Below are 57,064 nucleotides of genomic sequence, written 5' to 3' on the forward strand. Positions count from 1 at the left end.
CAGGGTGTTCATCATCGAATCCGACGGGATGGAGAACGCCTGCACCAGGAAGGTCTTGATCAGCAGCGCGAGCACCAGCGCGATACCGATCAGCAGCGGAAGTTCCTTCCAGAACGACCGCTGTTTCTTGGCTCCGCGCCGCTCACCGTCCTCCGGCCCGTCCGTGGCCTCGGCGCCCTCGGCACCCTCTGCGCCCCCGGAGCCGTGGCCGCCACCCCGGTGGCCGCCGTCGCCGTGGCCGCCTGCGCCATGGGGGCCGTCCCCGGGGCCGCCGAAGCCCCCACCGCCATGGCCGCCGCCATGGCCGCCGGCTCCGGATCCACCGGGTCCGCCCGCGCCACCGGCGCCGTCCCCGGAGCCGTACGCGCCGGGGCCGTACGTACCGGCGTCGTACGCGCCGGCGTCGTAACCGGTGGTGTGTCCGCCCGCGCCGCCGGATGCGCGGCCGCCGTCAGCGGGGCCGGTCACGTCCACGAGGGGCTCGGGTGACGCGCCGGCGGAACCGGGAGACCGCCCGGCGAACCGCCCCGGCCTCTTCTCGGGCTCGTCTCGTCCGGATCGAGCGCCGACCGCCAAATCCCCCACATCCACTCCTCAGTCCGTACAACCGCCCGCCCCACATCAGGGGAAGGCCCACCACTCCCATAACGAGCGGGAGTTCCGCAGGGGTCGGGAGCCGGATCAATCCATTGGGATTCCGGGGGACCACACTATGCGACGCACCGCCCGCCACCGCCGCGCCGCCCGGTGGGTCCGGAGCCGGAGTTCCGGAGGTCCCGGCCGCTCCGGCGGGCGGGTCCGGCACCGAGCCGAAGGTGTCCCGCGCCTCCAGACCGCGCCAGTGGGCGAAGGGCCAGGCGATCACCACGGCCCGGCCCACCACCTGGTCCTCGGAGACCGTGCCCTGGTACTCCTCGTCCAGGTGGAAGCGCGAGTCGGCGGATCTCTCCCGGTGGTCGCCCATGACGAAGATCCGCCCGGGTGCCACCTTCACCTCGAAGGGAATGGTGGAGGGGACGTTGCCGGGGTGCAGATAGGGCTCGTCGAGGGGCGCGCCGTTGACGGTGACCCGGCCCGCCTTGTCGCAGCAGGCGACGGTGTCCCCGCCGACCGCGACCACCCGCTTGATCAGGTCCTGCTCGTCGTCGGAGGGGAGCAGGCCGATGGCGGCCAGTCCCTCCTTGATCTGCTTGACGCCGACCGGATCGTCCTTCTTCCGGGCGTTCTCCTGCTGGAGCCAGCCGCCGGGGTCCTGGAAGACGACGACGTCCCCGCGCTCCGGCTCGCCGCCGAACCACGGGGTCAGTTTGTCGACCAGCACCCGGTCGTCGACCCGGATGGTCTGCTCCATGGAGCCCGAGGGGATGACGAACGCCTGCACCAGAAAGGTCTTCAGGACCAGCGCGATCAGCAGGGCGACCGAGACCAGCAGCGGGATCTCCTTGATCGCCGAGCGCTGCCGGCGCCGCTTCACCTTGCGCGCCAGCCGCCGCCGTTCGGCACGTCCGGGCAGTGGCCGCCCGCCGTCGGTGGGCCGGGAGCCGGTGGGCAGCCGGGTGTCGGCCCGGTGACTGCCCTGTTTGCCGCGCCTACCCATGGGCGCCCCCGCCCCGCCCGGCCGCGCCGTGGCCCGGCCCGGTCCCGGGCTCCGGTACGCGGTCGAAGGCGGCGGTCGGTTCCGGCGCGGACCAGTGGCCGACCGGCCAGCCGATCCAGTCGACGCGGCCGATCACCCGCTCCACCGGGACCATGCCGCCGCCCGGGGAGCCCAGCAGGTCGCGGGAGTCGTGGGAGCGGTCGCGGTGGTCGCCCATCATCCAGAGGGTGCCGTCGGGTACGACGATGTCGAAGGCCACCCGGGAGGGGGCGTCCCCGGGGTGGACGTACGGCTCGGTCACCGGGGTGCCGTTCACCTCGATCCGGCCCGTCCGGTCGCAGCACGTGACCCGGTCGCCCCCCACTCCGACGACCCGTTTCACGAAGTGGGTCACGGGCGGCTCGGCGAGGCCGACGGCCGCGGCGGCGTCCCGGAGCAGTCCGGTGACCGGATTCCGCTCGGGCGGCTGCTGGATGAAGGAGTCTGTGCCGTCGAAGACCACCACGTCTCCTCGTGCGGGCCGGGAACCGGAACGGTATGCCACCTTGTTGACGAGAACCCGGTCCCCCACGTTCAGTGCCGGCTCCATGGAGCCGCTCGGGATCTGGAACGGCTGCACCAGGAAATGGCTGACGAGCAGCAGGGACACGGCACAGACGGCGCCGATGAGCCCGGCCCCGCGCCAGGAGCGCAGCGGCGGGAGGAAGCCGCCGGCCGCCCGGCGGCGGCCCTTCCGGCCCCCACGCTCACCGGTCGTACGGCTCATGGGCTCGCCCGGCTCCCGCCCCGCATGCTCACCCGCCGTACGGCTCACGGGCTCGTCCGGCGACCGGTCGCGGCCCCCGGCACCGTCCGGCTCCCGGCCCTCCGGGGAGCCACCCGCCGTACGGCTCGCGGGCCCGCCCGGCGACCGTTCCGGGGCTCCGGCACCGGAACGCACGGAGCGCGGCCGCTCCTCCGGTTCGGAGGGGCGGCCGCGCTCGGTGTGCTGTGCTTCGGTGTCCATCGGGGGAAGAGCCTATCCGGCCACCCGGTGAACCCGGTCGCGTGTGTGAGCCGGAGCTCAGTTGTCGCGCTTCTCCTTGACCTTGGCGGCCTTGCCGCGCAGCTCGCGGAGGTAGTACAGCTTGGCGCGACGGACGTCACCGCGGGTGATCAGCTCGATCTTCTCGAAGATCGGGCTGTGCACCGGGAAGGTGCGCTCGACGCCGACGGAGGCGGAGACCTTGCGGACCGTGAAGGTCTCGCGGACGCCCGCGCCCTGGCGGCGGATGACGACGCCCTTGAACTGCTGGATACGGGAGCGGTTGCCCTCGATCACGCGGACGTGGACGTTCACGGTGTCGCCGGGGCGGAACGCCGGGACGTCGGAGCGCAGCGAAGCGGCGTCGACGGAGTCGAGCAGGTGAGACATGATGTTCTGCTTCCTCGCCGATGCCACAGGTCATCGGCGGAATGTCGTGAGACGTAGGAGTGCCGTTCGCGTCGGACGGGCGTCGTGTCCCCCTGTGGCAGGGGCGCACGCCGGACGCACAGCAGCGGCCTATTCTTCCACGGCCCCCGGCCTGCGCCAAAATCGGCCGCCGGGCTCCGGGGCCCAGCCGAGCAGGGAGAGGATCTCCCGGTCCTTCTTGTCGAACGCCGCCGGCTCGCAGCGTTCGAGCAGATCGGGCCGGTTGCGGGCGGTGCGGCGCAGGGCCTCGTCCTTCCGCCAGCGGGCGATCTTCCCGTGGTGTCCGCTGAGCAGCACCTCCGGGATGTCCCGGCCGCGCCACTCGGGCGGCTTGGTGTAGACGGGGCCCTCCAGCAGATTGGCCATGGCGCCGGGGGCGAAGGAGTCGTCCCGGTGCGACTCGGCGTTGCCGAGGACACCGGGCAGCAGCCGCGCCACGGCCTCGGTGACGACCAGGACGGCCGCCTCGCCGCCGGCCAGGACGTAGTCGCCGATGGAGACCTCGTACACGGGCATCCGGGTGGCGTACTCGTCGATCACCCGGCGGTCGATGCCCTCGTAGCGGGCGGGGGTGAAGATCAGCCAGGGCCGCTCGGAGAGTTCGACGGCGAGTTCCTGGGTGAAGGGCCGCCCGCTGGGGGTGGGGACGACGAGTACGGGGTCGTGGGCGCCCGTCTCGTAACCGTCGGCGAGCAGGTCGTCGAGCGCCTCGCCCCAGGGGCCGGTCTTCATGACCATGCCCGGGCCGCCGCCGTACGGGGTGTCGTCCACGGTGTTGTGCCGGTCGTGGGTCCAGTCCCGCAGGTCGTGGACGTGCACGCCCAGCTGTCCACGGGCCCGGGCCTTGCCGACCAGCGAGACGTTCAGCGGTTCCAGGTACTCGGGGAAGATCGTGACGACGTCGAGGCGCATCAGCGAGCGCCCCCGCCGGTCCCGGGCTCCGTCCCCCGGTCCGTACCCGGGTCCGTCATCCGGCCCGTCCCTCGGTCCGTCTCCCGGTCTCCCGGGTCCGCGGCCGTGCTCCCGGTCCCGGCCGCACCCCCGGCCGCGTCCGTGCCGTCGCCCGCACCCGGGCGCTCGTCCGCGCCCCGGCCCTTGCCGGCGCCCTGGTCCTCGCCCGCGCCCCGGTCCTCGCCGGCGTCACCGTGCGGCTCCGTGTCCCGCGCGGAGGCGATCTCGGCGCGGTCGTCGATGAGACCGGGGGGCGGAGCGATCACCGCCTGCTGTGCGGACAGGTCGATGTCGGTGACGATCTCCTCGACGAACGGGATCAGCACCTCGCTCCCGTCCGGGCGCTCCACCACGAACAGGTCCTGGTAGGGCAGATGACTGATCTCGGTGATCCGTCCGACGACGGTGCCGTCGGCGAGCAGCACATCGAGGTCGACGAGCTGGTGGTCGTAGTACTCGTCGGGTTCCTCGGGCCGTTCCTCGGGGTCGACGTCCGCGATCAGCAGGGTGTTGCGCAGCGCCTCGGCGGCGTTGCGGTCGCGGACGCCCGCGAAGCGCAGCAGCAGCCGTCCGCTGTGCACCCGCCCGGTCTCGATGGTGAGCGGCCCCGCGGCGGCCGGATCCGTGGTGAGTACGGCGCCGGGGGCGAGCCGCAGCTCGGGCTCGTCCGTCCGGACCTCGACGGTGACTTCACCCTTGATGCCGTGGGCCCGGCCGACCCGGGCGACTACCAGCTGCACTGCTCTACCGCTCTCCTTCTCCGGAAACTGCCGGAACCAGCGAAACTTCCCACGGAACACCGGGACCGACGGGACCCGGGCCCGGATACGCCACGGGCCGGGGCGGGCCGCAGCCCTCCCCGGCCCGTGCCGGTGTTCAACGTGCTCAGCGGACGTGGTCCACGTCGACCAGGTCGACGCGGATTCCCCGACCGCCGAGGGCACCCACGACCGTGCGCAGGGCGCGTGCGGTGCGGCCGTTGCGGCCGATCACCTTGCCGAGGTCGTCGGGGTGCACCCGGACCTCCAGCACCCGCCCGCGGCGCAGGTCGCGCGAGGCGACCTGCACATCGTCGGGGTTGTCGACGATGCCCTTCACAAGGTGTTCGAGAGCCTCGTCGAGCATGCTCAGCCCTCGGTCGACTCGGTGGACGCGCCCTCGGCCTCGTCCGCCTTCTTGTCGGCCTTCTTGGCCTTCGGGGTGATGGCCTCACCCTTGCTGTCGTCACCCTCGAGCGCCTTGGCGAAGGCGTCGAAGGAGGCACGCTTGTCCTCCTTGGTCGCCGGGGCCAGCAGCGGCTTCTCCGGGGCGGGCAGGCCCTTGGCCTTCTGCCAGTCGCCGGTGAGCTTCAGGATGGCGAGAACCGGCTCGGTCGGCTGGGCGCCGACGGACAGCCAGTACTGCGCGCGCTCCGAGTCGACCTCGATGCGCGAGGGGTTCTGCACCGGGTGGTACAGACCGATCTCCTCGATGGCCCGGCCGTCACGGCGGGTACGGGAGTCGGCGACGACGATGCGGTAGTGAGGCGAACGGATCTTGCCCAGACGCTTCAGCTTGATCTTGACTGCCACGGGTGTGGTGTCTCCTGGTCTTGACGTGGGTGGGCACAACGACATGCCACGTGGGGTTGTGGTACTCGCGTGCCCGATGGACGCGTCAGCCGGAGGAGAGAGGGGTCCTGTGCGACTGTCGAGTACAGCAGGCCATTGTGCCACACCGCGCGAGGTCACCCCGCCGCGCCCACCTTTTCCGGGATCCGGAACGGCTTGCCGCAGCCGCCGCACATGATGGGCGCCTGGGCGAGCACCGACGGGACGACCCGTACGTTGCGCCCGCAGTCGCAGACGGCCTTGACGCGCACACCGCCGCCGGACGAGCCGTGCCGGGCGGCCGGCCCCCGGAAGGAGCGCTTGGTGTCGGCGGCCGTCGCCACCGTGTGGGCCCGGAGGGCGCGGTGCAGCCGCTCCATCGTGGGGCGGTAGCGGCGCTTGGCCTCGGGGTTGAGTGTGACCAGGGAGAAGCCGCTGCTCGGGTGCGGCTCCTCGGAGTGGTCCAGGCCCATCTCCTCGGCGATCGCCAGAAATCTGCGGTTGTGGTAGCGGCCGGCGCGGGAGGTGTCGCGGACACCCCGGGCGGCGGCGATGCCGTGGACTGCCTCGTGGAGGAGTCGTTCGAAGGAGAGCTCGGCGCCACAGGCGGACGAGGACTCTCCGATCAGGGCTTCGGGCGCGGCGAGATCCGGCAGCTCGGGGTGGTGCCGCTGAATGTCGGCCCACGCCTGTGCCAGCTCTGCGGCGAGAACAGGTGGTGTCGTGCTCACGTCGTGACAACGAGCCGGGGCGGTATCGGGTTCCATTCCGGGGCATCCCAAATAATTTGCACGTACCAGTCAGTCGGTACAGTCGGCATGGTTCCGGGTCCGCGGCCGGTCCTTCGCGCCGCGTGCGGGATGTCCGCACGGCCCGCACCTGGGTGGTGCGTTCGGCGCGCGCGCCGAGCGCCCGCGAACCCTCACGTACGCCGGGAGGCGACGGGTTCCGGGCAGGGGAAAGCCCCGGCTGCGAGCCGCCGTCGGCGCACGGGGCGACAGTACCGCCGGGCGGCTCCGGCGCGCTGCCCGGACCGGCTGCCATGGCGGGATTCGCTCCGCGCCTCCACTATGGGAGATGTTCGCGCCGGGCCCACGGGAGACGCTGGTACGCGCCCGGGGGCGCACGACCGGGGCACGCAAGCATTCACTTCCCACCCCTGGACTTGGGGACGGATGCGGAGTTCCCTGGCTTACGGGGAGTGCGCGCGCGAACACGGGGGCTGTCCATCAGGGCTACAGACGCACAGGAGCAATTCTCGGCGGATTGGGGCGCTTTCGATGACACCTATGCTCGTCCGGCACCACCCCCTCCCTGGCTCGGTCCCTCCGGCGGACGGGCCCGGCCGCGCCCGCGACTGGGCGGAGATCCAGGAACGCATGCTGGTACCGCTCTACGAGGCGGTCTACCAGCATCTGGACGTCGGCACCGGTACGCGGCTCCTGGGCGTCGAATGCGGTTCGGGACTCGCCCTCCTGATGGCGGCGGCGCGCGGCGCGCAGGTCACCGGCGTGGACACCGACCACGCGCGGGTGGACCTGGCGCGCGAGCGGCTGCTCCCCGACTCCGGTGGCGCCGGGCGGCGCCGGGGCGGTACGCGGCTGCTGTACGGCGCCCCGGCCGACCTGGCGGAGGCCACCGACCCGGCCCGCCCGTACAACCTGGTCACCGCCTTCCAGCCGATCGGCTGCACACCCGGTGACTCCGAGGGGCTGGTCCCCGCCCTGGGGGCGGCCGTGCGCCAGGCCGAGCGGGGCAGCGCGGTGGTGCTGGCCGGCTGGGGGCCGCCGGAGCGATGCGCCACCTCGGCGGTGCTGCGGGTGGCGGGCCGGCTGACCGAGCGGCTGCGCACCGGGACGACCTGGCGGCCGGCGCTCCGGGACGACCTGGAGGAGGTGGCCGCCAGGGCGGGGCTGAAACCCGACGGTTCCGGGCGGGTGGCCTGCCCCTTCGGCTACGCGGACCTGGCCAGCGCGGTACGCGGGCTCTTCTCGACCGGGCTCTACGACGCGGCGATACGGGCGTCGGACCAGGCCACCGTGGAGAAGGAGGTCGTGGAGGCGCTGCATCCGCACATCCGGCCGGACGGCACGGTCTGGATGCCGAACGTCTTCCGCTATCTGGTCGCCCGCATCCCCTGACCCGGTCCGCCCCGCCCCGGTCCGGCCCCGGTCCGGTCCGGCATGACCGCCGGCCCGGCATGATCACCGGGCAAGGGGATGCCGACCCGGGGCGCACGGCCGGGGGCGCCCGTCCGGGTACGCGTCCCGGTGGCCCCCGCCCCGGCGCAGGCGTACGGCCCCGCACGCGGAACGGAGCCGTGCGGGCCGTACGGGCGATACCGCGACGCGCGAGGTATCGGCCCACCGACGGGTCGGCACATACGGCGATCGGCACATACGGCGGTCGGCACACGCGGCAGTCGGTACACACGGCGGCCGGCGCACCCCACAGTTCGGTGCATACGCCGCGAGGGGCGCCCATCCACCCGGACGGACACCCCTCGCCGTGCTCGCCGGGACGGGCCCGGCAGGGCCTCAGCCCATGAACTTCTTGAACTCCTCGGGCAGTTCGAAGTCCTGCCCCGGCTGACCCTCCGGCAGGCCGAAGGCGCCGCCCTGCTGGGCCTGCTCGCGGCGGGCGGCGGCCGCCTGCTCCTCGGCCTTCCGCTTCATCGGGTTGCCGCTCTTGCGCTTGCCCTTGGCCTGCTTCTGCTGCTTCTTCTGCCGGCCGGCGCCACCGCCCATGCCCGGCAGGCCGGGCATCCCGGGCATGCCGCCGCCCTGGGCCATCCGGGACATCATCTTGCGGGCGTCGAAGAACCGCTCGACCAGGTTCTTGACCGCGCTGACGTCCACCCCGGAGCCCCGGGCGATCCGGGCCCGGCGGGAGCCGTTGATGATCGTCGGGTCCTGGCGCTCGGCCGGCGTCATCGACTTGATGATGGCGGCCGTGCGGTCCACGTCCCGCTCGTCGATGCTGTTGATCTGCTCCTTCATCTGTGCCATGCCGGGCAGCATGCCGAGCAGCTTGGAGATGGAGCCCATCTTGCGGACCTGCTCCATCTGGGCGAGGAAGTCGTCCAGCGTGAAGTCCTTGCCCTTGCTGCTCGCCAGCTTGGAGGCCATCTTGGCGGCCTCTTCCTGGCTGAAGGTCTGCTCGGCCTTCTCGATGAGCGAGAGCACGTCGCCCATGCCGAGGATGCGGGACGCCATGCGGTCCGGGTGGAACGCGTCGAAGTCGTCCAGCTTCTCGCCGTTGGAGGCGAACATGATCTGGCGGCCGGTGACATGCGCGATGGAGAGCGCGGCACCGCCCCGGGCGTCGCCGTCGAGCTTGGAGAGGACCACGCCGTCGAAGCCGACGCCGTCGCGGAACGCCTCGGCGGTGTTGACGGCGTCCTGGCCGATCATGGCGTCCACGACGAAGAGGACCTCGTCGGGGCTGACCGCGTCCCGGATGTCGGCCGCCTGCCGCATCAGCTCCTGGTCGATGCCGAGCCGGCCGGCGGTGTCGACGATGACCACGTCGAACTGCTTGGTCCTGGCGTACTCGATGGAGTCCTTGGCGACCTGCACCGGGTCACCGACGCCGTTGCCGGGCTGCGGCGCGTAGACGCCGACGCCGGCCCGCTCGGCCACCACCGAGAGCTGGTTGACCGCGTTGGGGCGCTGGAGGTCACAGGCGACCAGGAGCGGCGCGTGGCCCTGGCCCTTGAGCCAGTGGCCGAGCTTTCCGGCGAGGGTGGTCTTACCGGCGCCCTGGAGGCCGGCGAGCATGATCACGGTCGGCGGGTTCTTGGCGAACCGGAGGCGGCGGGTCTCGCCGCCGAGGATGCCGACGAGCTCCTCGTCGACGATCTTGACGACCTGCTGGGCGGGGTTGAGGGCCTTCGAGACCTCGGCGCCGAGCGCCCGCTCCTTGATCTGCTTGATGAAGGCGCGGACGACGGGCAGCGCGACGTCGGCTTCCAGCAGCGCGATACGGATCTCGCGGGCGGTGGCGTCGATGTCCGCCTCGGACAGACGGCCCTTGCCCCGGAGGTTCTTGAATGTCGCTGCGAGGCGGTCGGAGAGGGTGTCGAACACGGCGGTCGCGGATCCTCGGGTGTAGGTGGCGGGCGGACAGTCGCCCACCAGGGTATCCGGACGGCCGGGATACGGATCCTCGCCCGTCCGAATCGGTTACGGACCCGGCCCCGGCCGGGCCGTGCGCGGGGCCGCGGGGACCCGGTCGAGTACCCCGGCGCACGGCGGCGCGCGGCGGGAGCGGAGGCGGGCGCACGGTGGCGCGCGCCCGTCCGGGCCGGCGCTCCGGGGCGGCGCTCCGGGGCGTGCCGGCCGGCGCTCCGGGGCGTGCCGGGTCGCCGTCACGGCCGGCCGGGTCACCCCTCCGTGAGCGCCCGCTCCAGGTCGCGGGCGACGGCGGCGGCCCGGTCGTCGTCCAGAGGGGCGCCGTCGGGCCGGGTGACGTACACGGTGTCCACCGCGTTGGCGCCCAGCGTGGAGACATGGGCGCTGCGCACCCGCACCCCGGCCGTCTCCAGGGCGCGGCCGACGCGGTGCAGCAGCCCGGGCGCGTCCTGGGCCCGGACCTCGATCACCGTCGCCCGGGCGGAGCCGGCCGGGGCCACCGTGACCCGGGGCGGCGGCGCCTGCCGTCCGCGCCGTCGCGGCTGGGCGGCCTCCCGCTCGGCCAGCCGGGACCCGATGTTCAGCGAGCCGTCCAGGGCGCGCAGCAGGTCGGCCCGGAGGCGCCCGGCCTCGGGCAGCGCCCCGTACTCCGCGGCCACCCGCCAGTTCAGTACGAGTACGGATCCGGCGCCGGCGCCCAGGTCGGCCGGCGGGTCCACGGCCCGCAGGTCGGCGGCGCGCACGGTGAGCCGGTGCAGGGCCAGCACCCCGGCGACGGCGGGCAGCGCCCGGCCGCTCGACCAGCGCCACCAGCAGCTCCGCCCCGACCGGCTCGGGCCCGTCCCCGGCGGCCCCGGCGCCCGGTCCACCGCCCGCGGCCCCGGTGCCGCCCGCGCCCGGAACACCGCCCCCGGCCGCGTCGCCGGCCGGTCCGTCGCCCGCGCCCCCGGCGTCCCCCTCCCCCGCCGCCTCCGGCCGGGCGCGCAGCAGCAGGACCGGTTCCCCGGTGCGTACGGCCTCCAGGGCGAGCCGTTCCTGTTCGGCGGTGGGCGCGGCCGGTTCGGGTGCGGCCGGGGCGTCACCCGCCAGCCGGGCGGCGACCCGGCCCACCAGGTCGGCGACGAGCGAGGCGCGCCAGGCCGACCAGGCGGCGGGGCCGGTGGCCAGGGCGTCCGCCTCGGTGAGGGCGTGCAGCAGCTCCAGGGTGTCGGGCGTGGAGACGGCGGCGGCGACGGTCTCCACGGTGGCGGGATCGTCCAGGTCACGGCGGGTGGCGGTCTCGACCAGCAGCAAGTGGTGACGGACCAGGGTGGCGAGGACGGCCGCGTCGCGCTGGTCGAAGCCGATCCGTACGGCGACGTCCCGGGCGATGGTCTCGCCGGCCACCGCGTGGTCGCCGGGCCAGCCCTTGCCCAGGTCGTGCAGGAGCGCGGCGACCAGCAGCAGGTCCGGGCGGTGCACCCGGCGGGTGAGGGCGGCGGCCCGGACGGCCGTCTCCACCAGGTGCCGGTCGACGGTCCAGGTGTGCACCGGGTTGCGCTGCGGCCGGCACCGCACCCGCTCCCAGTCCGGGATCAGCCGGCTGATCAGTCCCTCGGCCTCCAGTGCCTCCCAGACGGCGACGGTCGGTTCGCCCGCGCCGAGCAGGGTGACCAGTTCCTCGCGGGCCTCGGCGGGCCAGGGCACCGGCAGCGGCGGGGCGGCGGTGGCCAGCCGGCGGACCGCGTGCGGGGAGAGCGGCACACCGGACTGGGCGGCCGCGGCGGCGGCGCGCAGCGGCAGCACCGGGTCGCGTTCGGGCCGGGCGGTACGGGCGAGCACGGCCTCGCCGTCCATGTCCACCACGCCGTCGGCGAGCGGGGTGCGCGGCGGCTGCGGGGGCCCGCCGCCGAGCAGCGAGCGCAGCCGGGGCCGCCGGGCCCGGGAGCGGAGCACCCGGTGGACCTCGCGCCAGGTGAGGTCGGCGGCGTAGGAGAGGGTGCGGCCGGCCTCGTACACCTCGCGGAGCAGGCTGTCGCCGTCCAGCAGGCCGAGTTCCTTGGCGACCTGGTCCTGTTCCTGGAGGGCGAGCCGGTCGGTGGCCCGGCCGGTGACCAGGTGGAGGGCGTCCCGGGTGTCGAGCAGCCGGCGGCGGGCCTCGGCCAGCCCCTCGCGCGGGGCGTCGGCCAGCCAGGAGGCGGCGACGGCGCGGAGCGCGGTGGCGTCCCGCAACCCGCCGTGCGCCTCCTTGAGGTCGGGTTCCAGCAGGAAGCGCAGCTCCCCGGCGCGGGCGGCCCGCTCCTGGCAGAGTTCGTACAGCTCGGGCAGCCGCCGGGCGGCCTGGTTCCGCCAGTCGGCGAGGACCGCCGTGCGCAGACCGGCGACCAGGCCCCGGTCCCCGGCGACGGCCCGGGCGTCGAGCAGGCCCAGCTGGACCTTCAGGTCGTCGGCGGCGGCCTTCCGGGCCTCGGCGGGGGTGCGTACCGCGTGGTCCAGGTCGATGCCGAGGTCCCAGACCGGGTACCAGAGGCTGTCCGCGAGCGCGGCGAGGGTCCGGGGGTGCGCGCTGCCGTCGTGGAGCAGCACCAGGTCGAGGTCGCTGCGCGGGGAGAGTTCGCCGCGCCCGTAGCCGCCGACCGCCACCAGTGCCGTCCCGGGCACCCGCGCCACGGCCCGGGCGACGGCCGCGTCCGCACCGGAGACGGCCGCCGGCCCGGCGACCGTGCCCGCGTCCGTGCCGGAGACCCCCGCCGGACCGGTTTCCGCACCCGGGCCACCGGCACCGGAGCCGGCCGGGCCGCCCGCGCCGGAGCCGCCTGTCGCGGTACCGGATCCGGTACCACCCGCCCCGGTACCGGATCCGGTACCGCCCACCGCCGCGTCACCGGCCGCAGTGAAGAGCCCGGCGAGCCAGTCGTCGGTGAGCCGGGAGAGGGCCGCACGGCGTGGCGGGCCGGGCGGCGCTCCCTCTCTGAGCAGGCGCAGCCGGGCCGCCGGGTAACCGCCGGGGCCGGAATCCTCCGTCCGGGTGGTCCGCGTGTCCGCCGTCATCCTCGTCGCCCGGCCTCTCTCTCGTGCCCTAGCCCCGTGCACCCCCGTCACTTCCGGCCGCGTACCGCCCCGCATGGCGGTCCCCCGTCACTTCCGGCCGGTGCCCGACCCGCGTGGCGGTATCCCGTCACTTCCGACCGTGCCGTCCCGCATGGCGGCGCCACCGTCACTTCCGGCCGTGCCGACCCGCGTGGCGGCACACCCGGCGGCCACGGCCCCTCGACCGTTGCGGCTACAGCGCGTCGGGGCCGCGTTCGCCGGTGCGCACCCGGACGGCCGTGTCCACCGGGACGCTCCACACCTTGCCGTCACCGATCTTGCCGGTCCTGGCGGCCTTGACGACGACCTCGATGAGCTGTTCGGCGTCCTCGTCCTCGACCAGCACCTCGATCCGGATCTTGGGCACCAGGTCGACGGTGTACTCCGCGCCCCGGTAGACCTCGGTGTGGCCGCGCTGCCGGCCGTAGCCGCTGGCCTCGGTGACGGTCAGGCCCTGGATACCGAACGACTGGAGGGCCTCCTTGATCTCGTCCAGCCGGTGCGGCTTGACGACCGCGGTGATGAGCTTCATGCGTCCACCTTCTTGTTGGTGCCGGCCGCTGCGAGGGTGTGGCCCGGTCCGGGCGCGGTCTTCCGCGATCCGGTGCCGCCGCCCGCCCCGCTGAAGTCGTACGCGGTCTCCGCGTGCTCGGCCTGGTCGATGCCGGAGACCTCGACGTCCTCGGGCACGCGCATGCCCATGATCCGGTCGATGACGAAGGCGAGCAGGGCGGAGACGAGCAGCGAGTAGGCGAGGACCGCGAAGACACCGGTGGCCTGCTTGCCGAGCTGGGCGAGGCCGCCGCCGTAGAAGAGGCCCTTGGCGTCGGACTGGACGCCGCCGGTGGCGAAGAGGCCGACCAGCAGGGAGCCGGTGACGCCGCCGACCAGGTGAACGCCGATCACGTCGAGGGAGTCGTCGTAGCCGAATGTGTACTTGAGGCCGACGGCCATCGCGCAGAGCAGTCCGGCGACGGCGCCGATGGCGATGGCGCCGAGCGGGGAGCAGGAGCCGCCCGACGGCGTGATGGCGACCAGCCCGGCGACCGCTCCGGAGGCGGCGCCCAGGGTGGTGAAGGAGCCGTGGCGCAGCTTCTCGTACGCCAGCCAGGCGAGCATCGCGGCGGCGGTGGCGACCTGGGTGTTGAGGAACATCACCGCGCCGACGCCGTCGTCGTTGCCCAGCCAGGATCCGGCGTTGAAGCCGAACCAGCCGAACCAGAGCAGTCCGGCGCCGAGCATCACCAGCGGCAGGCTGTGCGGCCGCATCGGGTCCTTGCGGAAGCCGACGCGCTTGCCGATGACCAGGATCACGCCGAGCGCGGCGGCACCGGCGTTGATGTGGACGGCGGTGCCGCCGGCGAAGTCGATGACGCCCATCTCGAACAGCCAGCCGCCCGAGCCCCACACCCAGTGGGCGACCGGGAAGTAGACGGCGGTGACCCAGAGGGCGATGAAGAGCGCCCAGGCGGTGAACTTGACGCGGTCCGCGAGGGCGCCGCTGATCAGGGCGGGGGTGAGGATGGCGAACATCAGCTGGAAGACGGCGAAGACGTACACCGGGATGGTGTAGCCGTCCCAGAGCTGGGTCAGTCCGATCCCGCTGAGGCCCGCGTAGTCGGAGGACCAGCCGATGACCGAGCCGGCGTCCGCGCCGAAGGCGAGGCCGAAGCCGTAGAGCACCCAGAGGATCGTGACGATCCCGAGGCTGATGAAGCTCATCATCAGCATGTTGAGGGTGGACTTGACCCGGACCATGCCTCCGTAGAAGAAGGCGAGGGCCGGTGTCATCAGCATCACCAGGGCGGAGCAGATGAGCATGAATCCGGTGTTGGCGGCGGACAGCGCGGGCGCGTCCGCGGCCAGTGTCGTGATGCCTGGGGGCATCGGCGTCTCCTCGTCGTCGTACGGCCGGTGCGGGGCGTAGCCGGGTGGGGGTGCGCGGCTGGGGGGAGGGTGGCCGGTTATGACGCCCGAGGTTGGCGCAGTGCGGTTTCGGTCGACGCCCCCCGGTGTTTCGCCCGGGTGACGAAGGGGGTGGCCGTGTTACGTCACCGTGAACCACGGGGTCACAGGGATGTAACGGGCCCTCCCCGGTCCGGGGACACGGACCGGCCGCGACAACCACCCGGTTGACCTGGCACGGGGGAGCCGAGTCGGGCATCAGGGGCGGTTGTCGCGGCCGGGGTCTTGGGCCGGTCCGCGCCGGAGCGATCGGCCGGGGTCGGGGCGGCCGACGCGGGCGGGTGGGCGGTGGTACGGCGTCCCGCCGGGCCCGTCAGACGGCCTCCGCGGTCTCGGGGAGGTCCTGGGCGAGCCGGTCGCCGAGCGCGATCACCTCGGGTACGTCTCCGAAGTCGCGCGTGGCGGCGGCCACGGTCTTGCGGAGCCGGGTGTTGACCCGCTCGGAGCGGACCCGCCCGGCGACGTCCAGGGCCCGCCCGGCGAGGACGGCGGACTCTTCCGGCTCCTGTCTGAGCAGGTGGACGGTGGCCATGCCGACGAGGTTGAGGGCGTAGGAGCGCTGGTGCTCGTCGTCCCGGCCGAACAGCTCGACCGCCCGCTCCATCACCGGCTCCGCCAGCGAGGCGTACGTGGGGCTGCGGCCCGCCACATAGGCGAGGTCGCGGTAGGAGTGGGCGTTCTCGCCGTTCAGCTCGGCCTCGGAGAAGAACCGGATCCAGTCGGGCTCGGGGTCGCCCTCGGTGCCGGCGTCGACGAAGGTGTCCTCGGCCATCCGCACGGCCCGCTTGCACTTGCTGGGGTGCCCCATGTTGGCGTACGCCCGGGCCTCCATCGCATACAGCATGGCCTGGGTGCGGGCGGTGGCGCAGTCCCGGCTGCCGTACTGGGCGAGGTGGATCAGCTCCAGGGCGTCCTCGGGGCGGCCGAGGTGGATCATCTGGCGGCTCATGGACGAGAGGACGTACGAGCCGAGGGGCTTGTCGCCGGCCTCCTTGGCCGCGTGCAGGGCCAGCACGAAGTACTTCTGGGCGGTGGGCTGGAGGCCCACGTCGTAGCTCATCCAGCCGGCCAGCTGGGCCAGTTCGGCGGCGCAGCCGAAGAGCCGCCGGGAGGTGGCGGCGGGCTGGGGCTCCTGGAGCAGATCGGTGACCTCGTGGAGCTGTCCGACGACCGCCTTGCGGCGCAGCCCGCCGCCGCACTGGGCGTCCCAGTGGCGGAACATGGCGGTGGTGGCTTCCAGGAGTTCCAGCTCGGGCTCGGAGAGCCGGGAGGGCCGCCGCGCGCCGCCGGCCGGTTCGGAGTGGAGGGGTTCGGCCGGGAGGGCGGGGACCAGCCAGCGCTGCATCGGCTCGACGAGGGCGGGGCCGGCGGCGAGTGAGAGCGAGGTGCCGAGGAAGCCCCGGCGGGCCAGCATCAGATCGCTGCGGGAGAACTCGCTGAGCAGGGCGACGGTCTGCGGGCCGGCCCACGGCAGGTCGACCCCGGAGACCGAGGGCGACTGATGGGCGGTGCGCAGCCCCAGGTCCTCGACGGCCACCACGGTCCCGAAGCGCTCGGAGAAGAGCTCCGCGAGGATGCGCGGGATGGGTTCGCGCGGCTGCTCGCCGTCGAGCCAGCGCCGCACCCGGGAGGTGTCGGTGCTGATGTGATGCGCGCCCATCTGCCGCGCCCGGCGGTTGACTTGACGGGCGAGCTCGCCCTTGGACCAGCCGCTGCGCACGAAGTGCGAGCCCAATGGCTCGTTCGGGCGCTTACCGGCGGCCGTGCCGTCCGCCTCGCTGCCACCCACTGGAACGCCCCCATCCCGCTGGAGAGTCGGAAGTTCGTCCGCCGCGCCGGACCGGCCGCCGCGAACGGTGTGCGGACCGCCGCCGGACCGCCGCCGGCCGGGACCGTCCGTCCGGGGTCCGCGCCCCGGGCCTCGCGTCCCCCGGCCCCGCGAGTCCCGGCCCTGCGCATCCCGGCCCTGCGGACTCCGGGCTCGCGAGCCCTCCGGACAGGCTGTCGGCGTGCCCCCGGCATACCCACCGAACATGTGGTTACCCCGGGTCCCCTGCACCGAAAGTAATCCTACGATCACCCGTCCCGCGAGGCCGTCTCCGGAAACGCCACCATTCGCCACCCCTTCGAATGAACTCCTCCCCGGCCGAGCGCGATTGACTTGACGTGCGCTGTCCGGTCGGGGCCGTCCGGCGCCGCCCGGATCCGGCCGGACCGGCCGAGACCGGTCGGAGCGACGGGGCCCACCGGGCCCGGCGACCGGCCGACCGAAGCACGCGACGGCGCGAACGGGTCGCGCGCGCCGCTTCGCGCACTCGTGTGCGCCTCGCCCACCACCCGCACCACGACACGGAGTCATAAGAGAACTCCCTTTCGTAACCAGCCCGGGATTCACCCGTTGGAGGAGGTATGGGCTTCACGATCGGCACCACCCGCATCCGTGAGCTGCGACGCCACCGCGGCCGCGCCTCCGAGTGCCTCGCGGTGGCGGAATACACCGGGCTGTGGGGCTGGGCCGTGGTCCCCGGCGCCCGCGCCGCCTCCGGCGACTGCTCCTGCGGCTCCCCCTCCTGTACGGCTCCGGGGGCGCATCCGCTCGGCTTCGCCCCCGAGGTCCCGGCCGGCGCCACCCTCGCCACGGCCACCGCGATCTGGTCCCGGTGCCCCGGGGCGGCCCTGCTGCTCCCGGTGGGCCGGCACTTCGACGTGCTGGAAGTGGCGGAGACGGCCGGCCGCCGGGCGCTGGCGCGACTGGAGCGGATGGGGCTGCCGCTCGGCCCGGTCTGTGTGACCCCGACGGGGCGCGCCCGCTTCCTGGTGGCGCCGGGCGCGGCGGCCGAGCTGCCCCGGCTGCTCTACCGGATGGGCTGGGACGACGCCCGGCTGGACCTGCGGGGACTCGGCCCGGGGGCGTACATCACGGCACCGCCCTCGGACCTCGGCGGCCTGGGCCCGGTGCGCTGGCTGCGCCCGCCCGGCCTGGACGCGGGGGCCCCGCCCGAGGCGCGACTGCTGCTGGGCACCCTGGCGTACAGCTGCCACCGGTCGGCGGCCTGAGCCTCGCCGTCCGGCGGGGCACTCGCTCCGGGGCTCCGGCCCTCGCTCCCGGGGCTCCGGGATCCCGCCCGCCCGCCGGAAGTCCCGGGCCCCGGCCACCAGTGGCCGCGAGCGGCCCGGCGCGGTGCCGGGACGGTCCCGGACACGAGCGGCCCGGCGCGGTGCCGGAACCGAGCGGCCCGGGACCGCGCCGGAAGGATCCCGGCACGGCCCCGGAAAGACGAACGGCCGGGCGACGCCCCCGAGGGGGTGCCGCCCGGCCGTGGTGCGTGGTGCCGGACACCCGGGCCGCCGGACCGGGCACCCGGCCGGGCCGCCGGACCGGCCACTGAACCCGGCGCCGGACTGGACGAGCCGGCCGGACAGGACCGGACCGCCGCTGAATCCGGCACCGGGCCGGACGGGCAGGACCGGCCGGGTCCGGAGACCGGCCGGCCGGACGTCTCAGGCCGGGTCGCCGATCAGGGCGTCCACAAAGGCCTCCGGCTCGAACGGGGCCAGATCGTCCGGGCCCTCGCCGAGACCGATCAGCTTGACCGGCACGCCCAGCTCCCGCTGGACGGCGACCACGATGCCGCCCTTGGCCGTGCCGTCGAGCTTGGTCAGCACGATGCCGGTGATGTCCACGACCTCCGCGAACACCCGGGCCTGGGTCAGTCCGTTCTGGCCGGTGGTGGCGTCCAGCACCAGCAGCACCTCGTCCAGCGGGCCGTGCTTCTCGACCACCCGCTTGACCTTGCCCAGCTCGTCCATGAGACCGGTCTTGGTGTGCAGCCGGCCGGCCGTGTCGATGAGCACGACATCGGCGCCCTCCGCGATGCCCTCCTTGACCGCGTCGTACGCGATGGAGGCCGGGTCGCCGCCCTCCGGGCCGCGCACGGTGCGCGCGCCGACCCGCTCGCCCCACGTCTGGAGCTGGTCGGCCGCCGCCGCGCGGAAGGTGTCGGCGGCCCCGAGGACGACCGAGCGGCCGTCCGCGACCAGGACCCGGGCCAGCTTGCCGGTGGTGGTGGTCTTGCCGGTGCCGTTGACGCCGACGACCATGACGACGCCCGGGGTGTCCATGCCGCTCTCGGTCTTCACCGTGCGGTCCAGGTCGGGGCCGACCAGGGTGATCAGTTCCTCGCGGAGCAGGGTGCGCAGCTCGGCGGGGGTGCGGGTGCCCAGCACCCGGACCCGCTCCCGCAGCCGGTCCACCAGCTCCTGGGTGGGGGCGACACCGACATCGGCGATGAGGAGGGTCTCCTCGATCTCCTCCCAGGTGTCCTCGTCGAGGTGCTCGCGGGACAGCAGCGTGAGCAGCCCCTTGCCGAGCGAGTTCTGCGAGCGGGCGAGCCGGCCGCGCAGCCGGACCAGGCGGCCGGCGGTCGGCTCCGGGGTCTCGACGACCGGGATCGGCGGTTCCGCGACCACCGGGTCCTCGACGGCGGTCGGGGCCTCCACCACCTCCTCGGCCGTCGGAAGCCCGACCTCCTCGATGGTGCGGCGCGGTTCTTCCCGCGGTGTCTCCGCCTCCTCGCCGACACGTGGCTCGGCGGGCGGGGCGGTGATGGTCGGCGGGGCCGGCGGTGCCTCGGGCGGTGGCAGCTGCTTCTTCCGGCGGCTGCTGACCACGAGTCCGCTGATCGCGCCGACCGCGACCAGGGCGATGACTACAGCAAGGATGACGAATTCCATAACCCGACCAGTATCCCCCAGCGCCCCGGCCCGTCATCTGAGCCTTTTGGGGGGAATGTACGATGCCCTTTTGTCCTGTGCTTGCCACGGACTTGTCCTGTGCCGGCCGCCCTTCCCCGGGCCCCGGAGCCCCCCGTTACCGCGAGCCCGCCGGAGTTCCGTATGCCGCGCGTCCCCGAAGAGACCCACGCCCCGACAGACGCCCCGATATCCGATCCGACCGAAGGGGCGATGGAGACCCGCGGCCTCGAACCGGTGCCCGACGCCGAGCGGACGGGCCGCGTCCGGGAGCTGTTCCCGACCTGGGTGGCGGCGAACATCAGCGTGCTGCTGCTCACCATGGGCGCCGGTCTCGTCGTCTTCAACGGGCTGAACTTCTGGCAGGTCCTGGTCGTGGCGGTCGCCGCGCCGCTGCTCTCGTACGGGATCGTCGGCGTGATCTCGATCGCCGGCAAGCGGGGCGGCTCGCCGGGCATGGCGCTCTCCCGGGCGGTGTTCGGGCAGCGCGGCAATCTCTTCCCCGGGGCGCTGATCTGGGTGGCCCGCTGGGGCTGGGAGACCATCAACGCGGTGACCGGCGCGTATGCCGTCCTCACCGTGCTGGATCTGCTGTTCGGGGTGAAGAGCAGTACGCCGCTGATCGTGGTGACCCTGCTGCTCTTCGTGGCCTGCACCTTCCTGGTGTCGGGCCTGGGTATCAACGCGCTGCGGGTGTGCAGCACCTGGTCGACCTATCTCTTCGGCGCCTTCTCGGTGCTGGTGCTGGTCCATCTGGTGGCCACCGCCGACTGGTCGGCGGTCTTCGCCCGGCCGGCCGGTTCGACGGCCATGATGGTGGCGGGCATCGGCACCATCGCGGCGGGCGGCATCAGCTGGGTGCCGTCCGGCCCCGACTTCACCCGCTATCTGCCGCGTACCGCCTCGAACCGGGCGATGGTGGCGTCCACCGTCGGCGGCGCCGGGATCGTGGTGGTGCCCATGGTCCTGATGGGCGCGGTGATGGCGGTGGCCACACCGGACCTGGCGTCGGCGCAGGACCCGGTGTCGTTCATCGGGGAGCTGCTGCCGACCTGGATCTCGGTGCCGTATCTGCTGATCGCGCTGATCGGCATGCTGCTGATCAACTCCATGTCGATGTACTCGGCGGGCTTCACCGCCCAGACCCTGGGCATCTCGGTGCCGCGCGCCTGGGCGGTCAGCGTCAACGCGGTGATCTCGCTGATCTTCGGTTTTCTGCTGATGGTGGTGGCGACCAGCTTCATCGGCTCGTTCATCTCCTTCCTGACGCTGCTGGCGGTGGCCTTCTCCGCCTGGATCGGCGTCTTCGGCGTGGACATGCTGCGGCGGACCGACTACGACGGCGAGGCGCTGATGGACACCTCCCGCACCAGCGCCTACTGGTACCGGGGCGGTTTCGCCTGGCAGGCGATGACGGCCTGGGCGGTGGCGCTGGCGGTCGGGCTGCTCTTCACCAGGGTCGACTGGTTCAGCGGTCCGCTGGCCGGCTCCTGGATCGGCCGGAACGGCCTGGGCTGGCTGGTGACCATCGTGGGCGCGGCGGTGCTGTACGGCGTGCTGCCGCGCGGCGGGCGCCCCGCGGCCGGGCCGGCCGAGCCGGGCGCGGAAGCCCCGGCCGCCTCCCCGGCCCGCTGACCGCCGCCGGCCGCTCCCCCACCCGGTCCTGAGCGGCCGGACGCCGCGTACCCCGTCCGGGGCCGGAGTCGTACGGGCGGTGCCCGGCGGACCGCCCGGCACGGGCGCGGCCCGGCGGACCGGCCCCGGCCCGTACGTCCGTGCCGGGCCCGGCCGTGTGCGGCGGGCCCGGCACGTGCACCCCGTACACACGGAACTGCCCCGGCTCGGGATCGAGCCGGGGCAGTTCCGTTCGAGGAGCGGGGCAGCGGGGTATTAGCCCATCTCCTCCAACGCCTTGCCCTTGGTCTCCTTCACGAACTTGAGCACGAAGGGGATGGAGAGCGCGGCGAAGACCGCGTAGATGACGTACGTCCCGGAGAGGTTCCAGTCCGCCAGGGACGGGAAGCTCGCGGTGATCGCCCAGTTGGCGATCCACTGGGCGGAGGCGGCGACGCCGAGGGCGGCGGCGCGGATGCGGTTGGGGAAGATCTCGCCCAGCAGGACCCAGACCACCACGCCCCAGGAGAGGGCGAAGAAGAGCACGAAGACATGGGCCGCGATCAGCGCGACCACACCCTGGGCGTGGGGCAGCTGGCCGTCCACCAGGTCGGCGGAGAAGGCCCAGGCCTCGCAGGCGAGGGCGATCGCCATGCCGGCCGAGCCGATGAGGGCGAGCGGCTTGCGGCCGATCCGGTCGACCAGGACCATCGCGATCACGGTGCCGATGATGTTGATGATCGACGTGGTGAACGAGTAGAAGAACGAGCCGGCCGGGTCGATGCCGACGGACTGCCAGAGCGTCGCGGAGTAGTAGAAGGCGACGTTGATGCCGACGAGCTGCTGGAAGACCGAGAGCCCGATGCCGATCCAGACGATGGGGAGGAAGCCCGCCCCGCCGCCGAGCAGGTCCTTGAAGCTGGACTTGTGCTCGCGGCGCATCGCCGTCTCGATCTCGTGGACGCGGGCGTCCAGGTCGATGTCCCGGCCCTCGACCTCGGCGAGGACCTCCTTGGCCCGGTCCTTGCGGCCGACGGAGATCAGGAAGCGCGGGGACTCGGGGATCGCGAGGGAGAGCAGCCCGTAGAGCACGGCCGGGACGACCATCACCCCGAGCATCCACTGCCAGGCCTCCAGGCCGCCCAGCTTGCCGCGCTGGTCGCCGTCGGCCAGGTTGATGATGCCCCAGTTGACCAGCTGGGAGATGGCGATGCCGATCACGATGGCGGCCTGCTGGAAGGAGGCGAGCCGGCCGCGGTAGGCGGGCGGCGAGACCTCCGCGATGTACGCCGGGCCGATCACCGAGGCCATACCGATGGCGAAGCCGCCGATGACGCGCCAGACCGCGAGGTCCCAGAGTGCGAACGGCAGGGCCGAGCCGACGGCGCTGATGGTGAAGAGGACGGCGGCGATCTGCATGCAGCGGATGCGGCCGATGCGGTCCGCGATCCGGCCGGCGGTGGCGGCACCGATGGCGCAGCCGATCAGCGCGATGGCGATGACCTGGGCGAGGGTGCCGGAGCCGATCTCGTAGCGGCTCCGGATGGCCTCGACGGCGCCGTTGATCACGGAGCTGTCGTAGCCGAAGAGGAAGCCGCCCATCGCGGCGGCGGCCGTGATGAAGATGACATGCCCGAGGTGGTCGGGGTGGGCCTCGCGGGCTCCCGACGCCGGTGGCTGCGCGGTGCTGGTCACGTGTACTCCTGGGCCCGGCACCATCGCCGGGCATGGGGGGCGAGCCCTTCCAGTGGCGCACAACTTCCAGCCGCCCACCACTTGAAGGTAAATACAACGTTGCAGAGACTATGCCTTCAGATTTCGAAGTCAATAGTTGGCCTGAACTGATTCTTGATCCAGTCCCGAGGGGAGTTGCGTTCATGAGTTGAACTCAACTCCGAAGGGCGGGCACTCGGTGCCTCGGTGGGGATACCTCGCTCCCGTGGCCCGTCCGGGGCACCCTCGGCCCGCCCCGGCCGGCGCGCGGCGCACGGGGACGCCCGGCGGCGCGCATGATGCGCCCCCGGCGCGGGACACCCGCGTGATCACGCCAGGCTCCCGGTACCGGTTCCGGCCCGGACGTCGGCCCAGGGCCCGGCGCGGTCAGCGCAGGCGCTGGCTGATCACCTTGGAGACGCCGTCACCCTGCATGGACACGCCGTAGAGCGCGTCCGCGACCTCCATCGTCCGCTTCTGGTGGGTGATCACGATCAGCTGGGAGCTCTCCTGGAGCTCGCGCATGATCCGGATCAGCCGCTGGAGGTTGGTGTCGTCCAGCGCAGCCTCGACCTCGTCCATCACATAGAACGGACTGGGCCGGGCCTTGAAGATCGACACCAGGATGGCGACAGCGGTGAGCGAGCGTTCACCGCCCGAGAGCAGCGACAGCCGCTTGACCTTCTTCCCCGGGGGACGGGCCTCGACCTCGATGCCGGTGGTCAGCATGTTGCCGGGGTCGGTGAGCACGAGCCGTCCCTCGCCGCCCGGGAAGAGCCGCGAGAACACGCCCTGGAACTCACGGGCGGTGTCCCGGAACGCCTCCGTGAAGACCTGCTCGACCCGCTGGTCCACCTCCTTCACCACCTGAAGGAGGTCGGCCCGTGTCTTCTTCAGGTCTTCGAGCTGCTCGGAGAGGAACTGGTGACGCTCCTCCAGCGCCGCGAACTCCTCCAGCGCCAGCGGATTCACCTTCCCGAGCCGTTGGTACGCCCGTTCGGCCGACGAGAGCCGTCTCTCCTGTTCCGCGCGGACGAAACGCACCGGCTGGTTGCGGGGGTGCGCCGGGTCCTCCGGCAGTTCCTCGCCCTCGGCGGGCGGCGCGGGCGGTACGGGCTGGTCGGGACCGTACTCGGCGATCAGCGCGGCCGGTTCGACGCCCAGTTCCTCCAGCGCCCTGGTCTCCAACTGCTCGATGCGCAACCGCTTCTCGGCCCCGAGCACCTCACCCCGGTGCACCGAGTCGGTGAGCTTGTCCAGCTCCGCCTTGAGCTCCCGGCCGGCCGCCCGGGCGGCGGTCAGCTCCTGGTCGCGCACCGCCCGGGCGGCCTCGGCGGCCGTCCGCTCCGTCTCGGCCCGGGCGGTGGACACCTCGACATGGGCGAGCAGTTGCCGGGCGCCGGCGGCCACCGCGCGGGCCGTCGCCGCCTCGTGGCGCAGCCGGGCGCGCCGCTGTTCGGCCCGGGCGCGGGCCTCGCGTTCGGCCCGGGCCCCCCGGTCCAGCGCGTCGGCCCGGCCGGCCAGTGCCTTCACCCGTTCCTCGTGGGTACGGGCCTGGAGCCGGGCCTCCATCTCGGTCTGCCGGGCGTTGGCCCCGTCGGCGGCGAGCCGGTCGCGCACCGTGGTGTCGGGCTCCTCCTCGGCCGGGGTCTCCTCGGCGGCCAGCAGCCGGGCGGCCAGTTCCTCCGCCTCCTCGGCCGCCCGGTCCAGCGCCTCCTGGGCCCGGTCGGCGGCGGCCGCCGCGCGCTCGGCCTCCCCGGCGGCACCCCGGGCCTGCCCGGAGAGCCGGCCGAGCGCCTGGCCGACCGCGGACTGCTCCCGGTCGGCCGCCCGGCACCGCTGCTCCAGCTCCTCGGCCCGGGCGGCGGCGGCCCGGTGCCGTTCGGCGGCCTCGTCCTGCCGGGCGGCCAGTTCCTCGCACCGTACGGTCAGCGCGGCCAGCTCCTCGGCGGCCTCGTCGACGGACGCCCGGACCTCCAGCAGGCTGGGCGCCCCGGCCGAGCCGCCCTGCGCCAGGTGGCTGCCGAGCAGGTCCCCCTCGGCGGTGACGGCGACCAGTTCCGGGCGCTCCTCCACCAGTTCCCGGGCCTCGGTGAGTCCGGGGACGACCACGACGTCCCGCAGCAGCCGCCGGACGGCCGGCAGCAGCCCGGCCGGACCGCGCACCAGCCCGGCCGCCCGGACCGCTCCGGGCTCCTGCCCTCCGGCCGGGTCGGCCGGTCCGACAGCCGGTACGGCTCCAGCCTCGTCGTCGTACGGGCCGGCCAGCAGCAGCACGGCGCGGCCGGCGTCCTGTTTGCGCAGCAGCGCCAGTGCCTCGGCCGCCGTCGCCGGGTCCCGCACCGCCACGGCGTCGGCGGCGGCGCCCAGGGCCGCGGCGACCGGCGCCTCGTACCCGGGGGTGACGGTGAGCAGCCCGGCGGCCGGGCCGAGCACCCCGGGCAGTTCCGCGCCCGCCGCCAGCAGCGCCGCCGTACCGTCCTTCCGGCGCAGTCCCAGGGCCAGGGCGTCGTGGCGGGCCCGGGTGGCGGCGCGTTCCCGGTCGGCGGCGGTGGCGGCCTCCCGCGCCCCGGTCAGCGCGGCCTCCGCGTCCCGCAGTTCCTTGCGGGCCGCCTCGTGGGACCCGGCCAGCTCGGTGCCGGCCGCCTCGGCTCCGTCGGCCTCGGCCCGCAGCCGCTCGTACTCCTCCTGAGCGGCGGCGGCCCGCTCCCGCGCCTCGTCGCTGGCCTCGGTGAGGCGCTCGATCTCGGCCCGGGCGGCGGCGGCCCGGGAGCGGGCGGCACCCGCCTGGGCGGAGAGCCGGGCCAGCCCCTCGCGCCGGTCGGCCAGGGCGCGGGCGGCGTCCCGGAGCCGGCGCTCCTCGGCGGCGAGCGCCCGTTCCAGTTCGGCGCGGTGCGCGACGGTGTCCTCCAGGGCGCGTTCGGCCGCCTCCAGCGCGGCGGTCAGCTCCGCCTCCTGCTCCCGGACGCGCGCGGCCTCCCGCTCCATGTCCTCCGGGTCGCGGCCCCGGCGCTCCTCGGGCGGCGCGGCGGTGGCGCTGGTGACCCGGGCGTCGGCCAGCGAGACGGTGCCGCGCACCCGCTCGGCCAGCCGGGCCAGTTCATTGGCGGTCTCCTGGGCGCTCCGGAGCCGGGGCGCGAGCCGCCGGACCTCCTCCTCCAGCTCCGCCTCCCGGGCCAGCGCCTCCCGCAGGCGGGCCTCGGCGCGGTCCTTGCGCTCCTTGAGTGCGGCCTCGTCGGCGAGTTCGGCGTCGAGCGCGGCCCGGAGGCGTACCAGGTCGTCGGCGAGCAGCCGCAGCCGGGCGTCCCGCAGATCGGCCTGGATGACGGCGGCCCGGCGGGCGACGGCGGCCTGCCGGCCGAGCGGCTTGAGCTGGCGGCGCAGTTCGGTGGTCAGGTCCTGGACCCTGGCGAGGTTGGCCTGCATCGCGTCGAGCTTCCGGAGCGCCTTCTCCTTGCGCTTGCGGTGCTTGAGGACGCCGGCCGCCTCCTCGATGAAGGCACGGCGGCCCATCGGGTCGGCGTGCAGCACGGAGTCGAGCCGGCCCTGTCCGACGATCACATGCATCTCGCGGCCGATGCCGGAGTCGGAGAGCAGTTCCTGCACATCGAGCAGCCGGCAGGTGTCGCCGTTGATCTGGTACTCGCTGCCGCCGTTGCGGAACATGGTCCGGGTGATAGTGACTTCGGCGTAGTCGATGGGCAGCGCGCCGTCGGAGTTGTCGATGGTGAGGGAGACCTCGGCGCGGCCGAGCGGCGGGCGCCCGCCGGCGCCCGCGAAGATCACGTCCTCCATCTTGCCGCCGCGCAGCGACTTGGCGCCCTGCTCGCCCATGACCCAGGAGAGCGCGTCCACCACATTGGACTTGCCCGAGCCGTTCGGCCCCACGACGCAGGTGATGCCCGGTTCGAACCGGAGGGTGGTGGCCGAGGCGAACGACTTGAAACCGCGGAGGGTCAGGGCCTTGAGGTGCACGCCCGCCGACTCTACCGGGCGGCCTCCGTTTGGCCCTGTTACCCGGAGGGCAGATCTGACCGTGAACGGAAGGGGGGCGGCGAGTGACGGATGGGGCACGGTTCAGCACCGGGCCGACCGGGACACCGGTGGCACCCGCGCCCGCGGCTCCCTCCGGACCGGTGACGGCAGCGGTCGGCGGAAGGGACGGGCGCGGCGGGCGTCCGGGGCAGCCGCGGAGGAGCGGCAAGGCCCGGAGAAGCCGCAGAGGATTCCGAGCGGACATCGGAAAAGACGGAGAAAAGACAGAAGGGACGCCGTTCGGCGTCCCTTGCATATCTCGCGAGAGTGTTTCTCACCGTGCCCCGGCTGCGCCGGCGGGGTCAGGTGAGCGCAGGCTCCGCCTTGGGTACGTCGATGTCGATGCCGTTGAGCAGCGACTCGCTCCGAGCGGCGGCGTTCAGCGCGTCATTCTCCGACTGGATTCGTACCAGCTCGGACTCCAGGTCCTGGACGCGCTGCTGAAGCCGTCGCATCTCGGCGAGGAGTCGCGGGTCGGAACCGCCGACGTAACCGAGAAGCGCCTTTGCCATGACTGATGGTCCTCCACACTGAGTGACCGACCGATGCGGTTGTGGTCGTGAGGGATCCGCACCCGCGATGCCCGGTGGGCCGAGGTGAAACCGCTGTTCTTGTCACCGGACAGCAGGGGTGCGCGGGGCTTTCAGCGTCTCACCAAAAAGTTTGACGGTCAACACGATCACGCCGCGCATCGCCGGGCAACCGGGGGGTTTGCGGACCGTCGTCCCGACGGCCCCACCTCGCGCGCGGCACCCGTGAGCGGTAAGGGCCCGACCTGCCGGCCGGGTACTCATCTGTTCACTCGCTGCCGCGCAGCCTGGCACGGCGACCCGTTTCTTGGCAACCACCAGGTCTTCTTCGCTTCGCCCGCCGGTCGCCTCCGGTCGCCCGCGCCCGCCGCCCCGATCACCCGGCGCCACCGCCCCGGTCGTACGCGGACGGCCGCGAGCGGCACCCCGGGGCGCCGCGCTCCGGCCGGCGGGGCCCGCGCATGTGGCGCGAATCACCCGATCACCGGCGATCCGCCCGGCCCCACGGTGGCCCGCCCCGGGCGCCGGGGCCGGCCGGGCACCGGGGGTCGGCGGGATCAGCCGGGCCCAGCGGGGTCAACCGGTCACCGGATCGATGAGTCAACGGATCAAGGGGCCAGTGGACCGGCCGATCAACGGGTGACGAAGCCGTCGTAGCCACCGCGCGGGGCGTCCCAGATCTCGGTGACGCCGTCGACCCGGCCCGGGGTGTCCTCGGAGCGAAGCCACTCCAGCAAACGGTGGCAATTCTCACTCGGCCCCTCGGCCACCACCTGCACCCTGCCGTCCTCAAGATTCAGGGCGAAGCCGGTCAGACCGCCGATCTCCAAAGCGTTTGCCCTGGTGAACCAGCGGAAGCCCACTCCCTGTACTCGGCCGCGCACCCAGGCGACGAGTCGTGCGTCTGCGTTCATGGCTGCACGCTAACCGGCCAATGTCTTCCGGCACACGTCGCCCTCGCGCCTCATGGCGTACAGTCCCGACGCAATGAGGCTCACCCGTTCGGGGGAGCGCAGAGAGGCCGCGCCGACCCGCGGACGTACCGGTGCGGACGGGGTGTCCCCGGCACCGGCGGCCGTGGGACCCGCAGGTCTCACCAGTACCAGGAAGCAGGAAGGCAGAGCAGATGGGACGCCATCGCCGCTCCGGCGCCGCCCCCGCCGACGCGCACCCGGCAGGTTCGCACGGCGGCGGTACGCTCCGGAGGAAGAAGCCGGTCGTGCCGGTACGCACCGGTCTGCTCGGCGCCTCCGCCGCGATCGCGGTCGGCGCGGTGGCGGTCGCCTCCGGTCTGCTGCCCGGCGGCGACTCCTACGACATCGGCGGCGGCCCGTCCGGTGAGCAGGTGCGCACCGGCATGCCCGAGCTGCGCACCCAGGGCGGGACCGGTGACCTGCGGGCCTCCGACCGCGCGTCCGCCCCGGCGAGCCGGGGTGCCGACCGCTCGGCACCCCCCGGCCAGGCATCCGCCTCCCCGTCGGCCAGGCCCTCCGCGTCGGCGCCGTCCGCCTCCGCCCCCTCCTCCTCGGCGTCCGCCATCCCGAAGAGCCCGGCGAAGCCCTCCACCACTCCCCCGAAGAGCCGTACCGCCGAGCCGGTACGGCCGAAGCAGCCCGAGGCGCGCCCGGAGCGCACCAGGAGCGCGGCCCCGTCCCGTACGGCGACGGCGGCGCCCAGCCGTGAGCCGGCCGGCACCCCCTCGGCAGGCAGCGGCCGGGAGCAGGCGGCGGAGGCGGCGGTGCTCACCCTGGTCAACGCCGAACGGGCCAAGGTCGGCTGCTCCCCGCTCCGCTTCGACCCCGATCTGGCGGCCCTGGCCGGGGCGTTCAGCCGGGACATGGCCAAGCGGGACTTCTTCGCCCACACCTCCCCCGACGGCGCCTCCCCCTGGGACCGCGCGGCCACGGCCGGCGTCAGCGGGCTCGGCGCCGAGAACATAGCCCGCGGCCAGGCCGACGCGGAGGCGGTGATGGCCACCTGGATGACCAGCGAGGGCCACCGCGCCAACATCCTGAACTGCGACTACACCCGCCTCGGCGTGGGCGTCCACTTCGGTGACGGCGGCCCCTGGTGGACCCAGGACTTCGGCTTCTGAGCCTTCTGCGGCTTCCGGGCACCTCCCCGCACGCACCACCTCCGCACCCCCGGGCTCCGGCCCCGGTCACCGCACGTCCCGTGACCGGGTCCGGGGCGCGCGCCGTCAGGCTGTCGTACGGGGTGGCCGCTGGCAGTGGGGGCAGTAGTAGCTGGAGCGGTTCATCCAGGGACGGCGGCGCATGAGGGTGCCGCAGCGGCGGCAGGGGAGGTTCTCGCGCCCGTAGGCGTCCAGGGAGCGGTCGAAGTAGCCGGACTCGCCGTTCACATTGACGTACAGGCTGTCGAAGCTGGTGCCGCCGACGGCGAGGGCGGCGTTCATCACGTCCCGGATGTGGCCGAGCAGCTCGGCCGTGCGGGGGCGGGTGAGGGTGGCGGTCGGGCGGTCGTAGTGGAGACGGGTGCGCCAGAGGGCCTCGTCGGCGTAGATGTTGCCGACCCCGCTGATCAGCGACTGGTCGAGCAGGGCGCGCTTGACGGTGGTGCGGCGCAGCCGGAGGGCGGTGTGGAAGGCGGCGTCGTCGAAGGCCGGGTCGAGCGGGTCGCGGGCGATGTGTGCGATGACGTCCGGCAGCCCGTCCGGGGTGTTGTCGTGGAGCGAGAGGCCGCCGAAGGTCCGCTGGTCGACGAAGCGCAGCTCGGTGCCGAGCGGGTCGTCGAACCGGAACCGGACGCGCAGGTGCTTCTCGTCCGGGGCGTCCTCGGGCTGGACCAGCAGCTGGCCGCTCATGCCGAGGTGGCCCAGGACGGAGGCGTCGGTGTCGGCGAGCGGCAGCCACAGGTACTTGCCGCGCCGCCGGGCCGTGCCGAAGCGGTGGCCGACGAGCCGGGCCGCGAAGTCGTCGCCGCCGGCCTCGTGGCGCCGGACCGCGCGCGGGTGCATCACCTGCACGACGGCCACGGTCCGGCCGCTGACCCAGCGTTCCAGGCCGCGGCGGACGACTTCGACCTCGGGCAGTTCGGGCACGGCGGGCGCTCCTCGGAGGGCTGGACGGGTACGCGGCGGTGGGCGGCTGCCCGGCGGCCGGGCGGAAACCGGTGGGCAGTCGGACGCCTGCCCGGACGAGCGGATACCCGGCGGCCGGGCGGGCACCCTCCGGAAGGACGGACACCCCGCGGGGACGGACACCCGGCGGTCCCGGCGGGAAGCCCGGACCGGGAGCCGGGCCGGGAGCGCCGGTGGCGGGCGCCCGGTGAAACCTGGTCGAACTTGGTGGAACCGGGGGAACCCGGTCGGAACCTGGGGAAAGCGAAAGCCCCGCCGCGCTGGGTGCGCGGCGGGGAGGGAAGCGGTCCGGTCAGGCCGTGGCCGGACCGGCGGCCGACGGGGAGGGCGAAGAGGTGTCGGCGGCCTCTTCGCCGGCAGCCTTCGCCGCCGCCTCCCGTTCGTCCGCGGCGGCCCGGATGGCCCGCCAGGCGGACTCCGCCGCCTGCTGTTCCGCTTCCTTCTTGCTGCGGCCGGTGCCGATGCCGTACGAGACACCACCGACGCGGGCGGCAGCAGTGAAGGTCTTCTCGTGGTCCGGGCCGGTCTCGCTGACCAGGTACTCCGGAACCCCCAGGCCCTCGGCCGCGGTCAGCTCCTGGAGGCTGGTCTTCCAGTCCAGGCCGGCGCCGAGGTTCGAGGACTTCTCGATCAGCGGGTCGAAGAGCCGGTGGACCAGCTCGGAGGCCGCGTCGAGACCCCGGTCGAGGTAGACCGCACCGATCACCGCTTCGAGTGTGTCGGCGAGGATGGACGCCTTGTCCCGGCCCCCGGTGCCCTCTTCGCCCCGGCCGAGCCGGATGAAGGAGCCCAGTTCGAGGCCACGGCCGACCTCCGCCAGCGCACGAGAGTTGACCACCGCGGCCCGCAGCTTGGCCAGCTGGCCCTCGGGCAGGTCGGGGTGGGTGCGGTACAGCGTGTCGGTGACCACCAGGCCGAGCACGGAGTCCCCGAGGAACTCCAGCCGCTCGTTGGTGGGCAGACCGCCGTTCTCGTACGCGTACGAACGGTGGGTCAGCGCACGCACCAGAAGGGCGGACTCAAGGGTGTACCCGAGCCGCCCTTCCAGAAGCGTGTGGGACGAGGCCGTGTTCTCCGCCTGCTTCTTGGCGTCATCCGCCGTTTTGTGGCCAGACACGGTGCCTCTCACCAGCCCGCTCAGACCGAGAGGACCTGGCGCTTGTTGTACGTGCCGCAGCTCGGGCACGCGATGTGCTGCAGCTTCGGCTCCTGGCAGCGCTCGCACGCAACCAGGGTGGGGACCGCAGCCTTCCACTGCGACCGGCGGTGGCGCGTGTTGCTGCGCGACATCTTCCGCTTCGGAACAGCCACGGCTACTTCTCCTGCTTCTCGTCGACGCCAGGTTCGGCGCCGCTCATGTTGTCCTTCTCACCGGTTCCGAGTGAACCGGCGAGTCCCTGCAGAGCCGCCCAACGGATGTCGACGGCGTCGTGATGGTGGTCCGGGTTCTCGTTCAGACCGATCCCGCACTCGGGGCACAGTCCGGCACAGTCCTCCCGGCACACCGGCTGCATCGGCAGTGCGAGCACCGCCGCGTCCCGCAGCACGGGTTCGAGGTCGAACATGCCGTCCTCGAGCGGAATGATGTCCTCGTCCTCGGCGTCGTCGCCCGGCTCCGCGTGCTTGGCGCGGCCCCGGTCGTCGGCGTCGGGGTACGAGAACATCTCCTGGAAGTCCGCCACGACCTCACGGCGCAGCGGCTCCAGACACCTTACGCACTCCCCCTCGGCGGTCGCACGGGCGGTACCCGTGACGAGCACCCCTTCCATGACCGACTCCAGGCGGAGCTCCAGCTCCACGGGCGCGCCCTGGGGCACGCCGATGACGCCGTCCAGGCCGAGGTCGGCCGGGGCGTCCACCGTGCGGGTCAGCCGCTGGAGGGCACCGGGACGCCGACCCAGCTCGTGTGTGTCGAACACGAGGGGGTTGCGGTGGTCGAGGCGCGTACTCAGGGCTCTTCCTGCTTTCGGTTGCGTTGCGGAGGGCGTCGTGCGGTCGGCATGCGGTGCGGCCGGGAACCCCGCGCCGGGCGCACCGGGAGGGTGGACCTGGCCGAAGCGGGCAGCGGCGAGCGCGGACGTACGCGCGACCGAAGGACCAGGATACTGGACACCCCGCCGGGGACCCAATCCGGTCCCGGGGGCCGGTCCGGGGATCAGCCCCGGCCCTGCTCGTAGCGGCGGAGCTGGTCCAGGTCGATCATGCTCGTGTCGAAGAAGCTGGTCTCGTCGAGCGCGCCCGGCTGCTGCTGCCGTGCCCCCTGATCGGAGGGCGTCTGGGAGTGCGGCTGGGACTGGGGCTGGTGCGGCTGCTGGGCGTAGCCGTAGGGGTCGTGGGACTGCGGGTAGCCCTGGCCGTACTCCTGGGCCGGGTACGCGTAGGGGTCCTGCTGGTACGCGTACGCCTCCTGGGCCGGGGCCGGCGGCTGGGCCGGGAGCGCCGGGTGGCCGTACGTGCCGGGGTCCGGGTCCGGGGCGTGCGCCGGCTCGGCGGGCGCCGGGGGCGCGGACGGTGACGACAGCGACGGCGATCCGGTGGCGGCGGCGGGCTCGGCGAGACCGGCCAGGTAGTCGGCGTCGGAGGTGTGCGCCCGGGAGGCGCCCGCGGCGTCCTGGGCGGCCAGGTGGGCGCCGAGCTCGTCGGTGGCGATGCGGCCGTGCAGCTTCTGGCGGCCGCGGCCGACGGCCTCCAGGGTCTTGGAGAGCACCGCCTCGAAGGCGCCCAGCTTGGCGTCGACATAGGAGTCGGCGCGCTGGATCAGCTCCCGGGGGTCGGCGCTGTACTCGGGGGCGTCCTCGTCGGCGTACCCCTGGGCGTCGAGACCCGGCCCCCGGCCGAGGAGCTTCTCCCGGCCCCGGTCGACCGAGCCGATGGTCTTGGTGAGCACCACCTCGAAGTTGGCCAGCTTGGAGTCCACGTACTCGTCGGCCTCGGCGCGGACCTCCTCGGCCTCCCGGCGGGCGTCGGCGAGGATGCGGTCGGCCTCCTCCCGCGACTGGCGGGCGACCTGGGTGTCGGAGATCAGCGAACCGCGCTCGGAGTGGGCGGCGGCGATGATCCGCCCGGCCTCCCGGCGGGCCTCGTCCAGCAGTTGCTCGCTGCCGCCGATCACTTCCTCGGCCCGCGCCAGCGCGCCGGGCAGGGCCCGGCCCATCTCGTCCAGCAGGGCGAGCAGTTCGGCGCGGTTGACCACACAGGAGGCGGACATGGGCATGGACCGGGCGCCCCGGACCGTCGACACGATCTCGTCGAGCTTCTTCTGCACGTCCACCGTGTGCTCGCCACTTCTCTCGGCCGGATTGGAGACGGACGGCACGACTGTACGGCCAGTCGGCGCCGCTCCGGGCCACGGGCGACGGGCCCCGGCCGCTCCCCGGCCGCCCGCCGTCCGGCTCAGCGCCCGGCGAGCCTGCGGACCAGGGCCTCGTGGACGGCCGGGGGCAGCAGGTGGGATACGTCGCCGCCCCAGGCGGCCACCTCCTTGACCAGCGAGGAGGAGAGGAAGCTGTAGGTCGGGTTGGTGGGGACGAAGAGCGTCTCGACCCCGGAGAGCCCCATGTTCATCTGGGCCATCTGGAGTTCGTAGTCGAAGTCGCTGACCGCCCGCAGTCCCTTGACGATGGCCGGGATGTCCCGCTCCTTGCAGAAGTCCACGAGCAGCCCGTGGTGGGACTCCACCTGGACGTTTCCATGGTCGCGGGTGGCCTCGCGGATGAGCTCCATCCGCTCCTCGACGGTGAACAGTCCCTGCTTGGACTTGTTGACCATGACGGCGACGTGCACCACGTCGTAGAGCCGGGAGGCCCGGGCGATGATGTCCAGATGTCCGTTGGTGATCGGGTCGAAGGACCCCGGACAGACGGCTCGGCGCAACTGAAGTCCCTCGCTCTCGGATCCGGTCGTCATACGGCTCACCCTGCGTTCTCGCGGTCCGCGCTGTCACCGTGCTCGTCGCGATCTTCGTTTCGGGAGGCGGCGCGACCGTACCAAAACGTGCCCTCGCCGTACCGCCGGGACCGCAGTGGAGTGAACCCCTCCGGCCAGGCGAATTCCCCGCCCCGGGTGGCGCGCTCCACGGTGATCAGCGCCTCCTCGGCGAGCCAGCCCCGGGTGCGCAGTGTGAGCAGGATCTCGCGGAGCTCGTCGTCGGAGACGGCGTACGGCGGGTCGAGGAAGACCGCGTCGTACGGCTCCGCCGGCGGCTCGCCCGCGACGACCTGCTCGGCCCGGCCGGTGCGCGCCTCGGCGCCGGGCAGGGCGAGGCTCCGGACGTTCTCCCGGACGGTGCGGGCGGCGCGGCCGTCGGCCTCCACCAGCAGCGCGTGGGCGGCGCCCCGGGACAGCGCCTCCAGGCCGACCGCGCCCGAGCCGGCGTACAGGTCCGCGACCCGGATGCCGTCCAGCGTGCCGAGGAGCGCCTGCCAGGTGGAGAAGAGGCCCTCGCGCGCCCGGTCGGAGGTGGGGCGGGTGCCGTTGCCCGGCGGCACGGCCAGGCGGCGTCCGCCGGCCGCTCCGGCGATCACGCGGGTCATCAGCCTCGTCCTCGTCCTTCTGGTGCTCGGTCCCGGGGGGCCCGGGGCGGATGGTGGCTCCGGGGTCCGGGGTGCCGGTCCAGGGGTGCGGTGTCCACGATATGGGCCGGTGCGCGGGCGCCGCCGGTCGGGCCCCGGCACGGGCGCCCCGGGCGGGCCGGCCGATCAGGCCCCGGGGTCTGATCGGCCGGCCGCGCCGTGGGCCGCCCGGCCCAGGGGCAGCGGGCGGCCCGGCAATGGGCCCCGGTGCCGGGCCGCCCGGCGGGGGCCGGGTCCGGCGACGGCTCGCCTCTGGGTCAGCCCTTGTCGAGGTACTGCTCCCGCTCCTGGTCCAGCAGGGCGTCCAGGGCGGTACGGAGGGCGGGGAACCGCTCCAGGGCGGGGTCGGCTGCGACCACGGCGGCGGCCTCCTCGCGGGCGGCGGCGATCACCTCCTCGTCCTCGATGACGGCCAGCATCCGCAGGCTGGACCGGGCGCCGGACTGGGCCTGGCCCAGCACATCGCCCTCCCGGCGCTGCTCCAGGTCGATCCGGGAGAGCTCGAAGCCGTCCAGGGTGGCGGCGACGGCGGCGAGCCGCTGCCGGGCGGGGGCGGGCTCGGGCGCGTCGGTGACCAGCAGACAGAGACCGGGCGCGGAGCCCCGGCCGACCCGGCCGCGCAACTGGTGGAGCTGGGAGACGCCGAACCGGTCGGCGTCCATGATCACCATCGCGGTGGCATTGGGGACGTTGACACCGACCTCGATGACGGTGGTGGCGACCAGGACGTCCGCGTCACCCGCCGCGAACCGGCGCATCACCGCGTCCTTCTCGTCGGCGGGCATCCGGCCGTGCAGCACCTCCACCCGCAGCCCGGCGAGCGGGCCCTTGGCGAGCTGGTCCGCGACCTCCAGGACGGCGAGCGGCGGCCGGCGCTCGCCGTCGTCCCCGGAGCCGGAGCCGGACCCGTCCCCGGCTCCTGCGCCTGCTCCTGCTCCTGCTCCTGCTCCGGACGGCTTCTTTCCCGGCTCGTCCTCGCCGTCCCCGATGCGGGGGCAGACCACATACGCCTGGTGGCCGTTCTCCACCTCCTCGCGCACCCGGTCCCAGGCGCGGGCCAGGAAGTGCGGCTTGTCGCGGGCCGGCACCACATGGCTGGCGATCGGTGAGCGGCCCGCCGGGAGCTGGTCCAGGACGGAGGTCTCCAGGTCCCCGAAGACGGTCATGGCCACCGTGCGGGGGATGGGGGTCGCGGTCATCACCAGCAGGTGCGGGGTGTGCTTGACGCCGTTGGCCCCGCCCTTGCCGCGCAGGGCGTCGCGCTGCTCCACGCCGAAGCGGTGCTGCTCGTCCACGACGACCAGCCCGAGGTCGTGGAACTGGACCGTGTCCTCGATCAGCGCATGGGTGCCGATGACGATGCCCGCCTCGCCGGTGACCAGGTCCAGCAGGGCCTGGCGGCGGGCGGCGGTGCCCATGGAACCGGTGAGCAGCACGACCTTGGTGGCGTGCTCGGCGCCGCCGAGCATCCCGCCCTCGGCCAGCTCGCCCATCATCTCGGTGATCGAGCGGTGGTGCTGCTGGGCGAGCACCTCGGTGGGGGCGAGCATGGCGGCCTGGCCGCCGGCGTCCACCACGGCGAGCATGGCCCGCAGGGCGACCATGGTCTTGCCCGAGCCGACCTCGCCCTGGAGCAGCCGGTGCATGGGATGGTCGGTGGCGAGGTCGCCGAAGATCTCGGCGGAGACCTTCCGCTGGCCCTCGGTGAGGGTGAAGGGCAGCCGGGCGTCGAAGGCGTCGAGCAGTCCGCCGGGCGACGGCTTCCGGGCCACGGCCGCCAGCTGGGTCTCGGCGTGCCGGCGGCGGGCCAGGGCGACCTGGAGGACGAACGCCTCGTCCCACTTCAGCCGGGCGCGCGCCTCCTCGATGTCGCCCTTGCCGCGCGGCCGGTGGATCTTGTGCAGGGCGTCCGGCAGATCGATGAGGCCCCGGCCCTCCCGGAGGGCGGCCGGCAGCGGATCGGCGGCCTCCCGGGCGCGGGGCAGCACGGTGTCCACGGCCTTGGAGATCTTCCAGGACTCCAGCTTGGTGGTGGCGGGGTAGAGCGGGATGAGCGCGCCGGCCCAGGCGTCCACGGCCTCCCCGTCGTCGCCGCGCAGCAGCTCGTAGGCGGGGTGGGCGAGCTGGAGCTTGCGGTTGAACAGGGACACCTTTCCGGCGAACATCGCGCGGGTGCCGGGCAGCAGGTCCTTGTGCGGCTTGTGCACGCCCTTGCCGAAGAAGACGAGCTGGAGCCGTCCGCTGCCGTCGGTGATGGTCACCTCCAGACGCTGGCCGCGTCCCCGGGCCCCGTTGAAGGTGTGCACCCGGGCGTCGGCCACCTGCGCCACGACGGTGACGTGCTCGTCCAGCGGGAGTTCGGCGAGCGAGGTCAGCTCGCCGCGTTCGGCGTAGCGCCGGGGGTAGTGGTGGAGGAGGTCCCCGACCGTGCGCAGGTCGAGGTGCTCGGCCATCACCTTGGCGGTGGCGGCTCCGAGCGGTGTCTTGAGGGGTTCGTCGAGCGCGGGCACGTTCCCCATTGCACACCACGCCACCGACAGGCACCGGCAGTCGGGCGCCACCTGGGGAAATCGGCGGCCGGCGCGATCGGCACGGACCGGCCGCGGAGCCCACGGCCGCCGGGCCGTACCCGGACGACGCCGCACGGCCGGTGGCTCACCGCCGGCGTTTCACTCCACCCCGACGAGCAGCAAGGGGGCCGAGGAGCCACCGGGGTGCACCATGGTGTCAACCGCCAGATGGGTGGCCCGGACGTGTTTCTCCAGATCCTCCGCCAGCGTCTCCGGGGCGTCGTCCGCGACCACCAGGGTGACGAGTTCCCCGCCGCCCGAGAGCATCCGGTCGAGGAGTGTCCGGGCGGTCGCCGCCGGGTCCTCCCCGATGACGGCCACATCGCCGTCGATCAGGCCCAGCACGTCCCCGGCCTGGCAGACACCGGCCGAGGTGAACGACCGGTGCTCGGCCACCGCCAGCTCGCCGTACCGGGTGGCCCCGGCGGCGGCGGTCATGGCCACCACGTCCTCGTCGAAGCCCCGGCCCGGTTCGTGCACCGCGAGGGCGGCGATGCCCTGGACGGCGGCCCGGGTCGGGATGACGGCCACCCGCACCCCTTCCGCCCGGGCCTGCTCGGCGGCGGCCGCGGCGGTGTGCCGCAGGTCAACGGCGTTCGGGAGCAGAACCACCTCGCGGGCGTGCGCCCGGCGCACGGCATCCACCAGTTCCCCGCTGGCGGGCGGTTCGCCGGGCCGGGCCAGCACGGTGGTGGCACCGGCCGCCGCGCACAGCTCCGCGAGCCCCTCCCCCGGTACGACCGCCACGACGGCCCGCCCGGCCGGCTCCGGGCGCGGCGGGTTCCGGTCCCCGAAGTGGGTGATCCGGATGCGGTACGGGCGTCCCGCCTCCACCCCGGCCTCCACGGCGGCTCCGGCGTCGTCCACATGCACATGGACGTTCCACAGCCCGTCGCCGCCGACCACCACCAGCGAGTCCCCGAGCCCGTCGAGCCGGCCGCGCAGCCGGTCCACCGCCGTTTCCTCCGCCTCCAGCAGGAAGATGACCTCGTACGCCGGGCCGCCGGCTGTGTCGCCGTCGGCCTCGCCCTCCCCGTCGGCCCCGCCGCCGCTCTCGATCCCGCCGCACGCCCCCTCCGGAACCCCGGCAGGTCCCGGCACGGCGGCCCGGTGCGCGGGGCGCGACCGGTCCTGGGCGGGCGGCGCCTCACCGGTCACCGCCGCCAGCAGCGCGCCCAGCACGGCGACCAGGCCCCGGCCGCCCGCGTCCACCACCCCGGCCCGGTGCAGGGCGGGCAGCTGGCCGGGGGTGGCGGCCAGCGCGGCGCGGGCGCCCTCGTACGCGGCCCGGGCGACCCCGGCCAGCCCGCCACCGGCACCGGCGGCCTCGTGCCCGCAGGCGGTGGCGGCGGCGGAGGCGACGCTCAGGATGGTGCCCTCCACCGGGTGGGCCACGGCGCCCCGGGCGGAGGCGGCGGCCCGCCCGAGCGCCCGCGCCAGCCGCTCCCCGCCGGTCCCCGGACCGCCCCCGGCCCGGGGCTCGCCCCGCTCGTCCTCCGCCAGCACCTCGGCCATGCCGCGCAGCAGCTGGGCGAGGATGGTGCCGGAGTTGCCCCGGGCGCCGATGAGCGCGCCGTGCGCCATGGCCCGTACCGCGTCGGCCGGCGCGGGCACGGCGGGCACCGTCAGTCCGGTGGCGTGCGCGGTGAAGACGGCCTCCACGGCCTGGGCGGCGGACTCCACGGTCAGATAGAGATTGGTCCCGGTGTCGCCGTCCGCGACCGGGTACACATTGATGGCGTCGATCTCCTCGCGCTCCCGGCCGAGGGCCTCCAGCGCCCGGGCGCACCAGGCGCGTACCAGCGGGGCGTCGAGAGTCTGCGACACCTGGTCAACCTCCATGAGGGGCCGGTGGGGCCGGTGGGGCGGCGACGGGAACGGTCCGGAAGGGCGCGGGCCGCCCAGCAGGGTAGACCCGGCGCGGGGCCGCCCGGCGGGCCGGGGCCGGGAGGGGCGCTGAGCCGATCGTGGTAGTTTCGTTCCAAGGACGCAGCCGTTGTATGCTGCTCCGGTTGCCCGATGAGAGTCGGGCCATTCCCCCGGCAACGCCCTTCAGTCACTAGTGATCTGATCCGGCACGCCGGATTTCACTGTACGTGCATCTGAAGTCTTTGGAGTGACCCGTGGCTGCCAACTGCGACGTCTGCGGCAAGGGGCCGGGCTTCGGCAACAACATTTCGCACTCGCACCGCCGTACGTCTCGTCGCTGGAACCCGAACATCCAGCGTGTGCGTGCCGTGGTCGGTCGGACGCCGAAGCGGCTCAACGTCTGCACCTCGTGCATCAAGGCCGGCAAGGTCTCGCGCTAAGGGCCACTCCCCGCGTCCGCGGGGACGATCCCGCCGACGCCTCGTCGTAGCGCAGCCCCTGCGGTTGCCTTGAAGGGCCGGTCCACCTCGGTGGGCCGGCCCTTTGCCGTATCCGAAACCCCTGCCGTACGCGCGGCCCGCTCGCTCGCCGCCGTACCCGGAACCGTCCGCCGTACCGGGAGGCCGGTGGGACACGGCCGCGAACCCAGCGACCGGTAGGCCGACGGGGCCGCCTCCCCGGCGGCCCCGCTGTCCCCCGTCCTCCGGCGCCGGTCGTCGCTCAGCGCCACCGCCAGCCGTGGTCCACCGGGCCGATGCCGCCGCCCAGGGCGAACCCGGCGGCGATGGCCCCGGTGACGTACGCCTTGGCCTCGGTGACCGCCTCCGGCACGGACAGGCCCTTGGCGAGCCCGGCCGCCACCGCCGAGGCGAGTGTGCAGCCGGTGCCATGGGTGTGCCGGTTGTCGTGGCGGGGCGCGCGCAGCCAGTGCTCCTCGGAGCCGTCGGTCAGCAGGTCCACCGCCTCCCCGGCGAGGTGGCCGCCCTTGATCAGCGCCCAGCGCGGCCCGTACGCCAGTATCGCGGCGGCGGCCCGGGGCAGATCCGCCTCGTCCGCCACGGTCACCCCGGTCAGCTGGGTGACCTCGTCCAGATTGGGCGTGGCGACGGTGGCGGCCGGCAGCAGTCGCGTTCGTACCGAGTCGAGCGCGGAGGCGGCCAGCAGCGGGTCGCCGTGCTTGGACACCCCCACCGGATCGACCACCACCGGCGCGTCGGTGCCGGCCAGCAGCTCCGCCACCGCCTCCACCAGCGGGGCGGAGGCGAGCATGCCGGTCTTCACGGCGCCCACCCCGATGTCGTCCACCACACTGCGGTACTGCGCCCGGACCGCCTCCACCGGCAGTTCCCAGGTGCCCTGGACGCCCAGCGAGTTCTGCGCGGTGACGGCGGTGAGGACGCTCATCCCGTGGGTGCCGAGCGCCAGCATGGTCTTCAGATCGGCCTGGATGCCGGCGCCGCCGCCCGCGTCGGAGCCGGCCACGGTGAGCACCAGCGGCGGTGTCACAGGTCCTCCCCGGACGCGTCGCCGAAGTGGTCCCAGCCGCCCGCCGCGTGCCAGGGCGCGCCGTCCACGGTGACCTGGGGCAGCGCCGAGGGGTTCAGCACCTCGCCGATCACCTTCCAGCGGGCGGGCAGCTTCACATCGGCCGGGAAGGTGGCCACGATGGCGTGGTCCTCCCCGCCGGTCAGCACCCACTGGAGCGGATCGACGCCCACCGCCTGCCCGATGTCGTTCATCTGGGTGGGGATGTCGATGAGCCCGGACCGCAGGTCGATCCGGACCTTGCTGGCCTCCGCGATGTGCCCGAGGTCCGCGATCAGCCCGTCGCTCACATCGCACATCGCGGTGGCGCCGAGTCCGGCGGCGGCGGGGCCGGCGTGGTACGGCGGTTCGGGCCTGCGGTGGGCCTCCACGAAGGCGCGCGGCGAGCGGAAACCGCGCTTGAGGACGGCGTAGCCGGCGGCGGACCAGCCCAGCCAGCCGGTGTACGCGACCACGTCGCCGGAGCGGGCGCCGCCCCGGGTGACCGGCTCGTGGTTGCGGAGGTCGCCGAGGGCGGTGATGGAGACGGTGATGGTGTCCCCGCGCACCACGTCCCCGCCCACCACCGAGGCGCCGGCCACCTGGCACTCGTCGCGCAGTCCGTCCATCAGCTCGGTCGGCCAGGTCACCGGCAGTTCGGCCGGGACGACCAGGCCGAGCAGCAGCGCGGTGGGCACCGCGCCCATGGCGGCGATGTCCGCGAGGTTCTGCGCGGCGGCCTTCCGTCCCACGTCATAGGCGGTCGACCAGTCCCGGCGGAAGTGGCGGCCCTCCAGCAGGATGTCCGTACTGGCCACCACACGCCGGTCGGGCGCGGCCACGACAGCGGCGTCGTCGCCCGGTCCGACGCGTACCGCCGGGGTGAGGGTGAGCCGGGAGGTCAGCTCCCTGATCAGCCCGAATTCCCCCAACTCTCCGACCGTGCCCTTCACCGAGGTTCACCTCTCCATGCCGTCGTGTGCGTCGTCGTGTCGTCGTATGCCGTGTGTGCCGTACGTACCGTGCGTACCGCGTATGCCGAGCCCGCCGCGTACGCGGGGTACGCCGTTTCCGCCGCCCGCGCCGCCGGTGCGGTACGCCGCCACGCCGCCTCGGGCGGGGTCGCCGGGCGCGGGGCGTGGTGCGGCGCCGTACCGCCCGGGCGTGCGCCGGTCCGCCGGAGCCGTCAAGCCCGCCGTCAACCCCGGGAGCCGCGCGCCGACCGCGCGCGCCATGGGGGGCGCGGGTCTCCCCGCCACCGGCGGCGACGCGGTACCGTGGCGTCCCTTTCTTCCCCACAAGATCCTCGTGGCCGCCCTGGAGGTTCCGTGGTACAGGCGTACATCCTGATTCAGACCGAGGTGGGCAAGGCGTCGTCCGTCGCCGAGACCATCGCCAAGATGCCGGGGGTGATCCAGGCCGAGGACGTCACGGGGCCGTACGACGTGATCGTGCGGGCCCAGGCCGACACCGTGGACGAACTCGGCCGGATGGTGGTCGCCAAGATCCAGCAAGTGGAGGGGATCACCCGCACCCTGACCTGCCCGGTGGTCCACCTCTAGCCCCCGTCTACGCTGGGCCGGTGACCTTTTCCCACCGGCTCCCCCGCTTTCTCTTCGCGGCCGCCGTCGTCCTGCCGGCGGCCGCGGGCTGTTCCTCCCCCGCCGACGCGGAGTGGACGGCCCCGGTCCCCCGGCCGCCGGCCGCGGAAGCCACCCTGTGCCATGCCCTGCACAAGGAACTCCCGGGGACCGCCGGGGGGCTGGACCGGAACGACCCGGCACCGGATTCCGAACTGACCGCCGGGTGGGGGGACGGGGCGATCGTACTGCGCTGCGGGGTCCCCCGGCCCCCCCGGATGAACGATCCGCAGGCGAACGCGGTCGAGGCGGACGGGGTCGACTGGTTGGTGGAGCAGCGGCCGGACTCCGGCCCCCGGCTCACCACCACCTACCGCAAGGCGTATGTCGAGGTGTCGCTGGACAAGCGGTACGCGCACGATGTCACCCCGCTCGCGGATCTCGCCGCCGCGGTGCGCGGGACGATTCCCTCCACCCTCTGAGCCCTCCCGGGCCGCCCCGGCCCGGCCGCCCCGCGCACGCCGGGCGCCCGTGCGAGCGCACCCGGGCCGCCGGTCGGTGCGACCGTACGGTTGTACCGCCGTACGACCGCCGGGCCCAGATCCGGCGGCGGAACGGACGGCAGGCCCGCACACCCGCGCGTCCCACGGGACGGACTCCCGTGGGACGCGCGGGACGGGACCCAGGACGGGGGCTCCCCGGGGCGGGACGGGTCCCGTGGGACGGGCTCCCGCCGGACGGGCTCCGGCTAGCGCAGGCCGGTCGGGCGGCGGAGGGCGGCCCGGATCAGCCGGTCGACCAGCTCCGGGTAGTCGACGCCGGACGCCTCCCACATGCGCGGGTACATGGAGATGGGGGTGAAGCCCGGCAGGGTGTTGATCTCGTTGATGACGAACTCGCCCTCGTCGGTGAGGAAGAAGTCCGCCCGGACCAGGCCCTCGCAGGAGGCCGCCTCGAACGCGGCGACCGCGAGCCGCTGGACCTCGGCGGTCTGCTCCTCGGTGATCGGGGCGGGCACCACTCCGGAGGCGGAGTCGATGTACTTGGCCTCGAAGTCGTAGAAGTCGTGATCGGTGACGGGCGGGATCCAGGCCGGCAGGCTGGCCCGCGGCCCGTCCTCGAACTCCAGCACCCCGCACTCGATCTCGCGCCCGGTGAGCAGCGACTCGACCAGGATCTTGGGGTCGTGGCGGTGGGCCTCCTCGATCGCCGCGTCCAGCCCGGAGGCGTCGTCCACCTTGGTGATGCCGAACGAGGAGCCGGCCCGGGCGGGCTTCACGAACAGCGGCCAGCCGTGCTCGCCGGCGAAGTCCACGATCCGCTGCCGGGCGGCGGCCGGGTCGCGCTCCCAGTCGCGCGGGCGGATGACCTCGTACGGGCCGACGGGCAGCCCGAAGGAGGTGAACACCCGCTTCATGTACTCCTTGTCCTGGCCCACGGCCGAGGCGAGCACACCGGCGCCGACGTACGGCACTCCGGCCAGCTCCAGCAGACCCTGGAGGGTGCCGTCCTCGCCGTACGGGCCGTGCAGCACCGGGAAGACCACGTCCACGTCGCCGAGGACCTTGGGCACCGAGCCGGGCTCGCTGTAGACCACCTCGCGGTTGCGCGGGTCGACGGAGAGGACGACCGAGCCCTCCTCGGACTCGGCCAGCTCGGTGACGCTGGGCAGCTCCCGGCCGGTGATCGCCATGCGCTCCGGTTCGTCGGCGGTCAGCGCCCAGCGGCCGTCGTGCGTGATGCCGATCGGCAGCACGTCGTACACGGACCGGTCGATGGCGCGCAGTACGGCGCCGGCGGTGACGACGGAGATGGCGTGCTCGGAGCTGCGTCCGCCGAAGACGACGGCCACGCGCGGCTTGCGCCCGGTGCTGGAGGGGAGGTTCTCGCTGCTCATATCGCGATGAGAGTACCCGTTCGACCGGCGAACGGGGACCTCCCCCACCGCGCGTGGCCCCGACCCGGGGGCATGCCGGGACCGACCCGCCCCGAGGTGCGGAGCGCGGCGGGTCGGGGGCCGGGCCCGGAGCGATCAGTGGCGCTCGGGCTTGGCGCTGCGCGACATCAGCTCCTTGAGCGCCACCAGGGGCGGCTTGCCCTCGTGGACGATGGAGACGACCGTCTCGGTGATCGGCATGTCGACCCCGTGCCGGCGGGCCAGATCCAGCACCGACTCGCAGGACTTGACGCCCTCGGCGGTCTGCTTGGTGACCGCGATCGTCTCCTGGAGGGTCATGCCCCGGCCCAGGTTGGTGCCGAAGGTGTGGTTCCGGGAGAGCGGCGAGGAGCAGGTGGCGACCAGGTCCCCGAGGCCCGCGAGACCGGCGAAGGTCAGCGGGTCGGCGCCCATGGCGAGGCCGAGCCGGGTGGTCTCGGCCAGGCCCCGGGTGATCAGCGAGCCCTTGGCGTTGTCCCCGAGGCCCATGCCGTCCGCGATGCCGACGGCGAGACCGATGACGTTCTTCACGGCGCCGCCCAGCTCGCAGCCGACCACGTCGGTGTTGGTGTACGGGCGGAAGTACGGGGTGTGGCAGGCGGTCTGGAGCCGCCGCCCGACCTCCTCGTCGCGGCAGGCGACGACGGCGGCGGCGGGCATCCGGCCGACGATCTCCCGGGCCAGATTGGGTCCGGTGACCACGGCGACCCGGTCCGGGGAGACCCCGGCGACCTCCTCGATCACCTCGCTCATCCGCTTGGCGGTGCCGAGTTCGACGCCCTTCATCAGCGAGACCAGCACGGTGTCCGGGGCCAGCCGGGGCGCCCAGGCGGCCAGGTTCTCCCGGAGGGTCTGGGAGGGGATGGCGAGGACGGTGAAGTCGGCACCGGCCGCCGCCTCGGCGGGGTCGGTGGTGGCCCGCAGCGTCGCGGGCAGTTCGACGTCCGGGAAGTAGTCCGGGTTGACGCGGTCGTTGTTGACCGCGTCGGCGATCTCCTTGCGGCGGCCCCAGAGGGTCACCCGGCAGCCCGCGTCGGCGAGCACCATGCCGAAGGCCGTTCCCCAGGAGCCGGTGCCGTAGACGGCGGCCGTGACGGGGTGTGTCACTTCGCTTCCTCCCCCGCGGCCCTGCGCCGCTGTTCCAGACGGGCCCTGCGGTAGTCGTAGGGCCGGGCGGGTGCCTTCTCGTTCCGCACCTCCTCCAGGAGGGCGGTGATCGCCGCCATGATGGCCTCGGTCGCCTCCCGGAGCACCTCGGGGGTCGGCTCCTTGTCGTAGAACCGGTCGAGGTCCACCGGGGCTCCGGCCCGCACGGTCAGGGTCTTGCGGGGGAAGAGGCGGAGCTTGTCCTGCTTGGCGTACGGCGGCATGGCCAGGTTGGCGCCCCACTGGGCGACCGGGATGACCGGCGCCCTGGTGAGCAGGGCGACCCGGGCGGCGCCGGTCTTGCCGGCCATCGGCCACATGGCGGGGTCCCGGGTGAGGGTGCCCTCCGGGTAGAACGCGACGCACTCGCCGCTCTCGATGGCGGCGACGGCGGCGCGGAAGGCGTCCAGGGCGTTGGTCGTCTCGCGGTAGACCGGGATCTGCCCGGTGCCGCGCAGCACCGCGCCGACGAAGGAGCCCTTGAAGAGCGCCGCCTTGGCCAGGAAGCGCGGGACCCGCCCGGTGTTGTACTGGTAGTGCGCGTACGAGAGCGGATCCAGGTACGAGTTGTGGTTGACGGCGGTGATGAATCCGCCGTCGGCCGGAATGTGCTCCACTCCCTGCCAGTCCCGCTTGAACAGAACCACCAGCGGCGGTTTTGCGATGACCGCCGCCAGGCGGTACCAGAAGCCGATTCTGCGGCGGGACACTCGGACACCTTCCTCTGTCACTGGCTTGCCGGGGGTCAAGTGTCGCCCCGGCCCCCAGGTATGTCGAGCAACACCGTACGCCCCGCCTCCCCCACCGGCGTCGCGGGCCGGGGCCGCCACCGGCCGGGGGGCGCCGCGCGGGGATCGGCGCAGGCACCACAATGAGGCCGATGCAGAAGGACGGAGAGCTTCCCACGACGCCCGGCCCGGCCGGCCCCTGGTCCCTGGTCGTACCGCTGAAACCGCTGGCGCTGGCCAAGAGCAGGCTGGCCGGCGCCGGGCCCGGAGCGCCGGACCGGCCGGGGCTGGCGCTGGCGTTCGCGCTGGACACGGTGGCGGCGGCGCTGGCCTGCCCGGCGGTACGGGATGTGGTGGTCGTCACGGACGACCCGGCCGCCGCCGGTCCGCTGGCCGCGCTGGGCGCCCGTACGGTGGCCGACCGGCCGGCGGCGGGGCTCAACGCGGCCCTGGCGCACGGGGCGGCGGCGGTGCGGGCCCGGCGGCCGGACGCCCCGGTGGCCACGCTCAACGCCGACCTCCCGGCCCTGCGGCCCGCCGAACTGTTCCGGGTGCTCGGGGCGGCCGGACAATTCCCGCGCGCATTTCTGGCGGACGCCGCCGATATCGGAACGACTTTGCTGACCGCGGCGCCCGGAGTGGAATTGCGCCCGGCTTTCGGCGGGGCGTCACGGCTGCGCCATTTGTCGTCGGGCGCGGTGGAAATCGGGATCTCCGGAGTCGACTCGGTACGCCGGGACGTGGACACCGGCGACGATCTGCGGGCGGCGCTCGCCCTGGGAGTGGGGCCGCGCACCGCCGAGCGCTGGGCCGCGTACGCCGGTTAGGGCCCCGGTCGGAGAACGGTCCGGGCGCGGTCCGCGTGCACCGGTGGGCCGGGGTCCGTGCGCGCCTGGACCGGGGCCCGGGCAGGGCCGGGGCATGCCCGGTGGGCGCGGGGGCCGGGGCCCGCGTCGGCGGTGGGCGCAGGGGCCCGGCAGGGCGCCGCGTACGCCGGTCGGGCCGGGCCCGGGTGCGCCGGTTAGGCTGCGGTTCATGCAGGCGACCGCGTACACATACGACCCCGAGACCCGCAGCGGGAGCGTGCTGCTCGACGACGGCACCCCGGTGGACTTTCCGGCCGCCGCCTTCGACGCGGGCGGGCTGCGGCTGCTGCGGCCGGGCCAGCGGGTGCGGATCGAGACCGAGGGCGAGGGCTCCGCGCTGCGGATCACCCTGGTGACGCTCCAGACCTTCTGACCGCGCCTTCCGACCGCCGGCCGCCGGAGGCGCGCGGGTGGCCGGACCCGGGCGGTCACGGTGTACGGCGCCCCGGCACACCGCGGGCCGGGCTCCCCGGAGGGAGCCCGGCCCGGCGTGTGAGCGGCTGCGCGAGCTGTCGCCGTGTGCTCCGGCGGTTACTTCGCGGTGCGCGAGGCGCTGGTCTTCTTGGCGGTCGCGGTCTTGCGCGCCGTGGTCTTCTTGGCCGGCGCCTTCTTCGCCGTGGTCTTCTTCGCGGGCGCGGTCTTGGTGGCGGTGGCCTTCTTGGCGGCGGTGGTCTTCGCCGGCGTGGCCTTCTTGGCCGCCGCGGTGGTCTTCTTGGTGGCCGGGGTGGCCTTCTTGGCGGCGGTGGCGGCGGCGGTCTTCTTCGCCGCGGCGGCGGGAGTGGCCTTCTTGGCGGCGGCCTTCTTCGCCGCGGCGGCGGTGGTCTTCTTGGCGGCGGCCTTCTTGGCGGCGGCCTTGGCGATGGTGGGCGGCGGGCCCGAAAGGCTGCCCTTGGGCGCCTTCTTCACCGAGACCTCGCCACCCTTGGGCAGCTTCTTCGAGCCGCTCACCAGGTCCTTGAAGCCCTGGCCCGCGCGGAAGCGCGGCACCGAGGTCTTCTTCACCCGGACCCGCTCACCCGTCTGCGGGTTGCGGGCGTACCGCGCCGGGCGGTCGACCTTCTCGAACGAACCGAAGCCGGTGACCGAGACCCGGTCACCGGCGACGACGGCCCGCACGATCGCGTCGAGCACGGCATCTACGGCGTCCGCGGCCGGCTGCCGGCCACCGAGCTTGTCGGCAATCGCTTCTACGAGCTGCGCCTTGTTCACGTCTTCCCCTTCGGAGACATTGCCGGAACGAAAGTGTTCAAGCTTTTCGCACGTTAGGCAGATATTTACCGCAAATCAAACACGAAACGGGCTAATCACCCTAGTGCCGCAACGAAGTCCCGAAAGCCGCGACCCGTGCGGAGTTGGAGTGTTAGTCACCTTCAGGGAATCGGCCTTCGTCGAGGTCCTTCATCAACCGGTCCAGGCGCCTTGCGGCACCCGCGAGATCGTGCTTCGCCGCGGCCGTGACGACCAGCAGCTTCCGGGACAGCGCCATCCTTACGCCCTCCGGGACTTGCAGTGCGCGCACTCGGGAGTGCGCTTCTTTCAGTCGGGCCGCGACCGCCTCATAGAGTTCGAGTTGGCTGTCGCGTTCCATGCCTCGATTGTGCCATCTGGGGCGAGTTGTCGCCTGCTTAGGGTCTAACTGGCCTGTCGCGGGGGCGGATCGGGCCCTGCCCGACCCCTCCACCGGCACCCCGGTGTTCCACCTCAAACTCCTTGCTCAGAAGGGTGGTTGGGCCCGCTTCCGACGGCCGGTGAGGCGCGTCGGCGGACCGTCCGGACGCCTCCGCCGACTGTCAGCCGGATGGCGGCGCACTGTCGTTCGGCTGCTCCGCAAGGTCTGTTTCACGCCAACCTACCGACGCGAGCCGGGACGAGCCAGAGGCAGGGCCGTACGGACGACGATGCCCCCGGCCGGAAGTCGGCCGGGGGCATCGGGGGAAGGCGGGGCGCCGGGCGGGTCGGGCCCGGGCGCCGGAGGGGGTCAGATGGTCAGCGTGCGGGGTTTGTGGGTGGGTCGGGTGGCCTCGTAGGCGGTGATCTGGTGTTCGTTGTGGAGGGTGATGCTGATGTCGTCGAGGCCGTTGAGGAGGCGCCAGCGGGCGTTCTCGTCGAGGTCGAAGGCGGCGGTGATGCCCGGGGCGTGGACCTGGCGGGTGTGGAGGTCGACGGTGACGGGGGTGGTGGGGTCGGCTTCGGTCAGGGCCCACAGGGCGTCGATGGTCTCCTGGGCGAGGACGACGGTGAGCAGGCCGTTCTTGAGGGAGTTGCCGCGGAAGATGTCGGCGAAGCGGGAGGAGATGACGGTTTTGAAACCGTAGTTCTGCAGGGCCCAGACGGCGTGTTCGCGGGAGGAGCCGGTGCCGAAGTCGGGGCCGGCGATCAGGACGGTGGCGCCCTGGCGTTCGGGGTGGTTGAGGACGAAGTCGGGGTCGCGGCGCCAGGCCTCGAACAGGCCGTCCTCGAAGCCGTCGCGGGTGACTTTCTTCAGCCAGTGGGCGGGGATGATCTGGTCGGTGTCGACGTTGCCGTGGCGCAGGGGGACGGCCCGGCCGGTGTGGGTGGTGAAGGCTTCCATGAGGTTCTCAGACTCCGGCGGTGGCGGGGGCGGCGGCTTCGGTGAGGTCGGCGGGGGAGGCGAGGTGTCCCAGGACGGCGGTGGCGGCGGCGACCTGGGGGGAGACCAGATGGGTGCGCCCGCCCTTGCCCTGGCGGCCTTCGAAGTTGCGGTTGGAGGTGGAGGCCGAACGCTCCCCGGGGGCGAGTTGGTCGGGGTTCATGCCCAGACACATCGAGCACCCCGCGTGCCGCCATTCCGCCCCGGCGGTGGTGAAGACCTGGTCCAGGCCCTCTTCGACGGCCTGGAGGGCGACGCGTACGGAGCCGGGCACGACGAGCATCCGCACCCCGTCGGCCACGCGGTGGCCGGCCAGCACGGCGGCGGCCGCGCGCAGGTCCTCGATACGGCCGTTGGTGCACGAGCCGACGAAGACGGTGTCCACCCGGATCCCGCGCAGCGGCTGCCCGGCGCTCAGGCCCATGTAGTTGAGGGCCTTCTCGGCGGCCAGGCGCTGCGAGGCGTCTTCGTACGATGCCGGATCGGGGACACAGGCGGAAAGCGGGGCGCCCTGGCCGGGGTTGGTTCCCCAGGTCACGAACGGCGCCAGCGCGGCGGCGTCGATGACCACCTCGGCGTCGAAGACCGCGTCCGCGTCCGTGCGCAGCGTCCGCCAGTAGGCCACCGCCGCCTCCCAGTCCGCTCCCCGGGGGGCGTGGGGGCGGTCCTTGAGGTAGGCGAAGGTGGTCTCGTCCGGAGCGATCATCCCGGCCCGGGCACCGGCCTCGATCGACATGTTGCACACGGTCATCCGCGCCTCCATCGACAACCGCTCGATGGCCGGGCCCCGGTATTCCAGGATGTAGCCCTGGCCGCCGCCGGTGCCGATACGGGCGATGACCGCCAGGATCAGATCCTTCGCGCTCACCCCCTCGGGCAGTTCGCCCTCCACCGTGATCGCCATGGTCTTCGGGCGGGCCATCGGCAGGGTCTGGGTGGCCAGCACATGCTCCACCTGCGAGGTGCCGATCCCGAACGCCAGCGCCCCGAACGCGCCATGGGTGGAGGTGTGGGAATCCCCGCACACCACCGTGGTACCCGGCTGGGTCAGCCCCAGCTGCGGCCCCACCACATGCACCACACCCTGCTCGACATCGCCCAGCGGATGCAGCCGCACCCCGAACTCCGCGCAGTTCGCCCGCAGCGTCTCCAACTGCGCGCGCGAGACCGGATCGGCGATCGGCTTGTCGATGTCCAGCGTCGGGGTGTTGTGGTCCTCGGTCGCGATGGTCAGATCCCGCCGCCGCACCCGCCGGCCGTTCTGCCGCAGCCCGTCGAACGCCTGCGGACTGGTCACCTCGTGCAACAGATGCAGATCGATGAAGAGCAGATCCGGCTCGCCCTCCGCGCGCCGCACCACATGGTCGTCCCAGACCTTCTCCGCGAGTGTCCTACCCATCGCTTTCCCTCCGGCCGGCCGGATCGGCGCGGCACTTCTCAGAGACGTGTGGGCCCGCGTCCGTATCCCGCATTCCGGACGCCGGCGGCGATCCCTCGGTGGCAGGGCCGCGACTTCCAGAGTGGCAAGATCCCTGGAAAATTGAACTTGCGTTTCACAGAGTGAGACGGGAGTATCGTTTCATGGACAACTCTAGCGGCGTCGGCGTTCTCGACAAGGCAGCACTGGTTTTGAGCGCCCTGGAGTCCGGTCCGGCCACCCTCGCCGGGCTGGTCGCGGCGACAGGGCTCGCCCGGCCCACGGCCCACCGGCTGGCCGTGGCACTGGAGCACCACCGAATGGTGGCGCGGGACATGCAGGGCCGGTTCATCCTGGGCCCCCGGCTGGCCGAGCTGGCCGCGGCGGCCGGAGAGGACCGGCTGCTGGCCACGGCCGGACCGGTGCTGACCCATCTGCGGGACGTGACCGGCGAGAGCGCCCAGCTCTACCGCCGCCAGGGCGACATGCGGATCTGTGTCGCCGCGGCGGAGCGGCTGTCCGGACTGCGGGACACCGTGCCGGTCGGCTCCACGCTCACCATGAAGGCCGGCTCCTCGGCCCAGATCCTGATGGCCTGGGAGGAGCCGGAGCGGCTGCACCGGGGCCTCCAGGGCGCCCGCTTCACGGCGACCGCGCTCTCCGGCGTACGGCGCCGGGGCTGGGCCCAGTCGATCGGGGAGCGGGAGCCGGGTGTGGCCTCGGTCTCGGCGCCGGTGCGGGGGCCGTCGAACCGGGTGGTGGCCGCCGTCTCGGTCTCCGGACCGATCGAGCGGCTGACCCGGCACCCGGGCCGGATGCACGCCCAGGCGGTGATCGACGCGGCCGGCCGGCTGTCCGAGGCGCTGCGCCGCTCCGGCTGACCCGCCGCTCCGCTCCCCCGGCCGCGCACCGGCCGCCGGAGCGCCGGCCCACCGAGCCCTGCCGGCCCACCGTCTCAACGCCGCGGCAGTGGGCCGGACTTGTGTCCGGGCGCCCGGACGGAACGCTCAGGGGCGTACGTGTCCACGGGCGCGCCGGACACGCCAAAGGACCCGGCGCACCAAAAGGAGAAGCCCTCCCCGCACTGGGGAGGGCTTCTCCGTGACGTACCCCCGACCGGATTCGAACCGGCGCTACCGCCTTGAGAGGGCGGCGTGCTAGGCCGCTACACAACGGGGGCCTGCATCTTGCGACGCGCTGGGCTACCAGGACTCGAACCTAGACTAAATGAACCAGAATCACTCGTGCTGCCAATTACACCATAGCCCATGGTGGTTTAGACCAGTACCCCCGACCGGATTCGAACCGGCGCTACCGCCTTGAGAGGGCGGCGTGCTAGGCCGCTACACAACGGGGGCCCTAGCGATCCTGCATCGAGGTCACGGGTGCGACCTTGGTGACCTCGCGGGAAGGATCTGTACCCCCGACCGGATTCGAACCGGCGCTACTGCCTTGAGAGGGCAGCGTGCTAGGCCGCTACACAACGGGGGCTTTGCAGATGAGCTCTGCGAGCTGGCCTACCAGGACTCGAACCTAGACTAACTGAACCAGAATCAGTCGTGCTGCCAATTACACCATAGGCCACCAAAACTCAACCCTCTGCGAGGATCTTGTTCGGGTTTTTGACGCTTTCGGGGCTCCGGCCTTCCGGCCCGCTCCCCTCGGCGCAGGAAGAACATTACCCGAAGGTCTGCGGGGCTCCAAAACGGGTTCCTCCGCGCAGCACCCCCGGCAGCTGGGAGAGGTCGGTGATCCGGGTCAGCTCGGGGCGGCCGCCCCGGCCGGTCCGGTCCAGCCAGATGCCGGTGAGCCCCGCCTCCACCGCCCCGCGCGCGTCGATGTCCGGCTCGTCGCCGATGTACGCCACCTCGGCGGGCGGCAGCCCCAGGGCGTCGCAGGCGGCGTGGAAGGCGTCCGGGTGGGGCTTGGCGACACCCAGGTCGGCGGCGCAGAGCAGGGCCTCGAACCGGTCGCGCACCCCGAGCACCCGCAGCTTGCGCTCCTGGTTGATCAGCGAGGAGTTCGACAGCGCCGCGTGCCGGTAGTCGGCGGCCAGCAGGTCCAGCACCGGCAGGGTGTCCGGGAAGAGCTGCCAGGCGGCCTCGTAGTGGACGATGTACCGGTCGAACCAGGCGTCCGCCTCGGCGTCGGTGAGCGACAGGCCGAGGAAGGCGCGCACCCGGTCCCGGCGCTGGCCCGGCCAGTCGGTCTCACCGGCCGCGAACCGGGCGTAGTGGACCTCCGTCGCCTCCCGCCAGCGCAGCAGGGCGTCCTCCACCGAGCCGTGCCCCTGCTCCAGCCCCTCGGCGAGCAGATGCTGCCGCATCCCGGCCCGGTCGGCGCCGGCGTAGTCGAAGATCGTGTCGTCTATGTCCCAGAGAACCGCGCGGATCGGCATGCGGCCGACGCTACCCCGCGCGGGACGCGGACGGGGGCGTTCCGGATCCGGGGGCGGCTCGGGGTACGACGAGGCCCGGGGCCGTTCCGGGGAGAGGGGCCGCTCGGGGTGCCGGGGCCGCTCCGGGTACGACGGAGGGCGGCGGCCGGGTGGCCGCCGCCCTCGGAGGCGTACGGGAGAGGCGTACGGAAGATCCCGACCGGGCGCCGTTATCCGGCGAGCCGGGCGAGCGCGGCGTCGATGCGGGCCAGGGTGCGGTCCTTGCCCAGCACCTCCAGCGACTCGAAGAGCGGCAGACCGACCGTGCGGCCGGTGACGGCCACCCGGACCGGCGCCTGGGCCTTGCCGAGCTTCAGGCCGTGCTCCTCGCCGGCCGCCAGCACCGCGTTCTTCAGCGACTCGGGGCTGTTCCAGTCGGCCCCGGCCAGCTTGGCGCGGGCGGTGGTCAGCAGGGCGTCCGAGCCCTCCTTCATCGCCTTGGTCCAGGACGCCTCGTCCCGGACCGGCTCGGGGAGGAAGAGGAAGTCGACATTGGCGGTGATCTCGGAGAGGACCGTCAGCCGGGTCTGGGCGTGCGGCGCGATGGCCTCCCAGGCGGTCCGGTCGAAGTCCTCCGGGGCCCAGGGGGCGTGCGGGGCCCGCAGCCAGGGCTCGCAGGCGGCGGTGAACGCCTTCACGTCCAGCAGGCGGATGTGGTCGGCGTTGATCGACTCGGCCTTCTTGAGGTCGAACCGGGCCGGGTTGGCGTTCACGTCCGTGATCTCGAACTTCGAGATCATCTCGGGCACGGTGAACACGTCCTGGTCGGCGGAGAACGACCAGCCGAGCAGCGAGAGGTAGTTGAGCAGGCCCTCGGGGAGGAAGCCGCGCTCCCGGTAGAGGTTGAGGGAGGACTGCGGGTCGCGCTTGGAGAGCTTCTTGTTGCCCTCGCCCATGACGTACGGCAGGTGGCCGAAGGACGGGACGGTCTTGGCGACGCCCAGCTCGATCAGCGCCTTGTAGAGCGCGATCTGGCGCGGGGTGGAGGAGAGCAGGTCCTCGCCGCGCAGCACATGGGTGATCTCCATCAGCGCGTCGTCGACCGGGTTGACGAGCGTGTAGAGCGGATTGCCGTTGGCCCGGACGATGCCGTAGTCCGGGACGTTCTCCGGGGTGAAGGTCAGCTCGCCGCGGACCAGGTCGGTGAAGGTGATCGGCTCGTCGGGCATCCGGAAGCGGACGATCGCCGGACGGCCCTCGGCGGCGTACGCCTCGGCCTGCTCGGCGGTGAGCACCCGGCAGTGGCCGTCGTAGCCGGAGGGGCGGCCGGCCGCGCGGGCGGTGTCGCGGCGGGTCTCCAGTTCCTCGGTGGTGCAGTAGCAGTAGTAGGCGTACCCGCCGGCCAGCAGCTTCTCCGCGACGTCCCGGTAGATGTCCATCCGCTGCGACTGGCGGTACGGGGCGTGCGGGCCGCCGGTCTCGGGGCCCTCGTCCCAGTCCAGCCCGAGCCACCGCATGGCGTCGAGGAGCTGCTGGTACGACTCCTCCGAGTCGCGCGCCGCGTCGGTGTCCTCGATGCGGAAGACCATGGTGCCCTGGTGGTGCCGGGCGAACGCCCAGTTGAACAGGGCGGTGCGGACCAGTCCCACATGGGGGTTGCCGGTCGGGGAGGGACAGAAACGTACGCGGACGTTCGCGTTAGCCACGCTTGATCACCTTGTTGGTGAGAGTGCCGATGCCTTCGATGGTGACGGCGACCTCGTCGCCGACGGAGAGTGGTCCGACCCCGGCCGGGGTGCCCGTGAGGATGACGTCACCGGGGAGCAGGGTCATCGCCTCGGTGATGTGGACCACCAGGTCCTCGACGGAGTGCAGCATGTCGGCGGTGGTGCCGAGCTGCCGCTGCTCGCCGTTGACCGTGCACTGGACGCCCAGGCCCGCGGCGACCGCGGCGAGACCGGTGCCGGTCTCCACCCAGGGGCCGAGCGGGCAGGAGGTGTCGAAGCCCTTGGCGCGGGCCCACTGGTTCTCGCGCCGCTGGACGTCCCGGGCGGTGATGTCATTGGCGCAGGTGAGGCCGAAGACCACGTCCTTGACCCGCTCGCGCGGGACCTCCCGGCACATCCGTCCGATGACGACGGCGAGCTCGGCCTCGTGGTGGAGCTCCTGGGAGAAGGCGGGGTACTCGACGGCGTCGCCGTGGCCGATCACCGAGGTGGTGGGCTTGAAGAAGGCGACGGGCGCCTCGGGGACCTCGTTGCCCAGCTCCCGGGCGTGCTCGGCGTAGTTGCGGCCGATGGCGACGATCTTGTTGGGGAGCACGGGCGGCAGCAGCCGGACCTTCTCCAGCGGGACCTTGGTGCCGCTGAGCTCGAAGTCGGCGTACGGAATGCCCTTGATGATGTCGAGGACGAGGCCGTCGGGGCCGTCTCCCTCAACCGCGCCGAAGGCGACATTGCCGTCGATGGAGAATCTGGCGATGCGCACGGTTGCCTTGCGCCCCTCTGCTCTCGCTGGCCGGAGATCTGACGCTCCAGGCTAACGCGGACGGCCGCCCGCCCGTGGCGGCCAGGTCGCGGGACGACCGAGGTCACGGGGCGGGCGGCCGGATGCCGGCACCGCCGGCGCGGGCGGTGCCGCGGCGGGGTGCCCCGCGGGGGGCCCTCCGGGAGACCGGGCGGCGGCCCCCGGAGGCCGGAACGACCTCAGCGGGCGGGGCGGCGGCTCAGGGCGGCCCGGGAGGCCGGGACGGTGGAGCTCAGGAGACCGGGACGGCCACCGGGGCCTCCATCAGCACGGTGCGGCGGGGGTTGGCGGTGCTGGCGGGAAGATCGGTGGTGTGCTCCGGCTGGACGGCGCGCGCCACCTCGCCGGCGTCGGCGAGGTGCACCAGCGTGGTGCGGCGCGGGTTGGCGATGGCGCGGATCGGCAGCGTCGTCTTCATGAGTGGTGTCAGACCTCGGAGTCGGGCGCCGGTGCGGCGCGGGTTGACGGATTCCCCATCCCTGTAAAGCGTCAGGCTAAACATGGGATTCCCCGGGAATACCGGGAGAAGGCAACGATCCATATGTGAGTTTGGTCACCGGTTGCTGGGCAATTCCGGCATTCCGGGCCACCTCAGAGGGTGGCGGAAACGGACATCGAGTGACTGAATGCGTCATTCCGCTCCTGATCATGGCGACTGGGACACGCCCTACCCTTGGGCGACTCGCACGGACACGCCCGGTTTGTCATCGCACTTCCTCCACAACCGGTCACCCATTACTCACAAGCCGTGACCCCCGGCGGGGTGGCTTCCGCCGCCCTTGTTGGAGATCCGGCACTGTGCTGGAATTCCACGGACCGCCGCGGGTTCGAGGACCGGCGTG

Annotated in this window: 49 protein-coding genes, 5 tRNA genes and 2 pseudogenes (1 of these 56 running past the window's edge); 10 read left to right on the top strand and 46 right to left on the bottom strand. The window is 73.4% G+C overall.

Annotated features, from left to right (window positions below):
* The 9 genes and pseudogenes from lepB (NX801_RS13035) to NX801_RS13075 form a co-directional block, all read right to left on the bottom strand.
* Window positions 1–468, bottom strand: partial view of a signal peptidase I gene (lepB, locus tag NX801_RS13035; RefSeq protein ID WP_258787767.1) — the start only. It extends 630 nt beyond the left edge of the window; the window shows 468 of its 1,098 coding nt (coding positions 1–468); its start codon is at window positions 466–468; its stop codon lies off the left edge, out of view.
* Window positions 452–1,597, bottom strand: a complete 1,146-nt coding sequence (gene lepB, locus NX801_RS13040; protein WP_258787768.1) for a signal peptidase I — start codon at window positions 1,595–1,597, stop codon at window positions 452–454. Before lepB (NX801_RS13040) ends, lepB (NX801_RS13035) begins: the two co-directional genes overlap by 17 nt.
* Window positions 1,590–2,363: a signal peptidase I gene (gene lepB / locus NX801_RS13045; protein WP_258787770.1), complete on the bottom strand. Its 774-nt coding sequence runs from the start codon at window positions 2,361–2,363 to the stop codon at window positions 1,590–1,592. Before lepB (NX801_RS13045) ends, lepB (NX801_RS13040) begins: the two co-directional genes overlap by 8 nt.
* A gap of 297 nt (window positions 2,364–2,660) precedes the next feature.
* Window positions 2,661–3,011 carry a 50S ribosomal protein L19 gene (gene rplS / locus NX801_RS13050; RefSeq protein ID WP_258787772.1) on the bottom strand — a complete coding sequence of 117 codons (351 nt, stop codon included), beginning with the start codon at window positions 3,009–3,011 and terminating at the stop codon, window positions 2,661–2,663.
* A gap of 129 nt (window positions 3,012–3,140) precedes the next feature.
* Window positions 3,141–3,962, bottom strand: coding sequence for a tRNA (guanosine(37)-N1)-methyltransferase TrmD (trmD, locus tag NX801_RS13055; protein ID WP_258787773.1), 822 nt, complete (start codon window positions 3,960–3,962; stop codon window positions 3,141–3,143).
* A gap of 194 nt (window positions 3,963–4,156) precedes the next feature.
* A pseudogene (gene rimM, locus NX801_RS13060) lies at window positions 4,157–4,741 on the bottom strand (ribosome maturation factor RimM); the annotation flags it as partial.
* Between the two features lie 145 nt (window positions 4,742–4,886).
* Window positions 4,887–5,126 carry an RNA-binding protein gene (locus tag NX801_RS13065; protein ID WP_258787774.1) on the bottom strand — a complete coding sequence of 80 codons (240 nt, stop codon included), beginning with the start codon at window positions 5,124–5,126 and terminating at the stop codon, window positions 4,887–4,889.
* A 2-nt stretch (window positions 5,127–5,128) separates the two neighbouring features.
* Entirely contained in the window at window positions 5,129–5,572 is a 444-nt protein-coding gene (gene rpsP / locus NX801_RS13070; RefSeq protein ID WP_258787775.1) for a 30S ribosomal protein S16, read from the bottom strand.
* Between the two features lie 155 nt (window positions 5,573–5,727).
* Window positions 5,728–6,321 (bottom strand): hypothetical protein, encoded by a 594-nt coding sequence (locus tag NX801_RS13075; RefSeq protein WP_258787776.1) that lies wholly within the window; start codon window positions 6,319–6,321, stop codon window positions 5,728–5,730.
* A gap of 549 nt (window positions 6,322–6,870) precedes the next feature.
* Here NX801_RS13075 and NX801_RS13080 point away from each other — a divergent pair.
* Entirely contained in the window at window positions 6,871–7,731 is an 861-nt protein-coding gene (locus NX801_RS13080) for a class I SAM-dependent methyltransferase (protein ID WP_258787777.1), read from the top strand.
* Between the two features lie 396 nt (window positions 7,732–8,127).
* Here the strand turns inward: NX801_RS13080 and ffh are convergent, their stop codons facing one another.
* From ffh to nsdA, 5 genes and pseudogenes are all read right to left on the bottom strand, one after another.
* Window positions 8,128–9,678, bottom strand: a complete 1,551-nt coding sequence (ffh, locus tag NX801_RS13085; RefSeq protein WP_258787778.1) for a signal recognition particle protein — start codon at window positions 9,676–9,678, stop codon at window positions 8,128–8,130.
* A gap of 296 nt (window positions 9,679–9,974) precedes the next feature.
* Window positions 9,975–12,372: pseudogene (locus tag NX801_RS13090) on the bottom strand ([protein-PII] uridylyltransferase).
* A 613-nt stretch (window positions 12,373–12,985) separates the two neighbouring features.
* Complete coding sequence (locus tag NX801_RS13095) at window positions 12,986–13,324, bottom strand: P-II family nitrogen regulator (protein WP_258787779.1); 339 nt, start codon at window positions 13,322–13,324, stop codon at window positions 12,986–12,988.
* Window positions 13,321–14,679 carry an ammonium transporter gene (locus NX801_RS13100; protein WP_258787780.1) on the bottom strand — a complete coding sequence of 453 codons (1,359 nt, stop codon included), beginning with the start codon at window positions 14,677–14,679 and terminating at the stop codon, window positions 13,321–13,323. Before NX801_RS13100 ends, NX801_RS13095 begins: the two co-directional genes overlap by 4 nt.
* A gap of 391 nt (window positions 14,680–15,070) precedes the next feature.
* On the bottom strand, window positions 15,071–16,546 hold the full coding sequence (gene nsdA / locus NX801_RS13105; protein WP_258787781.1) for a transcriptional repressor NsdA: 1,476 nt from the start codon (window positions 16,544–16,546) through the stop codon (window positions 15,071–15,073).
* Window positions 16,547–17,166: 620 nt separating this feature from the next.
* On the opposite strand from nsdA, the gene NX801_RS13110 reads away from it, so the two are divergent.
* The gene (locus tag NX801_RS13110) at window positions 17,167–17,814 is read left to right on the top strand and encodes a bifunctional DNA primase/polymerase (protein ID WP_258787782.1); all 648 of its coding nucleotides are present in this window, start codon (window positions 17,167–17,169) and stop codon (window positions 17,812–17,814) included.
* 444 nt (window positions 17,815–18,258) lie between these two features.
* On the opposite strand, the gene ftsY is transcribed toward NX801_RS13110, so the two are convergent.
* Window positions 18,259–19,491: a signal recognition particle-docking protein FtsY gene (gene ftsY, locus NX801_RS13115; RefSeq protein ID WP_258787783.1), complete on the bottom strand. Its 1,233-nt coding sequence runs from the start codon at window positions 19,489–19,491 to the stop codon at window positions 18,259–18,261.
* A gap of 231 nt (window positions 19,492–19,722) precedes the next feature.
* Here ftsY and NX801_RS13120 point away from each other — a divergent pair, with 231 nt between their 5' ends.
* A complete protein-coding gene (locus NX801_RS13120) occupies window positions 19,723–21,144 on the top strand; it encodes a cytosine permease (protein WP_258787784.1) in 1,422 nt (473 codons plus the stop codon).
* A gap of 255 nt (window positions 21,145–21,399) precedes the next feature.
* Here NX801_RS13120 and NX801_RS13125 read toward each other — a convergent pair whose 3' ends face one another.
* The 4 genes from NX801_RS13125 to NX801_RS13140 form a co-directional block, all read right to left on the bottom strand.
* Complete coding sequence (locus tag NX801_RS13125; RefSeq protein WP_258787785.1) at window positions 21,400–22,818, bottom strand: sugar porter family MFS transporter; 1,419 nt, start codon at window positions 22,816–22,818, stop codon at window positions 21,400–21,402.
* A 405-nt stretch (window positions 22,819–23,223) separates the two neighbouring features.
* Window positions 23,224–26,811, bottom strand: coding sequence for a chromosome segregation protein SMC (smc, locus tag NX801_RS13130; RefSeq protein ID WP_258787786.1), 3,588 nt, complete (start codon window positions 26,809–26,811; stop codon window positions 23,224–23,226).
* A gap of 362 nt (window positions 26,812–27,173) precedes the next feature.
* Entirely contained in the window at window positions 27,174–27,383 is a 210-nt protein-coding gene (locus NX801_RS13135; protein ID WP_258787788.1) for a hypothetical protein, read from the bottom strand.
* 650 nt (window positions 27,384–28,033) lie between these two features.
* Window positions 28,034–28,315: an acylphosphatase gene (locus NX801_RS13140; protein ID WP_258787789.1), complete on the bottom strand. Its 282-nt coding sequence runs from the start codon at window positions 28,313–28,315 to the stop codon at window positions 28,034–28,036.
* Window positions 28,316–28,527: 212 nt separating this feature from the next.
* Here NX801_RS13140 and NX801_RS13145 point away from each other — a divergent pair, with 212 nt between their 5' ends.
* Entirely contained in the window at window positions 28,528–29,496 is a 969-nt protein-coding gene (locus NX801_RS13145; RefSeq protein WP_258787790.1) for a CAP domain-containing protein, read from the top strand.
* Between the two features lie 105 nt (window positions 29,497–29,601).
* On the opposite strand, the gene mutM is transcribed toward NX801_RS13145, so the two are convergent.
* The 9 genes from mutM to NX801_RS13190 form a co-directional block, all read right to left on the bottom strand.
* Window positions 29,602–30,462, bottom strand: coding sequence for a bifunctional DNA-formamidopyrimidine glycosylase/DNA-(apurinic or apyrimidinic site) lyase (gene mutM / locus NX801_RS13150; protein WP_258787791.1), 861 nt, complete (start codon window positions 30,460–30,462; stop codon window positions 29,602–29,604).
* A gap of 331 nt (window positions 30,463–30,793) precedes the next feature.
* A complete protein-coding gene (gene rnc, locus NX801_RS13155; RefSeq protein WP_258787792.1) occupies window positions 30,794–31,630 on the bottom strand; it encodes a ribonuclease III in 837 nt (278 codons plus the stop codon).
* A gap of 8 nt (window positions 31,631–31,638) precedes the next feature.
* Window positions 31,639–31,812, bottom strand: a complete 174-nt coding sequence (gene rpmF / locus NX801_RS13160) for a 50S ribosomal protein L32 (RefSeq protein ID WP_258787794.1) — start codon at window positions 31,810–31,812, stop codon at window positions 31,639–31,641.
* 2 nt (window positions 31,813–31,814) lie between these two features.
* Window positions 31,815–32,453 (bottom strand): YceD family protein, encoded by a 639-nt coding sequence (locus NX801_RS13165; RefSeq protein ID WP_258787904.1) that lies wholly within the window; start codon window positions 32,451–32,453, stop codon window positions 31,815–31,817.
* A 203-nt stretch (window positions 32,454–32,656) separates the two neighbouring features.
* A complete protein-coding gene (locus NX801_RS13170; protein ID WP_258787796.1) occupies window positions 32,657–33,772 on the bottom strand; it encodes an ATP synthase subunit B family protein in 1,116 nt (371 codons plus the stop codon).
* A 122-nt stretch (window positions 33,773–33,894) separates the two neighbouring features.
* On the bottom strand, window positions 33,895–34,374 hold the full coding sequence (gene coaD / locus NX801_RS13175) for a pantetheine-phosphate adenylyltransferase (RefSeq protein WP_258787905.1): 480 nt from the start codon (window positions 34,372–34,374) through the stop codon (window positions 33,895–33,897).
* Window positions 34,375–34,412: 38 nt separating this feature from the next.
* Window positions 34,413–35,033: a 16S rRNA (guanine(966)-N(2))-methyltransferase RsmD gene (gene rsmD, locus NX801_RS13180; protein WP_258787797.1), complete on the bottom strand. Its 621-nt coding sequence runs from the start codon at window positions 35,031–35,033 to the stop codon at window positions 34,413–34,415.
* 296 nt (window positions 35,034–35,329) lie between these two features.
* Window positions 35,330–37,591, bottom strand: coding sequence for an ATP-dependent DNA helicase RecG (recG, locus tag NX801_RS13185; RefSeq protein WP_258787798.1), 2,262 nt, complete (start codon window positions 37,589–37,591; stop codon window positions 35,330–35,332).
* 150 nt (window positions 37,592–37,741) lie between these two features.
* On the bottom strand, window positions 37,742–39,484 hold the full coding sequence (locus tag NX801_RS13190; RefSeq protein WP_258787799.1) for a DAK2 domain-containing protein: 1,743 nt from the start codon (window positions 39,482–39,484) through the stop codon (window positions 37,742–37,744).
* Window positions 39,485–39,765: 281 nt separating this feature from the next.
* Here NX801_RS13190 and rpmB point away from each other — a divergent pair, with 281 nt between their 5' ends.
* On the top strand, window positions 39,766–39,951 hold the full coding sequence (rpmB, locus tag NX801_RS13195; protein ID WP_003957616.1) for a 50S ribosomal protein L28: 186 nt from the start codon (window positions 39,766–39,768) through the stop codon (window positions 39,949–39,951).
* 280 nt (window positions 39,952–40,231) lie between these two features.
* Here the strand turns inward: rpmB and thiD are convergent, their stop codons facing one another.
* A complete protein-coding gene (gene thiD, locus NX801_RS13200) occupies window positions 40,232–41,053 on the bottom strand; it encodes a bifunctional hydroxymethylpyrimidine kinase/phosphomethylpyrimidine kinase (protein WP_258787906.1) in 822 nt (273 codons plus the stop codon).
* Window positions 41,014–41,988 carry a thiamine-phosphate kinase gene (locus NX801_RS13205; RefSeq protein WP_258787805.1) on the bottom strand — a complete coding sequence of 325 codons (975 nt, stop codon included), beginning with the start codon at window positions 41,986–41,988 and terminating at the stop codon, window positions 41,014–41,016. The genes thiD and NX801_RS13205 overlap by 40 nt, the downstream gene beginning before the upstream one ends.
* Window positions 41,989–42,363: 375 nt before the next feature.
* Between NX801_RS13205 and NX801_RS13210 the strand changes: the two genes are divergently transcribed.
* Together NX801_RS13210 and NX801_RS13215 are read left to right on the top strand one after the other, a co-directional pair.
* Complete coding sequence (locus tag NX801_RS13210; protein ID WP_258787807.1) at window positions 42,364–42,597, top strand: Lrp/AsnC family transcriptional regulator; 234 nt, start codon at window positions 42,364–42,366, stop codon at window positions 42,595–42,597.
* Window positions 42,598–42,617: 20 nt separating this feature from the next.
* On the top strand, window positions 42,618–43,097 hold the full coding sequence (locus NX801_RS13215) for a DUF3515 domain-containing protein (RefSeq protein ID WP_258787808.1): 480 nt from the start codon (window positions 42,618–42,620) through the stop codon (window positions 43,095–43,097).
* A 266-nt stretch (window positions 43,098–43,363) separates the two neighbouring features.
* On the opposite strand, the gene NX801_RS13220 is transcribed toward NX801_RS13215, so the two are convergent.
* The 3 genes from NX801_RS13220 to NX801_RS13230 form a co-directional block, all read right to left on the bottom strand.
* The gene (locus tag NX801_RS13220; RefSeq protein WP_258787809.1) at window positions 43,364–44,512 is read right to left on the bottom strand and encodes a D-alanine--D-alanine ligase family protein; all 1,149 of its coding nucleotides are present in this window, start codon (window positions 44,510–44,512) and stop codon (window positions 43,364–43,366) included.
* Between the two features lie 135 nt (window positions 44,513–44,647).
* On the bottom strand, window positions 44,648–45,658 hold the full coding sequence (locus NX801_RS13225; protein WP_258787810.1) for an NAD(P)H-dependent glycerol-3-phosphate dehydrogenase: 1,011 nt from the start codon (window positions 45,656–45,658) through the stop codon (window positions 44,648–44,650).
* Complete coding sequence (locus NX801_RS13230) at window positions 45,655–46,407, bottom strand: lysophospholipid acyltransferase family protein (RefSeq protein ID WP_258787811.1); 753 nt, start codon at window positions 46,405–46,407, stop codon at window positions 45,655–45,657. Before NX801_RS13230 ends, NX801_RS13225 begins: the two co-directional genes overlap by 4 nt.
* Window positions 46,408–46,577: 170 nt before the next feature.
* Here NX801_RS13230 and cofC point away from each other — a divergent pair, with 170 nt between their 5' ends.
* Both cofC and NX801_RS13240 read left to right on the top strand, forming a co-directional pair.
* Complete coding sequence (gene cofC / locus NX801_RS13235) at window positions 46,578–47,252, top strand: 2-phospho-L-lactate guanylyltransferase (protein WP_258787812.1); 675 nt, start codon at window positions 46,578–46,580, stop codon at window positions 47,250–47,252.
* Between the two features lie 208 nt (window positions 47,253–47,460).
* Entirely contained in the window at window positions 47,461–47,664 is a 204-nt protein-coding gene (locus tag NX801_RS13240; protein ID WP_258787813.1) for a hypothetical protein, read from the top strand.
* A 158-nt stretch (window positions 47,665–47,822) separates the two neighbouring features.
* Here NX801_RS13240 and NX801_RS13245 read toward each other — a convergent pair whose 3' ends face one another.
* The 4 genes from NX801_RS13245 to leuC form a co-directional block, all read right to left on the bottom strand.
* Complete coding sequence (locus tag NX801_RS13245) at window positions 47,823–48,500, bottom strand: HU family DNA-binding protein (RefSeq protein ID WP_258787814.1); 678 nt, start codon at window positions 48,498–48,500, stop codon at window positions 47,823–47,825.
* Between the two features lie 151 nt (window positions 48,501–48,651).
* On the bottom strand, window positions 48,652–48,879 hold the full coding sequence (locus NX801_RS13250; protein WP_258787815.1) for an SCO5555 family protein: 228 nt from the start codon (window positions 48,877–48,879) through the stop codon (window positions 48,652–48,654).
* Window positions 48,880–49,269: 390 nt separating this feature from the next.
* Window positions 49,270–49,863 (bottom strand): 3-isopropylmalate dehydratase small subunit, encoded by a 594-nt coding sequence (gene leuD / locus NX801_RS13255; protein ID WP_258787816.1) that lies wholly within the window; start codon window positions 49,861–49,863, stop codon window positions 49,270–49,272.
* Window positions 49,864–49,870: 7 nt separating this feature from the next.
* Window positions 49,871–51,301, bottom strand: a complete 1,431-nt coding sequence (gene leuC / locus NX801_RS13260) for a 3-isopropylmalate dehydratase large subunit (protein ID WP_258787817.1) — start codon at window positions 51,299–51,301, stop codon at window positions 49,871–49,873.
* A gap of 182 nt (window positions 51,302–51,483) precedes the next feature.
* Here leuC and ndgR point away from each other — a divergent pair, with 182 nt between their 5' ends.
* The gene (gene ndgR, locus NX801_RS13265) at window positions 51,484–52,200 is read left to right on the top strand and encodes an IclR family transcriptional regulator NdgR (protein WP_058942291.1); all 717 of its coding nucleotides are present in this window, start codon (window positions 51,484–51,486) and stop codon (window positions 52,198–52,200) included.
* A gap of 226 nt (window positions 52,201–52,426) precedes the next feature.
* Here the strand turns inward: ndgR and NX801_RS13270 are convergent.
* From NX801_RS13270 to NX801_RS13310, 9 genes are all read right to left on the bottom strand, one after another.
* Window positions 52,427–52,499, bottom strand: a tRNA-Glu gene (locus tag NX801_RS13270).
* 17 nt (window positions 52,500–52,516) lie between these two features.
* Window positions 52,517–52,588 (bottom strand) — tRNA-Gln (locus NX801_RS13275).
* A gap of 16 nt (window positions 52,589–52,604) precedes the next feature.
* Window positions 52,605–52,677, bottom strand: a tRNA-Glu gene (locus tag NX801_RS13280).
* Window positions 52,678–52,737: 60 nt separating this feature from the next.
* A tRNA-Glu gene (locus tag NX801_RS13285) sits at window positions 52,738–52,810 on the bottom strand.
* Between the two features lie 21 nt (window positions 52,811–52,831).
* Window positions 52,832–52,903, bottom strand: a tRNA-Gln gene (locus tag NX801_RS13290).
* A 94-nt stretch (window positions 52,904–52,997) separates the two neighbouring features.
* Window positions 52,998–53,717, bottom strand: coding sequence for an HAD family hydrolase (locus NX801_RS13295; protein WP_258787819.1), 720 nt, complete (start codon window positions 53,715–53,717; stop codon window positions 52,998–53,000).
* Between the two features lie 209 nt (window positions 53,718–53,926).
* Window positions 53,927–55,402 carry a glutamate--tRNA ligase gene (gltX, locus tag NX801_RS13300; RefSeq protein WP_258787821.1) on the bottom strand — a complete coding sequence of 492 codons (1,476 nt, stop codon included), beginning with the start codon at window positions 55,400–55,402 and terminating at the stop codon, window positions 53,927–53,929.
* Entirely contained in the window at window positions 55,395–56,183 is a 789-nt protein-coding gene (locus NX801_RS13305; protein ID WP_258787823.1) for a fumarylacetoacetate hydrolase family protein, read from the bottom strand. The genes gltX and NX801_RS13305 overlap by 8 nt, the downstream gene beginning before the upstream one ends.
* A gap of 271 nt (window positions 56,184–56,454) precedes the next feature.
* Entirely contained in the window at window positions 56,455–56,640 is a 186-nt protein-coding gene (locus NX801_RS13310; RefSeq protein WP_258787825.1) for a hypothetical protein, read from the bottom strand.
* Window positions 56,641–57,064: the final 424 nt, after the last annotated feature.

It is taken from the genome of Streptomyces pyxinae (assembly GCF_024756275.1).
Taxonomy (GTDB): domain Bacteria; phylum Actinomycetota; class Actinomycetes; order Streptomycetales; family Streptomycetaceae; genus Streptomyces; species Streptomyces pyxinae.

Coding starts and splice junctions, on each gene's coding strand:
- lepB (WP_258787768.1), bottom strand. CDS start 1,597: ATGGGTAGGCGCGGCAAACAGGGCAGTCACCGGGCCGACACCCGGCTG.
- lepB (WP_258787770.1), bottom strand. CDS start 2,363: ATGAGCCGTACGACCGGTGAGCGTGGGGGCCGGAAGGGCCGCCGCCGG.
- rplS (WP_258787772.1), bottom strand. CDS start 3,011: ATGTCTCACCTGCTCGACTCCGTCGACGCCGCTTCGCTGCGCTCCGAC.
- trmD (WP_258787773.1), bottom strand. CDS start 3,962: ATGCGCCTCGACGTCGTCACGATCTTCCCCGAGTACCTGGAACCGCTG.
- NX801_RS13065 (WP_258787774.1), bottom strand. CDS start 5,126: ATGCTCGACGAGGCTCTCGAACACCTTGTGAAGGGCATCGTCGACAAC.
- NX801_RS13080 (WP_258787777.1), top strand. CDS start 6,871: ATGACACCTATGCTCGTCCGGCACCACCCCCTCCCTGGCTCGGTCCCT.
- NX801_RS13095 (WP_258787779.1), bottom strand. CDS start 13,324: ATGAAGCTCATCACCGCGGTCGTCAAGCCGCACCGGCTGGACGAGATC.
- NX801_RS13100 (WP_258787780.1), bottom strand. CDS start 14,679: ATGCCCCCAGGCATCACGACACTGGCCGCGGACGCGCCCGCGCTGTCC.
- NX801_RS13110 (WP_258787782.1), top strand. CDS start 17,167: ATGGGCTTCACGATCGGCACCACCCGCATCCGTGAGCTGCGACGCCAC.
- ftsY (WP_258787783.1), bottom strand. CDS start 19,491: ATGGAATTCGTCATCCTTGCTGTAGTCATCGCCCTGGTCGCGGTCGGC.
- NX801_RS13120 (WP_258787784.1), top strand. CDS start 19,723: ATGGAGACCCGCGGCCTCGAACCGGTGCCCGACGCCGAGCGGACGGGC.
- NX801_RS13135 (WP_258787788.1), bottom strand. CDS start 27,383: ATGGCAAAGGCGCTTCTCGGTTACGTCGGCGGTTCCGACCCGCGACTC.
- NX801_RS13140 (WP_258787789.1), bottom strand. CDS start 28,315: ATGAACGCAGACGCACGACTCGTCGCCTGGGTGCGCGGCCGAGTACAG.
- NX801_RS13145 (WP_258787790.1), top strand. CDS start 28,528: ATGGGACGCCATCGCCGCTCCGGCGCCGCCCCCGCCGACGCGCACCCG.
- rsmD (WP_258787797.1), bottom strand. CDS start 35,033: ATGACCCGCGTGATCGCCGGAGCGGCCGGCGGACGCCGCCTGGCCGTG.
- recG (WP_258787798.1), bottom strand. CDS start 37,591: ATGGGGAACGTGCCCGCGCTCGACGAACCCCTCAAGACACCGCTCGGA.
- NX801_RS13190 (WP_258787799.1), bottom strand. CDS start 39,484: ATGGAGGTTGACCAGGTGTCGCAGACTCTCGACGCCCCGCTGGTACGC.
- NX801_RS13220 (WP_258787809.1), bottom strand. CDS start 44,512: ATGAGCAGCGAGAACCTCCCCTCCAGCACCGGGCGCAAGCCGCGCGTG.
- cofC (WP_258787812.1), top strand. CDS start 46,578: ATGCAGAAGGACGGAGAGCTTCCCACGACGCCCGGCCCGGCCGGCCCC.
- NX801_RS13240 (WP_258787813.1), top strand. CDS start 47,461: ATGCAGGCGACCGCGTACACATACGACCCCGAGACCCGCAGCGGGAGC.
- NX801_RS13250 (WP_258787815.1), bottom strand. CDS start 48,879: ATGGAACGCGACAGCCAACTCGAACTCTATGAGGCGGTCGCGGCCCGA.
- leuD (WP_258787816.1), bottom strand. CDS start 49,863: ATGGAAGCCTTCACCACCCACACCGGCCGGGCCGTCCCCCTGCGCCAC.
- leuC (WP_258787817.1), bottom strand. CDS start 51,301: ATGGGTAGGACACTCGCGGAGAAGGTCTGGGACGACCATGTGGTGCGG.
- ndgR (WP_058942291.1), top strand. CDS start 51,484: ATGGACAACTCTAGCGGCGTCGGCGTTCTCGACAAGGCAGCACTGGTT.
- NX801_RS13295 (WP_258787819.1), bottom strand. CDS start 53,717: ATGCCGATCCGCGCGGTTCTCTGGGACATAGACGACACGATCTTCGAC.
- NX801_RS13310 (WP_258787825.1), bottom strand. CDS start 56,640: ATGAAGACGACGCTGCCGATCCGCGCCATCGCCAACCCGCGCCGCACC.